At 45.4% G+C, this 57,671-nt stretch carries 56 protein-coding genes and 3 riboswitches (1 of these 59 cut by a window edge); of the genes, 17 read left to right on the top strand and 39 right to left on the bottom strand.

The annotated features are described in order from the left end of the window. Window positions 1–68 precede the first annotated feature (68 nt). Together AXG56_RS15675 and AXG56_RS15680 are read left to right on the top strand one after the other, a co-directional pair. Complete coding sequence (locus AXG56_RS15675) at window positions 69–593, top strand: ribonuclease H-like YkuK family protein (RefSeq protein WP_008636648.1); 525 nt, start codon at window positions 69–71, stop codon at window positions 591–593. Window positions 594–662: 69 nt separating this feature from the next. Beyond that, window positions 663–920 carry a hypothetical protein gene (locus AXG56_RS15680; protein ID WP_008636650.1) on the top strand — a complete coding sequence of 86 codons (258 nt, stop codon included), beginning with the start codon at window positions 663–665 and terminating at the stop codon, window positions 918–920. Window positions 921–959: 39 nt separating this feature from the next. On the opposite strand, the gene eutH is transcribed toward AXG56_RS15680, so the two are convergent. The 3 genes from eutH to AXG56_RS15695 form a co-directional block, all read right to left on the bottom strand. Further along, window positions 960–2,099, bottom strand: coding sequence for an ethanolamine utilization protein EutH (eutH, locus tag AXG56_RS15685; RefSeq protein WP_064503514.1), 1,140 nt, complete (start codon window positions 2,097–2,099; stop codon window positions 960–962). A 62-nt stretch (window positions 2,100–2,161) separates the two neighbouring features. After that, window positions 2,162–2,635 (bottom strand): peptide-methionine (S)-S-oxide reductase MsrA, encoded by a 474-nt coding sequence (gene msrA / locus AXG56_RS15690; RefSeq protein WP_008636656.1) that lies wholly within the window; start codon window positions 2,633–2,635, stop codon window positions 2,162–2,164. A gap of 117 nt (window positions 2,636–2,752) precedes the next feature. Then, window positions 2,753–2,873: riboswitch (SAM riboswitch) on the bottom strand. 135 nt (window positions 2,874–3,008) lie between these two features. Beyond that, window positions 3,009–3,704: an AIM24 family protein gene (locus AXG56_RS15695; RefSeq protein ID WP_062515393.1), complete on the bottom strand. Its 696-nt coding sequence runs from the start codon at window positions 3,702–3,704 to the stop codon at window positions 3,009–3,011. Window positions 3,705–3,868: 164 nt separating this feature from the next. Here AXG56_RS15695 and AXG56_RS15700 point away from each other — a divergent pair, with 164 nt between their 5' ends. Continuing rightward, window positions 3,869–4,357 carry a DinB family protein gene (locus AXG56_RS15700; protein WP_008636659.1) on the top strand — a complete coding sequence of 163 codons (489 nt, stop codon included), beginning with the start codon at window positions 3,869–3,871 and terminating at the stop codon, window positions 4,355–4,357. 35 nt (window positions 4,358–4,392) lie between these two features. Here the strand turns inward: AXG56_RS15700 and AXG56_RS15705 are convergent, their stop codons facing one another. Continuing rightward, entirely contained in the window at window positions 4,393–5,883 is a 1,491-nt protein-coding gene (locus AXG56_RS15705) for a Na+/H+ antiporter NhaC family protein (RefSeq protein ID WP_008636660.1), read from the bottom strand. A gap of 349 nt (window positions 5,884–6,232) precedes the next feature. Between AXG56_RS15705 and ppc the strand changes: the two genes are divergently transcribed. Beyond that, window positions 6,233–8,992: a phosphoenolpyruvate carboxylase gene (ppc, locus tag AXG56_RS15710; protein ID WP_062515395.1), complete on the top strand. Its 2,760-nt coding sequence runs from the start codon at window positions 6,233–6,235 to the stop codon at window positions 8,990–8,992. 83 nt (window positions 8,993–9,075) lie between these two features. Here ppc and AXG56_RS15715 read toward each other — a convergent pair whose 3' ends face one another. The 3 genes from AXG56_RS15715 to AXG56_RS15725 all read right to left on the bottom strand — a co-directional run bounded on the left by AXG56_RS15715 (window position 9,076) and on the right by AXG56_RS15725 (window position 12,505). After that, window positions 9,076–10,452, bottom strand: a complete 1,377-nt coding sequence (locus AXG56_RS15715) for a Glu/Leu/Phe/Val dehydrogenase (protein WP_008636677.1) — start codon at window positions 10,450–10,452, stop codon at window positions 9,076–9,078. A 152-nt stretch (window positions 10,453–10,604) separates the two neighbouring features. Beyond that, the gene (fabI, locus tag AXG56_RS15720) at window positions 10,605–11,384 is read right to left on the bottom strand and encodes an enoyl-ACP reductase FabI (protein ID WP_008636680.1); all 780 of its coding nucleotides are present in this window, start codon (window positions 11,382–11,384) and stop codon (window positions 10,605–10,607) included. Window positions 11,385–11,437: 53 nt separating this feature from the next. Continuing rightward, complete coding sequence (locus tag AXG56_RS15725) at window positions 11,438–12,505, bottom strand: C45 family peptidase (protein ID WP_062515701.1); 1,068 nt, start codon at window positions 12,503–12,505, stop codon at window positions 11,438–11,440. Window positions 12,506–12,752: 247 nt separating this feature from the next. On the opposite strand from AXG56_RS15725, the gene AXG56_RS15730 reads away from it, so the two are divergent. After that, window positions 12,753–13,808, top strand: coding sequence for an NAD(P)/FAD-dependent oxidoreductase (locus AXG56_RS15730; protein WP_026578645.1), 1,056 nt, complete (start codon window positions 12,753–12,755; stop codon window positions 13,806–13,808). A 46-nt stretch (window positions 13,809–13,854) separates the two neighbouring features. Here the strand turns inward: AXG56_RS15730 and AXG56_RS15735 are convergent, their stop codons facing one another. From AXG56_RS15735 to AXG56_RS19225, 3 genes are all read right to left on the bottom strand, one after another. Further along, window positions 13,855–14,793, bottom strand: coding sequence for a RimK family alpha-L-glutamate ligase (locus AXG56_RS15735; RefSeq protein ID WP_008636686.1), 939 nt, complete (start codon window positions 14,791–14,793; stop codon window positions 13,855–13,857). Between the two features lie 210 nt (window positions 14,794–15,003). Continuing rightward, window positions 15,004–16,449 (bottom strand): carbon starvation protein A, encoded by a 1,446-nt coding sequence (locus tag AXG56_RS15740; protein WP_008636688.1) that lies wholly within the window; start codon window positions 16,447–16,449, stop codon window positions 15,004–15,006. Window positions 16,450–16,809: 360 nt separating this feature from the next. After that, the gene (locus AXG56_RS19225; protein ID WP_008636690.1) at window positions 16,810–16,983 is read right to left on the bottom strand and encodes an aspartyl-phosphate phosphatase Spo0E family protein; all 174 of its coding nucleotides are present in this window, start codon (window positions 16,981–16,983) and stop codon (window positions 16,810–16,812) included. 190 nt (window positions 16,984–17,173) lie between these two features. On the opposite strand from AXG56_RS19225, the gene AXG56_RS15745 reads away from it, so the two are divergent. After that, window positions 17,174–17,554, top strand: coding sequence for a RidA family protein (locus tag AXG56_RS15745; protein ID WP_026578646.1), 381 nt, complete (start codon window positions 17,174–17,176; stop codon window positions 17,552–17,554). Between the two features lie 103 nt (window positions 17,555–17,657). On the opposite strand, the gene AXG56_RS15750 is transcribed toward AXG56_RS15745, so the two are convergent. Beyond that, the gene (locus tag AXG56_RS15750) at window positions 17,658–17,888 is read right to left on the bottom strand and encodes an excisionase family DNA-binding protein (RefSeq protein WP_008636692.1); all 231 of its coding nucleotides are present in this window, start codon (window positions 17,886–17,888) and stop codon (window positions 17,658–17,660) included. A gap of 127 nt (window positions 17,889–18,015) precedes the next feature. Between AXG56_RS15750 and AXG56_RS15755 the strand changes: the two genes are divergently transcribed. From AXG56_RS15755 to AXG56_RS15770, 4 genes are all read left to right on the top strand, one after another. Beyond that, window positions 18,016–18,861: a DUF1206 domain-containing protein gene (locus AXG56_RS15755; protein ID WP_008636693.1), complete on the top strand. Its 846-nt coding sequence runs from the start codon at window positions 18,016–18,018 to the stop codon at window positions 18,859–18,861. Window positions 18,862–19,073: 212 nt separating this feature from the next. Beyond that, window positions 19,074–19,529 carry a hypothetical protein gene (locus tag AXG56_RS15760; protein ID WP_008636694.1) on the top strand — a complete coding sequence of 152 codons (456 nt, stop codon included), beginning with the start codon at window positions 19,074–19,076 and terminating at the stop codon, window positions 19,527–19,529. A gap of 106 nt (window positions 19,530–19,635) precedes the next feature. Further along, window positions 19,636–20,376 carry a spore coat protein gene (locus tag AXG56_RS15765; protein ID WP_082794496.1) on the top strand — a complete coding sequence of 247 codons (741 nt, stop codon included), beginning with the start codon at window positions 19,636–19,638 and terminating at the stop codon, window positions 20,374–20,376. A gap of 109 nt (window positions 20,377–20,485) precedes the next feature. Next, complete coding sequence (locus AXG56_RS15770; RefSeq protein WP_008636700.1) at window positions 20,486–21,304, top strand: STAS domain-containing protein; 819 nt, start codon at window positions 20,486–20,488, stop codon at window positions 21,302–21,304. Window positions 21,305–21,349: 45 nt separating this feature from the next. Here AXG56_RS15770 and AXG56_RS15775 read toward each other — a convergent pair whose 3' ends face one another. The 3 genes from AXG56_RS15775 to AXG56_RS15785 form a co-directional block, all read right to left on the bottom strand. Beyond that, the gene (locus AXG56_RS15775; protein WP_235601523.1) at window positions 21,350–21,838 is read right to left on the bottom strand and encodes a GNAT family N-acetyltransferase; all 489 of its coding nucleotides are present in this window, start codon (window positions 21,836–21,838) and stop codon (window positions 21,350–21,352) included. Window positions 21,839–22,160: 322 nt separating this feature from the next. Continuing rightward, the gene (locus tag AXG56_RS15780; RefSeq protein ID WP_062515400.1) at window positions 22,161–23,549 is read right to left on the bottom strand and encodes a YjiH family protein; all 1,389 of its coding nucleotides are present in this window, start codon (window positions 23,547–23,549) and stop codon (window positions 22,161–22,163) included. A gap of 175 nt (window positions 23,550–23,724) precedes the next feature. Then, a complete protein-coding gene (locus tag AXG56_RS15785; RefSeq protein WP_026578648.1) occupies window positions 23,725–24,789 on the bottom strand; it encodes an AI-2E family transporter in 1,065 nt (354 codons plus the stop codon). 333 nt (window positions 24,790–25,122) lie between these two features. On the opposite strand from AXG56_RS15785, the gene AXG56_RS19230 reads away from it, so the two are divergent. The 3 genes from AXG56_RS19230 to AXG56_RS15795 all read left to right on the top strand — a co-directional run bounded on the left by AXG56_RS19230 (window position 25,123) and on the right by AXG56_RS15795 (window position 26,290). Then, the gene (locus tag AXG56_RS19230) at window positions 25,123–25,278 is read left to right on the top strand and encodes a Fur-regulated basic protein FbpA (RefSeq protein WP_008636704.1); all 156 of its coding nucleotides are present in this window, start codon (window positions 25,123–25,125) and stop codon (window positions 25,276–25,278) included. 28 nt (window positions 25,279–25,306) lie between these two features. Then, the gene (locus tag AXG56_RS15790; RefSeq protein ID WP_008636705.1) at window positions 25,307–25,609 is read left to right on the top strand and encodes a MerR family transcriptional regulator; all 303 of its coding nucleotides are present in this window, start codon (window positions 25,307–25,309) and stop codon (window positions 25,607–25,609) included. A gap of 150 nt (window positions 25,610–25,759) precedes the next feature. Continuing rightward, on the top strand, window positions 25,760–26,290 hold the full coding sequence (locus AXG56_RS15795; protein WP_008636706.1) for a YceI family protein: 531 nt from the start codon (window positions 25,760–25,762) through the stop codon (window positions 26,288–26,290). A gap of 22 nt (window positions 26,291–26,312) precedes the next feature. Here the strand turns inward: AXG56_RS15795 and AXG56_RS15800 are convergent, their stop codons facing one another. The 13 genes from AXG56_RS15800 to AXG56_RS15860 form a co-directional block, all read right to left on the bottom strand. Beyond that, window positions 26,313–26,636 (bottom strand): CHY zinc finger protein, encoded by a 324-nt coding sequence (locus AXG56_RS15800; RefSeq protein WP_008636710.1) that lies wholly within the window; start codon window positions 26,634–26,636, stop codon window positions 26,313–26,315. Window positions 26,637–26,667: 31 nt separating this feature from the next. Next, the gene (locus tag AXG56_RS15805) at window positions 26,668–27,873 is read right to left on the bottom strand and encodes an MFS transporter (protein WP_062515402.1); all 1,206 of its coding nucleotides are present in this window, start codon (window positions 27,871–27,873) and stop codon (window positions 26,668–26,670) included. Window positions 27,874–27,889: 16 nt separating this feature from the next. After that, window positions 27,890–29,527 (bottom strand): DASS family sodium-coupled anion symporter, encoded by a 1,638-nt coding sequence (locus AXG56_RS15810; RefSeq protein ID WP_026578650.1) that lies wholly within the window; start codon window positions 29,525–29,527, stop codon window positions 27,890–27,892. Between the two features lie 139 nt (window positions 29,528–29,666). After that, window positions 29,667–30,944: an exo-beta-N-acetylmuramidase NamZ domain-containing protein gene (locus tag AXG56_RS15815; RefSeq protein ID WP_008636715.1), complete on the bottom strand. Its 1,278-nt coding sequence runs from the start codon at window positions 30,942–30,944 to the stop codon at window positions 29,667–29,669. A 21-nt stretch (window positions 30,945–30,965) separates the two neighbouring features. After that, window positions 30,966–33,068 (bottom strand): glycoside hydrolase family 3 protein, encoded by a 2,103-nt coding sequence (locus AXG56_RS15820; RefSeq protein ID WP_008636717.1) that lies wholly within the window; start codon window positions 33,066–33,068, stop codon window positions 30,966–30,968. Between the two features lie 462 nt (window positions 33,069–33,530). Then, the gene (locus tag AXG56_RS15825) at window positions 33,531–34,850 is read right to left on the bottom strand and encodes a Na+/H+ antiporter NhaC family protein (protein WP_008639831.1); all 1,320 of its coding nucleotides are present in this window, start codon (window positions 34,848–34,850) and stop codon (window positions 33,531–33,533) included. A 117-nt stretch (window positions 34,851–34,967) separates the two neighbouring features. Continuing rightward, window positions 34,968–35,072: riboswitch (SAM riboswitch) on the bottom strand. A gap of 68 nt (window positions 35,073–35,140) precedes the next feature. Next, entirely contained in the window at window positions 35,141–36,217 is a 1,077-nt protein-coding gene (locus AXG56_RS15830; RefSeq protein WP_062515404.1) for an ABC transporter substrate-binding protein, read from the bottom strand. A gap of 17 nt (window positions 36,218–36,234) precedes the next feature. After that, on the bottom strand, window positions 36,235–37,008 hold the full coding sequence (locus AXG56_RS15835; protein WP_062515702.1) for an ABC transporter ATP-binding protein: 774 nt from the start codon (window positions 37,006–37,008) through the stop codon (window positions 36,235–36,237). 23 nt (window positions 37,009–37,031) lie between these two features. After that, window positions 37,032–37,853, bottom strand: coding sequence for an ABC transporter permease (locus AXG56_RS15840; protein ID WP_062515406.1), 822 nt, complete (start codon window positions 37,851–37,853; stop codon window positions 37,032–37,034). A gap of 185 nt (window positions 37,854–38,038) precedes the next feature. Then, window positions 38,039–38,713, bottom strand: coding sequence for a hypothetical protein (locus tag AXG56_RS15845; RefSeq protein ID WP_026578655.1), 675 nt, complete (start codon window positions 38,711–38,713; stop codon window positions 38,039–38,041). Continuing rightward, a complete protein-coding gene (locus tag AXG56_RS15850; protein WP_062515409.1) occupies window positions 38,710–39,462 on the bottom strand; it encodes a hypothetical protein in 753 nt (250 codons plus the stop codon). The genes AXG56_RS15845 and AXG56_RS15850 overlap by 4 nt, the downstream gene beginning before the upstream one ends. After that, window positions 39,434–40,351: an ATP-binding cassette domain-containing protein gene (locus AXG56_RS15855; protein WP_082794498.1), complete on the bottom strand. Its 918-nt coding sequence runs from the start codon at window positions 40,349–40,351 to the stop codon at window positions 39,434–39,436. Before AXG56_RS15855 ends, AXG56_RS15850 begins: the two co-directional genes overlap by 29 nt. Continuing rightward, a complete protein-coding gene (locus tag AXG56_RS15860; RefSeq protein WP_008639824.1) occupies window positions 40,348–40,725 on the bottom strand; it encodes a GntR family transcriptional regulator in 378 nt (125 codons plus the stop codon). The genes AXG56_RS15855 and AXG56_RS15860 overlap by 4 nt, the downstream gene beginning before the upstream one ends. 512 nt (window positions 40,726–41,237) lie before the next feature. Between AXG56_RS15860 and AXG56_RS15865 the strand changes: the two genes are divergently transcribed. From AXG56_RS15865 to AXG56_RS15875, 3 genes are all read left to right on the top strand, one after another. Next, on the top strand, window positions 41,238–42,083 hold the full coding sequence (locus AXG56_RS15865; protein ID WP_062515413.1) for a CAP domain-containing protein: 846 nt from the start codon (window positions 41,238–41,240) through the stop codon (window positions 42,081–42,083). A gap of 164 nt (window positions 42,084–42,247) precedes the next feature. Beyond that, on the top strand, window positions 42,248–42,511 hold the full coding sequence (locus tag AXG56_RS15870) for a hypothetical protein (protein ID WP_026578659.1): 264 nt from the start codon (window positions 42,248–42,250) through the stop codon (window positions 42,509–42,511). Window positions 42,512–42,626: 115 nt separating this feature from the next. After that, complete coding sequence (locus AXG56_RS15875; protein ID WP_062515415.1) at window positions 42,627–44,258, top strand: DUF2207 domain-containing protein; 1,632 nt, start codon at window positions 42,627–42,629, stop codon at window positions 44,256–44,258. Between the two features lie 50 nt (window positions 44,259–44,308). Here AXG56_RS15875 and AXG56_RS15880 read toward each other — a convergent pair whose 3' ends face one another. From AXG56_RS15880 to AXG56_RS15925, 10 genes are all read right to left on the bottom strand, one after another. Then, window positions 44,309–45,790, bottom strand: coding sequence for a methyl-accepting chemotaxis protein (locus tag AXG56_RS15880; protein WP_008638133.1), 1,482 nt, complete (start codon window positions 45,788–45,790; stop codon window positions 44,309–44,311). A 236-nt stretch (window positions 45,791–46,026) separates the two neighbouring features. Then, window positions 46,027–47,247, bottom strand: coding sequence for a hemolysin family protein (locus AXG56_RS15885; RefSeq protein WP_008638135.1), 1,221 nt, complete (start codon window positions 47,245–47,247; stop codon window positions 46,027–46,029). 102 nt (window positions 47,248–47,349) lie between these two features. Next, window positions 47,350–48,087, bottom strand: coding sequence for a DUF3784 domain-containing protein (locus tag AXG56_RS15890; protein ID WP_008638136.1), 738 nt, complete (start codon window positions 48,085–48,087; stop codon window positions 47,350–47,352). Between the two features lie 56 nt (window positions 48,088–48,143). Further along, window positions 48,144–49,355 (bottom strand): Bcr/CflA family efflux MFS transporter, encoded by a 1,212-nt coding sequence (locus tag AXG56_RS15895; RefSeq protein WP_062515417.1) that lies wholly within the window; start codon window positions 49,353–49,355, stop codon window positions 48,144–48,146. 128 nt (window positions 49,356–49,483) lie between these two features. Beyond that, entirely contained in the window at window positions 49,484–50,599 is a 1,116-nt protein-coding gene (locus tag AXG56_RS15900; RefSeq protein WP_062515419.1) for an endonuclease, read from the bottom strand. A 128-nt stretch (window positions 50,600–50,727) separates the two neighbouring features. Continuing rightward, window positions 50,728–51,042 (bottom strand): multidrug efflux SMR transporter, encoded by a 315-nt coding sequence (locus AXG56_RS15905; RefSeq protein ID WP_008638139.1) that lies wholly within the window; start codon window positions 51,040–51,042, stop codon window positions 50,728–50,730. Next, window positions 51,042–51,371: a multidrug efflux SMR transporter gene (locus AXG56_RS15910; RefSeq protein WP_008638140.1), complete on the bottom strand. Its 330-nt coding sequence runs from the start codon at window positions 51,369–51,371 to the stop codon at window positions 51,042–51,044. The genes AXG56_RS15905 and AXG56_RS15910 overlap by 1 nt, the downstream gene beginning before the upstream one ends. Before the next feature lie 64 nt (window positions 51,372–51,435). After that, a riboswitch (guanidine-I (ykkC/yxkD leader) is annotated at window positions 51,436–51,542 on the bottom strand. A 23-nt stretch (window positions 51,543–51,565) separates the two neighbouring features. Continuing rightward, window positions 51,566–52,273 (bottom strand): hypothetical protein, encoded by a 708-nt coding sequence (locus AXG56_RS15915; RefSeq protein ID WP_026578661.1) that lies wholly within the window; start codon window positions 52,271–52,273, stop codon window positions 51,566–51,568. 160 nt (window positions 52,274–52,433) lie between these two features. After that, window positions 52,434–53,315 (bottom strand): PhzF family phenazine biosynthesis protein, encoded by an 882-nt coding sequence (locus tag AXG56_RS15920; RefSeq protein WP_051348983.1) that lies wholly within the window; start codon window positions 53,313–53,315, stop codon window positions 52,434–52,436. 325 nt (window positions 53,316–53,640) lie between these two features. Continuing rightward, a complete protein-coding gene (locus AXG56_RS15925) occupies window positions 53,641–54,531 on the bottom strand; it encodes a helix-turn-helix transcriptional regulator (RefSeq protein WP_235601517.1) in 891 nt (296 codons plus the stop codon). A gap of 184 nt (window positions 54,532–54,715) precedes the next feature. Here AXG56_RS15925 and AXG56_RS15930 point away from each other — a divergent pair, with 184 nt between their 5' ends. Then, entirely contained in the window at window positions 54,716–56,425 is a 1,710-nt protein-coding gene (locus tag AXG56_RS15930; RefSeq protein WP_062515420.1) for an ABC transporter ATP-binding protein, read from the top strand. Between the two features lie 51 nt (window positions 56,426–56,476). Here the strand turns inward: AXG56_RS15930 and AXG56_RS15935 are convergent, their stop codons facing one another. Further along, window positions 56,477–57,229, bottom strand: a complete 753-nt coding sequence (locus AXG56_RS15935) for a SurA N-terminal domain-containing protein (RefSeq protein ID WP_008633817.1) — start codon at window positions 57,227–57,229, stop codon at window positions 56,477–56,479. A 233-nt stretch (window positions 57,230–57,462) separates the two neighbouring features. Beyond that, a protein-coding gene (locus tag AXG56_RS15940; protein WP_062515422.1) for a M4 family metallopeptidase crosses the window boundary here: on the bottom strand, window positions 57,463–57,671 show its final stretch. Its footprint extends 1,450 nt past the window's final position; only the last 209 of its 1,659 coding nucleotides appear in the window; the start codon falls outside the window, past its right edge — the gene reads right to left on this strand; the stop codon is at window positions 57,463–57,465.

Here is a 57,671-nt window from a genome sequence, read left to right on the forward strand (position 1 = left end):
TAAACAGTAATGAGACAAAACTATGTAGTCCGATATTTTCTTTATAGAAAACAAAGGAGCTGTTTGATATGAATCCATTCGATATGTTTCAAAACCTTACCCATAAGAAAATGAGCTTTGCCGAAGCATTCTCGCATATTAAGACGTTCATGTTGAGCGACCCCCTTGCCAATTACCGCCTGATGCTTGGTACCGATTCTCAAGTACACCCTTCCCACACGTTGTTCATTACCGGAATTGTCATTCAAAGGGTAGGCAAAGGAGCTTGGGCGTGTTTCCGCAAAGAATCTGTTCCCAGGAAAATGACCACGCTCCATGAGCGCATTTCCTATGAAACTTCCCTTACAGAACAGGTAGCATCGCTGTTCACAGAAGAACGGAAGAACGAGCTGATAGAAATCGTTCTCCCCCACATTTATAAAGGGGCCACATTTACAATGGAAGGGCATCTGGACATCGGTTCCGGCGAGCGTAACAGGACCAGGGTGTATGTGAACGAAATGGTCGCAAGGATTGAATCCCTGGGAATGGAACCGAAAATCAAACCGGACTCCATTGTGGCCAGCAGTTATGCGAACCGATATACAAAATGAATGGACTCCTCCCTCTCTTCTTTTTGTTATACTTCTATTATAGAGAAACACAGGCAGAGGATGTTGATGATGAACGAAAAAGCAATGACGTCACTCGTTTTAGGCATTTTGTCGATCTTTTTACCTTTCCTCGGACTTATTACAGGAATCATGGGGATCATTTATGCCAACACCGTACTCAGCACGGGAGAGGAAGCGGAGGGAAGGAATTTAGCCATCAGCGGTAAGGTGTGCAGTATTATTGGTTTATGTCTGCAAATCCTTGTTATCATAACCGTTATTCTTGGGTATCTATTCTTCACACGATTGATTTTTGGATACAACTAAAGAGGCGCATACATCAAATGTATGCGCCTCTTTTCAGTTTCACAAAACATGATTTTTATTAGATGAGAGATGTACTGCAGAAGGTGTCGTTTTATCTTCGACAGCATCTTTTCTGGTTATAAACAGGGCAAGCAGAACGGCCAGCATGCCGGCAGTAAGTTTGCCGATGATAACTGGCAGGATCATCTCCGGTTCAACCCCGGCAACGAAACCGAGATGGCTGCCGATGACGAAAGCCCCGCTCACCGCAAAGGCGGAATTGATCACCTTACCGCGCGGGTTCATCTCCTTCATCATTGCAAACATGGGCAGATGATGCGCTAAGGAAGCAAGCAGTCCGGTAAGCGCCGTTTCGTTCACGCCCAGTACACGGCTCCAAGCAGAGAAATACTTTCGGCAGTAGTGATTCAGAATGGTTACAAACGGATAGGCACCAGCAAGCGTAATGGTAATCTTACCTACGATAATGATCCCTTCAGAAAAAGGAGCCATACCAGGGATCAGGACAAGCCCCGTCAATGTTTCAATGGCAATCAGCAACAATCCGATCAACAGGATCGCTTCCATACCCTTGCCTAAATAAGCGAACACTCTAATCGTAAGCCTACGAAAAAGAAATAAACCTGCGCTGACAAGTACTGCTAATAAGATGGCAGGGAGTAACTGTTTGAACATCCACCCCCATTCAAATCCGGCGGACGCTCCTCCAACAAGGCAGCCGAGCGGAATGGTCGCTATACCAGCAAGGACTCCTTTGGCAAAGTAAGGACTGTCCTCCTTTTTGATGATCGTAAGCGCGACCGGAATCGTAAACACGAGTGTCGGTCCCATCATCGTTCCGAGGAGCGTCCAGGAAAACAGGGCGGCCCTGTCATCGACCGCCAGCGCCTCCGACAAAGGGTACGCCCCCATATCTATGGCAAGCACCATGGAAGCAAAGATGGACGGATCTGCTCCAAACCACTGAAATGCCGGAGAAATTACGGGCGCCAGCCATTCGGACAAAACGGGAGCAAGAGAAATGATCCCAATCATGGATAAGGCGAGCGAACCCATCATCGTAAACGCTTCATAGAAACGTGCCCCGATTTTAAGGCGGTTATTTAGAAAATAATAATCAAATGCTCCGGCAACCATAAACAGGCACAGCAGAATGAGTACGCCGTCATTGAACCACAAAACCCCATCCCTCTCTTCCCTCTAAAAAAGACTCCCGGGCCCCAGGAGTCTTGATCCATTTATTATCCGATGCTGCATGCAGCAGAACCGTTTTTCTGCAAATATTTCTGATGGTATTCTTCCGCTTCAAAGAAGGAGGTCGCTTCTTCCACTTCCGTGACGATCGCCCGCTTGAACGTCCCCTTCTCCTCCCACTCTTTAATCTTCTCTTCCGCAATATATTTCTGACTCGCGTCGGAATAGAAAATCGCTGAGCGGTACTGATGTCCTACATCAATTCCCTGCTTGTTCTTAGAAGTAGGATCATGTGCTTCAAAGAAAATGTTAATTAATTCGGAATACGTAATTCTTGTCGGATCATATTCGATTCTGACGGCTTCCGCGTGCCCCGTTTTACCTGTTTTGACTTGTTCGTAGGTTGGATTCTCCAGTTTCCCGCCGATATAGCCGACCTTTGTAGCTGTTACGCCTTCAAATTTTTCAAAAAACGCCTCTACTCCCCAAAAACATCCTGCACCGAAAATAGCTGTTGCCATTTGACATCTTTCCCTTCCCTTAACGCAACTTCTATCGAGAGCCTTTACGGTATAGTAAACAAAAAGACCCCTTTTCTTATCCAGTAAGAAAAGGGGGTCGTAAATATCCGTACGATCCTCTCATCTCTTAGAGCAATAAATACTCTACAGGAATTGGCACCGTTCTCGTCAATTATACAATTGATTCGATGGTTGCCGGGCATCAAAGGGCCAGTCCCTCCGCCTCTCTGGATAAGAAGTTTCCGTTATTATTTAATTTAAGTTAATTTACATACTACAACGTTTTTCCAACGAAGTAAAGGGGGAAGCTCATTTTTTTTTGTAAGGACTCTCCCTTCATTCTATGCAGGAACCACAACGGGAATGACGATAATCATCCTTGACTATTCGTTGTGTAAACTTCTTCAAACGGCTGAACGATAACAAATCCATCCCCTTCAAATTTCATCTGAATGGATTCCCCGCTCCCTCTGCCGATGAAAGTCTTGAAACTGACATCTGTCTTGAAAGCAGGCTCCAAATGCCCGGACCAGGCCACTGTTGCATGAGGATCGGTCAAAACAGGCTGACCGGGCTTCACTAATAAAGTCAGCGGTTCATAATGAGAAGTAATAGCTACACGACCACTCCCGGAGAGAGTAACGTTAAACAATCCGCCGGATACCATACCGGCTACTTTTTTCATCAATTTGATGTCCCAGTTTATGCTCGGTTCAAAGGCCAAAAGGTCATTGCCGTTCACCGTCAGCGTCTCATTGTCCAAGTCAAAGATTGTAATCTTCTTACCTTGATCAGCGAGGTATAATGCCCCCCTCCCTGTTGCTTTCATAAGAGAGCTTCCCTCTCCAGTCTTCGCCTTCTTGAACAGGCGGCCCACTCCATGCTCCAATATTCCTTCCCTTTCAAATTTAATATCTCCGTTATAAGAAATCATAGACCCGGCTTTCGCCCACACCTGGTCCATCAAATTAACTTCCAATATCCTCGGGGTTTCCAATTCAAAGTAATCGTTTTCCGAATCGTCCTGCTTCGTCTGCCTGATAAATTCCTGTATTGAATAATTTCCCATCCTGATTCCTCCTTCAATGATTGGCCAATGTAGAAGCTCATGATTGTCATACGTTTCCATACCCGCTAATGTTTCAACTTACTCAAGTCCTTTTCTTTACGTATCAGCACTACTGTTATGGTAGACTCGGGTTACCATGTCATTACACAAAAGGAGAGCTATATATGTATGGTTTAGATGAGAAAAGAGAGCAGCTGCTCGAATATGTGAGGGAGATTCCCGCCTCCAAACATACGGTGAAACCGGCAGAAAATCGCTGGTCTATTATGGAAGTATTGGAGCATTTGTACTTAATCGAACAGTTCGTCATCCATCAGGTGAACAGATCACTTAAGCAAGGAGATCAGCAGCAGGTGACGGAAAAACCAGTCCATAAGGTAACCAACCGCTCTTACACATTGGAAGCTCCAGAGTCTGTTCGTCCAAAGGGTATTTTTCATAACCTGAAGGAAGCGGAAGACGGACTCAAAAAATCAAGGGAAGCTACATTATTCCTCATTCATAATAAAGAAAAAGAAACGTTGCAGAACCGAGCATTTCCACATCCTGCTCTTGGTGACATGAACCTGGAACAATGGGTCGAATTTATCGGCTGGCACGAACTTCGCCACCTCGATCAGATCAAAGAAATTAACCAATCTTTAAATACATGATTAAACCCCCCGGAGCTTTACTCCGGGGGGTTGTATTATGCTTGACCTTTGTAATCTTCAGGCTTAATTTCTTCTCCGTTCTTGCCGGTATAGCGAAGACCCCAGCCTGTCCAGGCAGCAATCAGCATGACAATCAACAGTCCCCAGCCCTGGAATACGAACGGGAATACTTCTCCGGGTCCGATAACAGGAAGGAAGTCATACTGCTCAGCCGCTCCTCTTACAGTCGTCCAGGCAAGCAGGACACCGCCGCTCCAAGGGAAGATATACCCGAGTGAAGAAGTGACAGTATCAAGAAAATTGGCACGTCTGTAAGGATGAATGTTCAACTCTTTTCCTAGCTTCCTCACAAACGGTGCAGCCGCAATTTCTGCCGCTGTATTAATGGTGATGAACATATTGAGAAACGCCACAATACCAAAAATCGACAGCTCTGCTCTGCGTACCACGTTATTGATAAGTCGAAGGAAGAAATTCTTGATAACATCCATCGTTCCAGCTACTTCCAGAAGGTAGGCAGCCGCCAAAATGAACAGGATGAGGACAGCCATGTTGAAGTAGCCGCCGATTCCATCGATCAATGCTCCTTCTACCACCGCTTCTCCAGCTTCATTTTTATAAATATGAAGCACTTCTGTCAAAGAAGTCCCTGATAGAAAGATGAATACGACGGATGCTAGAATTCCCCATGATAAAGAAGTCAATAAATGCTGACCGCTCAACGCCAGGTAAAGTACGAGCGCAAAAGGAATCAGCATGACAAGACCGTTCGGCGATACTTCATTCTGAAGCTGTGAGATGATGGCTTCGCTGCCGGTCTCCCCACCGCCTCCGAATGTAACGAATAAAATAAGTGCAGGTATTGCAGCTGCTATGGAATACTTAAATCTTGACCGTACAACACCTGGGACGTCCGCTTCCTGTGTCGTAGCTGACACGATCGTCGTATCAGAAACCGGAGCCAGGTTATCTCCAAATACCGCTCCACTCAATATTGCAGCCAGAAGCAGCACAGGATCTGCTCCCAGAATGACACCAGCCGGATACATCAACACACCAAACGTTGCTACTGTACCGTAACCTGTACCTACGGCTGTAGCAAATAATCCGGCAAGCAGGAAGGTGATTCCGACGAACATGCCCCCCTCAAGGCCGGTCTGAAACCCGAACCAGATAAGGCCATCCACCAGACCACCCGCAGAAAGCATATTTGCAAACATACCCGCCCAAAACCATGCAATGATGGCAACTATACCGACAGGCTGGGCCATACCTGTAATTAATGCTTGAGCATAGTCCGCCCATTTCGATCGGCAGAAAAACAAACCAAGTGCGATCCCGATCACCATACCAAGCACTAATCCCTGCTCCGTTACTAATTCTGTAACGCTTAGTACTATTGCCCAAATGATGAAGAACACCAAAGGAATCGTCGCAGCAAAGACTCCCCCGCGGAACTCTAATCGATCTACTGATTTTTCCCCTAATGCCTCGTCAACCACTTGATCCTTTTGTCTGTCTGACATCAGATGTCCTCCTTCTATCTCTTGTTCTGTCTAGTGATGCACTACTACAGTTTACCACCAAGTGTATAGACATATAAACAGCGAATTTTTAACACTTTAAAGCGTTTGGTTATATGTGTAAACGAATCTCCTTCCAGCTTCCAACTCTGGAAATTATCCCTCTTTACGCTGGATGAACGAGAAGCTAAAATAACACAAACAAACCGGGAATTTTCCGTCTTATCCTACTGTAAATGACAACTTTCTCACGGTCCGTAACGAGCATAAGTGTTTGACTATACAAATTATTCTGATAACATTATGAAACACAGCCATTACTCCATATTATTTCCAACAGGAAGGTGAAAATGTGACTACGAAAAGAAAAAGCAACGATCATACAACCCCTCTAAGACGTGACATCAGATCCCTCGGCAAAATGCTCGGGCATGTCCTCGTCCATCATGGAGGAGAAGAATTATTGAATAAAGTGGAAACGATTCGACAATGGACGAAAGACTTGAGAAGTAACCCGGACCCTGCCACTTATCAGCAATTGAAACAGGAAATTCAAAACCTCGAACCACCGATGCGGGCCCAGGTCATCCGCGCATTCTCAATCTATTTCCACCTCGTCAACATCGCTGAACAAAATCACCGGATCCGCCGCAGACGAGAATATCAGATAAGAGAGGATCATGGTGTCCAGCCCTTCTCTCTTGAAAGCGCCGTACTTAACCTGAAGAACAATAATTTCTCCAAAGATGTCATCCAGGATGTGCTCCACCATCTCTCCTTGGAATTGATCATCACTGCCCACCCGACGGAAGCGACGAAACGAACCGTTCTTGAGATACAGAAGCGGATCGCAACAATCCTTCAGAAACTTGACCATCCACAGTTGACGCAAAGAGAACGGGAAAGCCTTCAGGAAAGTCTTCAGAATGAAGTAACTGTCCTCTGGCAGACGGACGAGCTCAGAGAAAGAAAACCAACAGTAATGGATGAAGTAAGAAACGGCCTTTATTATTTTGACGAGACGCTGTTTGATGTCCTTCCGGAAATTCATCAGGAACTGGAAGCGAGGCTCGAAGAACAGTACCCGGACGAAGAATGGTCTGTACCGAATTTTCTCCGTTTCGGATCCTGGATTGGCGGAGACCGTGACGGAAATCCGAACGTCACCCCGGACATTACTTGGGAAACATTACAGAAGCAGCGTACCCTTGTACTCAGAAAATACAGAAACGTTCTCATAGAATTGATGAAACGGTTCAGTCAGTCTTCCGCTCTGGTGAACGTTTCCAACGAGCTTAAACAGGCGATCGAAAAAGAAGAAGCACTGCTTCCATCCGGCAAAAAGTGGCGGGTAGACAAAGAGATTTATCGAAGAAAGTTCGCCATCATTTTGGAAAGGCTGGAGCAGGTGGGTCAATCTGATACCGGATATACGCATGCGGAAGAGCTGTTGGACGACCTCCACCAAATTCAGAGAAGCGCTCAGGCACACCAACCTGGAAGCATTGAATTGAAGAAGTTGAAAAAGCTTATCCGCCAAGTCGAGTTGTTCGGCTTCCACCTGGCAACTTTGGATATCCGGAATCACAGCGGTGAGCACGAATCGGCTGTCAGCGAACTGTTACGTAAAGTCGGCATCGTTGACGATTACGCTGCCCTTTCCGAGCAGGAGAAGCTGAATACATTACAGGATGTTCTGAAAGATCCGCGTCCGATATCGCTTCTGAACGAGGATTATACCGAATCGACCCAGGAAATGCTCAACGTCTTTCATATGATCAGAAAAGCACACCTTGAATTCGGAAAACGATCCATTGAAGTTTATCTAATAAGTATGAGCGAATCCGCAAGCGATCTGCTGGAGGTGCTCGTTCTGGCCAAGGAAGCGGGCATTTACCGCCTTCATGCTGATGGATCCGTCGAAAGCAACTTGAATATTGCCCCATTATTGGAGACAGTGGATGATTTGGTCGCGGGACCAGATATTCTAAAAACACTGTTTGAAATGGACCTGTACAGTAAGCATTTAAACATCCGCGGCAACAAACAGGAAATCATGCTTGGATACTCGGATGGCAGTAAGGACGGTGGGACACTGACGGCCAACTGGAAGCTATATAAAGCGCAACAGGAAATCCATGATATGGCTCATGCCTATGACGTCAGCCTTAAATTCTTCCATGGACGCGGCGGCTCCCTCGGCCGGGGCGGCGGGCCACTTAACCGAAGCCTGCTTTCCCAGCCTGTGGAAACGCTTGGAGAAAGCGTGAAGATTACCGAACAAGGAGAAGTGTTATCCTCCCGCTATCTGCTTCGTGATATTGCTTATCGAAGCTTGGAGCAGGCAGCATCTACTCTGCTCGAGGGAGCTGCGAACGTTTCAAAAGAATCAGAACAAGGCCATCACCGGGAAGAAGTCTGGGAACAGGCGCTTGATGACATCTCGGATGTATCGCTTGAGAAATACCAATCGCTTGTTTTCGGTGACTCCGACTTCTTAACCTACTTCAACGAAGCGACACCACTTCAGGAAGTAAGCCAACTGAATATCGGCTCCCGGCCAAGCAAACGGAAAGACAGCTCCAAGTTCGAAAATCTGCGGGCTATTCCATGGGTATTCGCTTGGACGCAGAACCGCCAGCTGCTTCCTGCCTGGTACGCTTCCGGTACAGGATTGGCTTCTTATGTGGAGAAAAATGAAAACAATCTCGCTACATTAAAGCAAATGTACGAAAACTGGCCGTTCTTCCATTCCACCATCAACAACTTGCAGATGGCGTTAACGAAAGCGGATATTCAGACAGCAAAAGAATATACAGCCCTCGTCAATGACCAGAAACTCGGCGAACGTATCTTCAAGAATATCGTGGAGGAATATGAGCGAACGAAGGAAGTATTACTGAAGATTTCCGGTGATCAAGAACTGCTTGATCATCAGCCGACAATCAAAGAATCCGTCCGACTAAGAAATCCTTACGTGGATCCTCTTAACTTCCTGCAGGTAGATTTGATCAAGAAGCTTCGGGATGTCGATGGGGACGATGAAGAGACTCTGACAGAAGTGCTGCTGACGATCAGTGGAATCGCAGCCGGGCTTCGAAACACGGGTTGATTTCAGCACAATTTTATACTATCTAAAAACCCGGCCGTTACGGCCGGGTTTTCTTGTTTTAAGCGGTTAAAAAAACGTGATCGTTAATATAACTTCCCTTGACGATACATAATAGTGGATAACTTCATGACAGAGTGTATATAACAATTTTGGCGGAGTGGAAACGGATCACCAAAAAATTGCGGGAGAATCGTATCCATCGTTCCTTTCATTTTCTGAAACAACCGCCGGAAAATTTCGTCCTCTTCCATAAACTGCGCTTCTTTCCCTTGTACCCATTCATAGTAAGAAACGATGACACCTCCAGCGTTTGCGAGAATGTCCGGAACAATCAGTACCCCTTTATCCGCTAAATATTTGTCTGCCTCCTCTGTTATCGGACCATTGGCACCTTCCACTATGATTCGTGCTTGGATGGAGTCTATATTGTCTTCACGAATTTGATCTTCGAGTGCAGCGAGAATCAATACATCGACATCGGCTGAAAGCAAATCGTCCCGTTCTCCAAGTTCTGCTTTAATCTCGTGAGCACGCAGTTCCTCCTCTGTTGCAGGAAGCTCCCCGTTGTTTTCTTTAGCAAAGTGTACAAGGGCCGGAACGTCCAATCCATCCTCATTGTAAAGCAGAATGTGGGCATCGCTGACTGCAACGATTTTATTCTGAAGATAATTGCACTGGTACGCTTCCAAAGCAGCAACCGACCCTAAGTTTCCAAAGCCTTGAACTGCTATCTTCAATTTCTTATCTGCATGTTCCAAAGCGGTTTTCGCAAAAATATTATCCGTATCAGACAGCCACTTCTTGTTTTCCTTCACGAAGTCATGCATCATGTAACGAAACGTGAAGTAAACGCCTTTCCCTGTCGCCTCCCGTCTTCCCAGAGAACCACCGTTGACAATGCTTTTCCCCGTAAAACTGTTCCGGTACGGCTCTCCGGGATGGGTACTCTTGAACTCGCCCATCATCCAGTCCATCTCTCTTTCTCCAGTTCCAACATCAGGAGCCGGTATATCCTTATCAGGGCCGATGATATCGTTAAAGTACTGGACGTATTTCCTACAAATGAGATTGAGTTCTTTCACAGAATAATCTTTCGGATTGATGACAACACCACCTTTGCCACCCCCGAAAGGCAGCTCATGAAGCGTGTTCTTAAGCGTCATCAGCTTGGCAAGATTGGCCACCTCTTCTTCATTCACGGACTCATGAAAACGAATCCCTCCTTTATAAGGGCCGACGGTGTCACTATGTTGTACCCGGAACGCCGGTATCCGGACGATCGTCCCGTTTTCAAGGGTAATTCGGAGAAATGATTTATGGACATGGTTCGGGGTAGACAATAGAGCAGACAAAGAGTGATAGGCCTGTTCCCTCGTCTGTGCTTTTAAATCCGGAAGAAACTCTTCATCTTCCATAATTGCTTTCAACGATTCTTCAATGATTGATTGTTGTTTATGCATGTATCAATATCCACCCTTCTATTCCTACTATTTATCCTTTAGTTCCATGTACCCCCACAATTTGCAGTGAAACGTTTTCAAGTAATTAAATGGTAAGGATTATAGCGAAGAGTATAGAAAGGCCCCCTCCGAAGATCGGAGGGGGTTAAGATTTATCCCAGGATGTTGTATCCGGAATCGACATATACAATTTCTCCCGTTACCCCACGGGAAAGGTGGCTCATCATTGCAAGAGACATATCCCCTACTTCTTCCTGAGTCACATTCTTCTTCAACGGAGACGTTTCTTCAATCTTGTGAAGGATTTCATTGAACGAAGGGACACCTTTTGCCGCCAGCGTACGGACAGCACCGGCTGAAATCGCGTTTACACGGATATTGTCACGTCCCATGTCTGCAGCCAGGTATTTAACAGTGGATTCCAGAGCGGCCTTGGCCACTCCCATTACGTTGTAGCCTTCTACTACCCGCTCTGCTCCAAGGTAACTCATAGCGATCAATGATCCACCTTCCGTCATATAAGGCTTACCCGCTTTCGCTACTGCAATCAAAGAATAGGCACTTGTGTCCTGTGCGAAAGCATAACCTTCTCTGGAAGTATCAAGGAACCCGCCTTTCAAGTCTTCTGCATGCGCGAAAGCGATGGAATGACAGATGCCGTGTATGACACCTACGCGATCGCCAATCGTTTTGAAGGCTTCCTGGATACTTTCATCGCTGTTAACATCACATTGTACAATAGCTTTCGCCTCGAAGTCGCTTTCTTTCAGAAGCTTCTCCAATTTCGCCTGGGAACGTTCTTTACGATAAGTAAAAATGACGTTCGCCCCTGCTTTATATAGGGATCTTGCTACGCCCCAAGCAAGGCTGCGATTGTTGGCAACTCCCATAACTACAATATTTTTATCTTTCATCTGTAATATATCTTCCATAGTGACCTCCAAGTACTCTACTGTTTTCTTCTATCTTATCATACAGAGCAACCCTATTTTTTTCCACTCCAATAAGCGCCGTCTTCCATATGGGCAAACGGAATATCCGTGTCGACCTCACCTTCTATCCTCTCGAATTCCAACTCGGCACCGGTCAACCATTTCCCGAAATCAATTTCTACTGGTTCTCTATCTCCACCGAGCGCCATCCACGCTTTTTGTTCCTGGGGAAGATAACCGGATGTGTGGATGGTTCCCGCCCAATTCCTATACTGTTTAGAGAAAACCCCTCGATCGGTATCATTCATTAAACGAAAGGCGTCCATGGCACTCTTTACTTCTGGCCGATTCGACTGGATGGCGTCCATCCGCTTCATCGAATCCACAAGGTGATTCCGGTTCTCTTTCGTCATGATTTCAAAGTGATTCGTGCACACATCGGACTGCCGGACCTCCACTCCCCTTGGAGAGGCTTCGACAATGTAGGTTTGATTGCTTCTATCAAAAACCGTATAACTAAACGAATGGCGATGGGGTATCTCCTTCAGCATGTCCACTGCTTCCTGTACATCAGCACAGGATTCCAAGATCATGCGTCCAATCATACAGCAGATGAAACCATCGCCCGGACGTTTGCGATGCATGAAATTATACCCCATCACCAACCCTTTTTCATTCATTCCATCCATTCTGCCGGTAATTCGCTGAGTTGGACCTATGATGGCGTACCCCTGATCGGTCGGTTGGAAAAGGCTGTACCTTCCTTCGTAAGTCTTCGGCATATAATCATAGTTGCGGATCATATAACCATCGCCTGTCATGATGGAGCACCCGGAACGTTTGTAATCGATTCTATATCCTCCAAATTCCATCAGCACCTGTTCCATGGGCCATCCCAATCCATCTCTTAAGCCGAGCAGTTCCTCCCATAAGCCTGGAGCAAATCGGACAATAGCTGCTTTCACTTCCTCTGTCTCCACGACAAATCTGGGCTTACGTACTTTCCATTGTTTCTCCCTATTCTTCACTGTCCAGCTCCCGGCGAGCTGTTGACCCTGATATAACCCGAAGTCATAATGCGAGCCCCTGAACGAAAGAATATCACTATATATCTTCTTCATCGTAAATTTTCCTTTCTCTATTACGTGCCTATCATCCAATGTATCATTTTTCCACCTCCCCGACAAAGCCTCTTTCCTCCCAGTTTCCCTCCGAAGATGCGACAATAAATGATTACTTCTTCTAGTTTTTCGACGTCATCTTTGGTAGTCTTAAAACTGGAGGAATTCAGTAAGCTTTTCCGGATATTTCTGAATGGAACGTGTCGTTTCATAAGAAATTCATACTGCAAAGGGTGGTGGAACTAAGATGAAAGAAGTCGTTATTTTGGGGGGCGGCTACGGAGGTATGCACACACTGCACGGTCTGCTGGATAACATAGGAGATGATGTGCGCATCACCGTCGTGGACAGAAACCCTTATCATTCTTTAAAAACGGAATTTTATACGATTGCCGCCGGAACCGAATCGGACCGACATGCTCGTGTGGATTTCCCGAAACATGAACAAGTTCGCTACGTGTTTGATGAAATTGAAAAGATTGATGTTACGAATGAGCAGATCTTATTAAAAGGGAGCGAAAATGTTCCCTACGATTATTTACTTATAGGGCTCGGCTGTGAAGACAATTATCACGGCATCGTAGGAGCACAGGAATTCACAGAAAGTGTCCAGACGTTCTCAAAAGCCCGAAGCGCAGGATATGCGATAAATAATTTAGATGCTTATGGCAGCGTAACCGTGGTAGGAGCAGGGTTAAGCGGGATCGAAGTCGCTTCAGAAGTTCGTGAAAGCCGCTCAGACTTAAACATCCGCCTGCTGGATCGTGGGGAAACCGTCTTAAAAGCTTTTGATTCCAAGATTCAAAACTATGTAGAGAAATGGTTTAAAGAGAACGATGTAGAAGTGATTCATAATGCCAATGTGGAATATGTAGAGAAAGACGGCGTCTGTAACAACGGCGTTTGTTATATCAATGATGTAACCGTATGGACGGCAGGCGTACGCCCGAGTTACCTTGTCAGGGAACTGCCTTTTGATAAAGACGAACAGGAGAAAGTCATCGTCAATGACTATTACCAGGTACCTTCCCGTCCCAACGTGTATGTCGTAGGAGACTGCGCATCATCGGAACATTCTCCGAGTGCCCAGTTGGCAGGACAGCAGGGGGAGCGTGTCGCAGTCGTCTTAACAGCGATTCTTCAAGGAAAAGAACCGGATAGACCTTCCATCGTCAAACTCAAAGGAGCCCTTGGTTCTCTTGGTAAAAATGATGGATTCGGAAATATGCTTCAAAAGCCTATGACGGGAGTGCTTCCGCGTCTGGCGAAATCCGGAGTGCTGTGGTTAAGCAAACGTCACTAAAATAGGAAAGATCACACCCTGAAGGATGTGATCTTTTTTTCATTATTCATCGGACGGGGACTCTGTGGAGCAGCCTGCCAAGGTATTCAGCCAGTTCGAGCATGCCATATCTTCCCGCTTTCTCTTCCGCCTCCGAATTGTAATTCGTATTCGTATTTACATCATAGGTGTACAACCATCCATGCCTGTCCTGAATTGCTTCAATACCGGCAACCTGAATGTCATTCTCCCTTAAAAATCTTTCGTAACGGTCGATGATGTCGGGTTGATAGTTCTCCAACACTTCAAACTTTGCCGCTTGTGGAGCATCCGCCGGACAATAGGCATCCTCGATCGAACATGCGTCCGCAGGACAAAGCTCGAAGCCGTCAGACGTATCCACTCTTACGCCGTACAGAAACTTGCCGCCGACGAATTCATGACGAACGATATATGGTTCAGGTGCTTCGATATATTGCTGAATTAATGTTATACCATCAACTGGTTCTTCAAAGGCCGCACTGTCGAGGTATTCCTTCAGCGCTCCCACCGAATGGAAGAGTTGAACCCCCTGCCCTTTTCCTGCACGGTTGTGCTTCGTGATGAACGATTCGGATCCGAGGCGTTCCGCTGCTTTGATAATATTATCCTTCCCCACAGCCGATATAGTGGCAGGTGCTTCGATACCAGCCTGATTCAATGCCATATACTGATTGACTTTACTGACTTCCAGACGGAGGGCCCTGCTTCCGTTCACCACCGTCCTCCCGTGACGTTCCAGCCATGCAAGTACAGCTTCTGTAAATTCCGGAGCATATCGATGATTTCTCGTATGGGAAGATGCGCTGATCCGATTATAAAAGATCCCTTCCGGCGGTTCGCTTGTCAAATCAAGCATTCCTTCGTCCAAATGCCATAGTTCATACGGTAGGTTCAACTCCTGCAGACGTTTGGTTAAATGGTCGGTCCACTCATCGTTCTCGTGAAGTACATAAATTTTGCTCATTGAACTGACTCCTCCCCAATCTTTTCTTCTATATTAACACAATAAACCGATAAATTTACTTGGTTATAGACATTTTTTGACTACTCTTTTCTTAAAAAACAAAAAGAAACCACCCTTCAAGGATGGTTTCTGCTGATTATGAAAGAAATATTTTCTCACAGGAAAGTGGGTGCTTTCCACATATCGCCGGTTAATCTCTCCTCCGATAGGTTAACTTGCCTTTGCTGGCAGTGCATTACTCTTACCTTCTGATTTATGACGGATGAGCTGCCATACGAACCACGAAGCGACAGCAACCCAGATGATTGAGCCGATGACCATGGAAGTGGAGTAGGACATGCTGAAACCTTCCGGAGCATAAAAGATATAAGAACTTACAACAGCTGTCATGAACAAAGCGGGAACGCTGCAAATCCAATGAAACTTTTGATTCTTCAGCAAGTACATAGCTGCTGTCCATAACATAACGGTAGCCACAACCTGATTGGACCATCCGACGTAACGCCACAGGAAATTATAATTCATCTGTGTCAATAAGAATGCTGGAATTGCTACAGGGATTGCAAACAAAGCTGCTGTCCATCTTCCGTCCAGTTTCTTACTGGTAACTTCCTTAACAAAGTCCATCAACATCATCCGCGAAGAGCGCAGTGCGGTATCTCCTGTTGTGATCGGGAGCAGGATGACACCAAGGACTGCCAGTATTCCTCCTAATGTACCAAGGGTTGTCGTACTGATTTCGTTTACGACGCCCGCTGGCCCTCCGGAGGCAAGTGCTGCCTGCAGGGACTCCGTACTGCCGAAGAAGGTCATACCGGCTGCCGCCCAGATCAAAGCAATGACCCCCTCAGCAATCATAGCTCCATAGAATACCTTTCTTCCTTCACTTTCTTTCTTCAATGTTCTGGCGAGTATCGGACTCTGGGTGCTGTGGAATCCTGAAATCGCTCCGCACGAAACAGTTACCATCAGCAACGGCCAGATTGGCAGTTCATCTGGATGGAGATTCTGCATCGTCAAGTTCGGCACAGAATAGTCGAAGAAAAACAAGCCGATTCCTATAGCAGCCGCCATAAAGATAAGAATAGCCCCGAACACTGGATAGATCCTGCCGATGATTTTATTGACAGGCAGGATGGTTGCTGCCAGAAAATAAGCAAATATGATAAAGATACACGTTAAGAATCCAAGAGGTGTAACCTCAGCCATCAGCTGTGCCGGACCTGCAGTAAAGGCAGCAGTAACGAGAACCATCAGAGCGATGGAAAGAACATTGATGACCGTTTTCGGGTATTTACCCAAATATTTTCCGACAAGGGCCGGGAATTGTGCTCCATTATGACGTAGGGACAGCATCCCGGAGAAATAGTCGTGAACCGCGCCTGCGAATATGGAACCGACTACGATCCACAAGAAGGCGATCGGTCCATATAACGCCCCCATGACGGCACCGAATATAGGGCCTAACCCAGCGATATTCAAAAGCTGTATGAGACTCGCTTTCCACCAACTCATCGGCATGTAATCAAAACCGTCGTTCTTTTCATAGGCCGGTGTCGCCTTTTGGTCATCAATCCCGAAAATTCGTTCTACCACCTTTGCATATATGAGATAACCTAATAATAGTAATACGATGGATGCGACAAATGTAATCATCGCTGAGCCCCCTCTCAAATGGAATGTAAGGAGTATTTTATCTGTGCAGATGTCGAAAAACAACCCATTTTCAGAATATTTATTTTTTTATCTTTTTTTTCTTATTTGGTAGCGGATACAATGGAACCAAATGAAACATTCCATAGAAAAGGCCGCCGAAAACTGGGTTTCGGCGGCCTTTTCTATTTTAAAACTAATATTATAAGACAGAGCTAATCTGTCTTTTACTTTTATAATAACCTGCCACCCAGAGAATTGGTTAAGTTCCCGCAGTCGTATCGATTGCAGGGTGGCATTGCTTTTAAATTATCACACATCCAGCTCCGTAAGCAAGCAGCACCTATGTATATTAACATGCAATTAAGTGAGTTGTTCTTTTAATTCCAGTGATTGGCCACGGAATCTATTCAAAAGATCATCCAGCTCCTGAGATACTCGAAGCAATTCTTCATCGTTGGGATTCTGATTATATATATCATACATTCGGACTCTCAATTCTTCAATTTGTCTTTCAAGTTTTTCTTTGTAATTCATATACTCAGCTCCTTCTCATGTAGATTACCCTTTTATTTCCTATCTAAACATTATTTTAAGAAAACTTTTACTATTCAATAAATTTCCGTTTATGAACAGTGTCGAGAATTGCCCGGGAAATAAAAAAACGTTCTGTTATTTCTGACTTCATGTTAGGATATATGAAAACATACATATGGAGGAATGTTTCATGTTTAAAGCAATTTCGACTGAAAACGCACCAAGTGCCATCGGGCCATACTCCCAGGCTGCCGATCTCGGAAATCTGGTTTTCATTTCTGGACAGATTCCTCTTGATCCAAAAACGATGGAGTTCGTTTCGGACGAGGTGAAAGAACAGACGGCACAAGTAATGAAAAACATCGAGGCTATATTGACAGAAGCCGGACTAAGCTTCCGCAATGTCGTGAAAATGAATATCTTCCTGGATTCCATGGATGATTTCACCACTGTAAATGAAGTATATGCCGGCTTCCTAGAAGAGCCTTATCCCGCGAGGGCAGCTGTGGAAGTCAGCAAGCTTCCAAAAGGTGCAAAAGTCGAAATCGAAGCGATAGCTGTAAAATCTTAGCATTTACTCACAATATTCGAAGTAAGAGAAGTTTTTTTGTCCCATTACATTAAAAAATAGCTTTATGTGTAATTCGAAAAGCAGAGCATATGCTCTGCTTTTTTTAATCTTCGTCTTTGATGTCAGGATCTTCAGGAATGGGTTCGTTCAAATACGCCTGGATCATATCTCTGTATTTTTCCATTTGTTCCAAGTGATTGTTGAATTGATGTTTATTAATGAGAAACTGCGTCCCGTCATGGACGGTTTTTATTTTATGGTGATGGACGAGATGCGTTATATAGTCAGCAGGCAGATCAAGGTACTCTGCCGTTTCTTCAATCGTCATATACATCATTTATTCACCTTCTTCTTATTTATAATCATACCATTGGCGGATTCTTTTATCTATGCGGTTTCCTTTATTTATCCATAGGGAAAATAACCGAAGTATACAAGTATCAAGAAAGGACCGTGATGGAATGGATACGTCATTAAAAGACAATCGCCATGTCAGAAAAACGAAGGAAGATGTAAAGCCGTGGATCCGCAGAATCGGACGAATCGGCTACATGGCAAAGGGAATTGTGTACTTCCTTGTAGGGATATTGACGTTTATGGCGGTACTCGGCATAGGGGGTAAAACGACCGGGACAAGCGGTATGTTCCAGTCTTTGGCCGGGGTGAAGTTTGGGGAATGGCTGCTTTGGATGATCGGCATCGGACTGATAGGCTACATTTGCTGGGTTTTAGTAGAAGCGTTCTTCGATCCACAGAACAACGGATTAGATCCGAAAGGACTGATTATGAGAACCGGTTATGTTGTAAGTGGTGTCGTTTATGGTTCTCTGGCTTATCAAGCAATCCAAATAGCGATGCATGCAGGTTCCGGAGGCGGTGATTCTAAAAAGACTATTTCCGCCCAAATTATGTCGCAGCCACTTGGTGAATGGATCATCGGAGCAGTTGGAGTTATCATCATCGGGTATGGATTATATGAATTCTTTGGTGGCATAACCGGTAAATTCATGAAAAAATTATGGACGAAAGATATGGAAAAGAAAGAGGTAAACACGGCAAAAACAGCAGGAAAATACGGCCTTGCCGCCAGAGGTATTGTACTCGGAATTATAGGTTTCTTCTTTATTCAAACGGCACTTACTTCGGATCCGGACGAAGCGAAAGGCTTGGATGGCGCTTTATCGGAATTATCCCAGCAGCCATATGGTAGGTGGATTCTCGGCATCATAGCGGTAGGTTTAATCCTTTATGGTGTGTACCAGATTGTGAGAGGCAGATATATGCGGATGAACTTCGGCAGAAAATAAAAAGAGCCTTCCCTAGGGGAAGGCTCTTCGACTTTTGTTGCGAATATACCGACGCCACATCGTCGTTTAGCTTCCTCGGAAGCATGTACTTCGTCTTACACAAACAGCTCATCGCTTCATTACTATAGCATTCTGCCCTCACAAATGCAATCGTTTTTGCATCAGAAGCTATGTGCTATACTGAAGACAAGTATAAACACCAGGAGGCAGCCATGCTTACATTTGAAGAGAAACTTGAAATCATTGAAGAATTTCCGGAATTGTCGAAACGGGAGATCTCACTCGGTCGAATCAATTTCCACTACGAGGAAAGCTTATACGAAAAACAAATAGTCGTTTACCGCCTTCATCCAAACGGGAACGGCTTCATCTATGCAGGAGAAATAGAAGACTATCCTGCTGATAACAAAGGGATGGTAAACATACGTGATATAAGTGCGGATGAACTCCGTTCTCTTATCCGCCGTTCCATTGACTCTCTCTCCCTCTCTCCTGCTGAGAAGAACCCGGTTATGGAGGAATGGTTGAATGACTACGACCAATCCCTTGTATTGATGCGGGAAGAAGATGGGTATCATGTGTATGCGGATGAACAGTTGGAAGGGGCTTTCAATACCTATAAAGAGGCAGCCAACTTCTTGGAACAAGAAGGATTTCACCGATTATAATGGAAACCCCGGCCAATCCGGGGTTTTTTATTTTTACATTTTTTATGATCATACCAATCAATGATTGCATATGGTATGGAAAGTGCCTTCGGAAGGTTTGATGCTCATGCACCCATACGTATATCACCGACAGAACCACTATACTTCTTCCATCTATTCTTATGCTCAAGGAGATGTTAACGGGGACTCCCTCGAAGACCAAGTTTATCTTGTCGGGCAGGAAACACCCGACAGCCCCTATATTACGAACATTACACTCGTCATTCAGGATGGCAGAAACAACAAGTTTCACTCAATCCCTTTAAAGACCAATACAGGCTATAATCCGCGCCTTTTCCTCGGAGATTTCACAGGAAGCGGTACAGATGACATCCTGGTAAGTATGGACTCTGGAGGGAGTGGAGGATTTGGGTATTTTTATATCTATTCCTTCCTAGCCAATCACCCCCGGCTTCTCTTCGATTATGAAGTGTTTGATCAAACATTTGACTACAGCGTTACCTATAAGGATAACTATTTGGTTGAAGTCATCAATAACACGCTCCACTTATCCTTTATGATCGACCTCAGCAATAGGGACAAACAATATTTAGCGGACATTTATAATGAAGACGGCGCATTGAAACAACCGCTTACAGGATCTGTTTCCGGACTTAACCAGCTCTATCCTATTGATTTCAACGGAGATGGAATTTATGAATTATATGCTCTGCAGCGAATCATCGGTCAATACAATGCAGATGGACTCGGTCTCATGCAGACACCTTTAAGTTGGAAAGACAACCACTTCTCCCCCTTCTTCGACAATCAGTATGCCGCCGTCTTAGGAACGGCAGTCAATGAATAGCTCCTGCTAAAAGCAGGGGCTTTTCGTATCTTCTATGAATATTATACAAATAAGTTATATTGGTATAAAATAGGGTACAAGAAAAAGAGGTTTTAGAAAGGAGTCTATTATGACGGCACTGAATCAGCGTTTTGCTCAATACTTAGCGGACAATCAGACCACATTAGTCAATGAACTGTTACCAAAAACACTGGACGAGCTGCAGATCAAATATACAGAATCAGAATTGAATTACCACTTCGAAATGCTCCGCCTGCTACTCGATCGCGTTGCGAAAAGTCTATTACAGCACCCAGACGAAACGAATGCTGCCGAAATCGGTTATGATATGGAGAACTATTTATATTCTCAAGGTATCCTGCTAAAACAAACCGTGGATGTGTTAAGTGTTTTCCGCTTAGCCTTGATCAGACATATGAGGAAATCAGAATTTATTTATGAAGCAAAAGTAGATGAAGGCTTTCTCGTAACAGAGGAAATCGTCGCAGCATTTGATGCAGCAATTCGTGCGACGACCGCGAATTATAATTGGACGAAAGAGAAAGAACATACGGAAATGGAAAACCATTTAAATGAAATTTCCACTCCCGTCGTTCTCATCGATGAATTTCAGGCCGTCCTTCCTCTTGTGGGCGAATTCTCTCCGGAGCGATTCGACATCGTGAAGGAACATACGTTGAACAAAGTAAAAGAGCACAGCCTCCGTCTTCTTTTCATCGATTTTTCAGGGATAGCTACGTTCGATGACGTCTTTATCAACGATTTATTTAATTTGACGAAGACGATTAAATTATTGGGAACTAGAACAGTGCTCACCGGCATTCGCACAGAAATGGCCATTGCTGCGATACAATCAGGCATGAATTTCAAAGACCTAGAAACGTTTAACGACTTAAAACAAGCGCTGGTTACCATTAATGACGCTTGAGGCAGTGTATCGAAAAGACGAGCAAGAAGCTTTCCGTCTAGGAGATTACCGGAAAGCTTCTTCTACGTTTTTCTTCAATGTTATCAATGTTCGTGGTTTCCCGCGGAACCATTCCACTACCTCCTCACCGATGAACTCAAAGCCATTTTTCTGAAAGAACCGCAGACTTTGGTCGTTATCTTCGAATACTTCTGCAAATATATTAGAAATACCATATCGGTAATGGATGATTTCAATAAATTGCTGCAAAGCTTTTGTACCTATCCCGCTCCGCTGCCGATCACCGAGGACGATACCAATATAATCGCGGTCTTTAGCGCGATACAATTCTACCTTACCGATAATTTCTCCGTCGCATTCGATGGCTTTAAGGAGTAAATCAGGCTTTTCTCCCTTAAAGTACAAATCATATGACTGCAGAAACTGCTGATAGGTTCTCGGGACATCCACCCCAGTCTTTTGCTGTAACTCCTCATCCATCTCCCACCTATGTAAAGACCTAAGATGCCTTCTCTCCACTTCTACAATTTTCACTTCCAATGATCTTTCACCTCATTAATTATGATGCATCCTTTCGCTAGCTCGAACTCTCCTTTATATACTTCTCGATAAGCTCATCATTTACTACCTATATACTCTCCTTCTGAACTTGGTAAACATAGATAAGTAATAAAATGGAAATGTAACAAAAGAAAAGTTCCCTTTCCTGCAAAACAGGCACGGATATAAAACTACCAATTACCCCCTAAAGATATAGGTGAAAATCGAAAGCTATGGATGTAATGACCTCCCCTATATATAAATAAATAAGAAAAGCGCAGCTGAGCACAGCTGCGCTTTTCTGTATTTTGTTAGCTTAAAAGAATAAGATGTGCGCCAACAAAGCTGCTATCGGAAGTGTAATGATCGTACGCTGTAAAAATATCACAAACAGCTCAAAGAAATGTATAGGAATTTTGGATTTAATCAACAGAATACCTATCTCCGACATATAGATCAACTGCGTCAGACTCATAACACCAATGACGAATCGAGTCAGTTCTGATTCGATTCCACTCCCAATGACAGATGGAAGGAACATGTCCGCAAAACCGACAATCATGGCTGGAGCTGCTGCGGAGGCTTCTGGAATCTGCAGCCAGTTAAGAATTGGTACGAATGGATAAGAAAGAATAGTAAAGACCGGTGTAAACTCAGCCACCACTAACGCAACGGTTCCAAGCGCCATAACAAGGGGGATTAATCCAAACCAAATATCGACAACGTTATAGACACCCTTTTTCACGACTTGACCAGCGCTCTTCACTTCATCCGCCTTCTCTACCGCTTTCTCCAGTCCCCATCGGAACGACGAAACACCTTCTGGAACATCTTCACTGATCTGTTTACCAGCAGGCTCATAATACGTGTCTTTCTTTTTAGACAGTGGAGGAATTCTTGGGCAGATGACAGCCGCTACCAAACCACAGACGACGACTGTAAAATAGAAAGGTACGAACATATGGTCAATGGAAAGGAACTTTGCGATGACAAGGCTGAAAGCAATGGAGGCAATCGAGAAATTAGTCGCGACTACACTAGCTTCGCGCTTTGTATAATACCCTTTCTCATATTGCTGGGTCGTCAATAACACCCCGACCGGCGCACTACCCATCCAGGAGGCAATGGCATCCACAGATGAACGTCCCGGAAGCTTAAATAAGCCGTACATCGCTTTCCGGACAACTGTACCGATCAAATCCATTAAACCGAATTCCAACAGCAGGGGCATAAACAGACTGGCAAAAAGAAACCAGACCATCAACACCGGTACAAGGTCGAAAAGCACGACCCCTCCGGTAAGTTCCGAAGAAATAATAGATGGTCCTGCACTTGTCAACGTCAAGACTGCGAATACCGCTCCAAGAACCCGCATAGACGCCCAGAAAGGACCGACATCAAATAAATGGGCAACGACATTTCCAGAACGAATCCCCTCTTCAGGAAGCAGTTTCACCAGAATGCTGCCTGCAGCAGATAGACAGATAATGACTGTCATAAACAAAGGAATTTGTTCGGAAAAGGCTCCCTGTAGAGCATCCGCCATGATCCCGAGACCAATGGTTACTTTTCCACCAATAGAAATAGGTACCATGAACAAAAGAACACCTATAAAAGAAGGAATGAGGAACTTTAACCATTGTTTAGTCGTGTAAGAATTAGTCTGTTGCAGGGTTTCTGTAGATTTTGTATTTTCAATAGCCATACTGTTCCTCCTCTATGTTCAATCACATATATATAGTATCAATATTAAATAACTATACATTCCATTGCATAAAGATTCAACAGTAGATTAGAAGATTCTTCTTTTTTCTTCTTATTTTACGAAAAGACAAAAAAACCGAGTACTCCTTCATAAGGAATACTCGGTTTCTATTGAACTAGGAAGGATGATACATCTTATAAAAACTATATCCGTGCTTTATTAACACTTTAATTACAGAGTAGGTGGGCACGGCGATAATCATACCGACAATTCCATACAAAGGAGCTGCCACGACAAGAAGAAGGATGACGGTCAACGGATGAATGTTCAACCGTTCCCCAAAAACATAAGGTGCCACAAGATTACTCTCTAACTGCTGGACAACAACGATGGTCACTATAACATAGATGGCAAGCTGGGGTTCCTGCATTAATGCGACCACGACTGCAGGAATGGAACCGATGACAGGCCCTACAAACGGGATGACACAAGTGAATGCCAGAAAAACACCCAGAACGAGCGCATAATCGAGGCCGATCAGCAGATACCCAATATACGTCAACACCCCGTCTACCGCGGCTATAGTCACCTGCCCGAGTATATAAGATGATATCGTGTAATCCAAATCTTTCAACAGCTTTTCTCCTCGCGGCTTATGCTCCGGACGGAAGGCCCGAGACAAAAACGGCACCAGCCTCTCCCCGTCTTTCAATAGGAAAAAAAGCACGAAAGGAACGATGATCATGACGGTGGCAGCCCCCGCAATAGTGGAGAACACGGTAGTGAGATGCTCGCCGATCTGCTCGGTCATTCCACCGAAATAATTCGTCACCTTCTGGGTGATAGAATTCATGGATACCATACCCATATCATTCTCCTCTATCTTCCTGCCGGCATGTTCGGCCGTATCCTTCACTTTAGACGGAAGGCTGGAAAGGTCGGTTACCTGTTGTTTAATCGTCTCTGCCAGGAATTTAAAACCGGTGTAGACTATTCCTCCTATGCAGGCAAAAAGCAGAAGGATAGCAGCGGGACGCGGAAGGAAGGGCACCCGTTCCAAAAGGTCAACAGCCGGCCTCAGCACATAAAACAAAAACCCCGCGATCAACATGGGATAGAATAGCGTTTGAAAAATAGTTTTAAATGGTTCTAATAATTGCAGCTTCTCAAGAAAGAAATAAAAAATGAGCAGCAGGATCCCTGCCGTTATGTATTTGTAATAAGGCTGCTTCCACCACATAAAAAACATCTCCTCTCTATCCCATTCATTCACTAATTCAGATAAGAATAAACCGCCAAAAATACACCTGAAAAGATGTGCGCTTATTCCCCCTTTCTTCATTAATATATCCCCACTCCTCCAGAATAGAAATTAGGGAGGCCCCAGCCGCACGAGTAAGAAATTCTAACATGGCATAAATTTTATGTTAGATTTTCTAACATAACAGGTGACAGAAAATTAAAAATGATTTATTCTGTTAACAACAACCAGAACAGGAAATGAATGATTAGTGCCGTCCTGTAGGTAGATCCCCCATTTTCACGAAAATCAAAGGATCGGGAGTGAACCTTCATGAAGAATCATTTAAGGACAGCTGTTGAAACTATGCGGGAACATTATATCCAAAAGCTGATCGAAGCCGGACAGTTCCATGCTTCGGACGAGGTTCTCCATTCACTTACACTGACAGAACTGGAAACCCTCGCAGCCAGAATCCACCGTCCATAGCTTCGCCAATCACCAAGGAGGAGAAGGGATGTCGTCCTACAAGCATAAAAAGGTCATATCAATCGGAACCGTTAATGAACTGACAGGATTATCGCTTCGACAAATACGGTACTATGAGGAGCGAGGATTAATATATCCGGAACGGACTAAGAGAGGAACAAGAAAATATTCCTTTGCGGACGTGGAAATGCTGCTCCAGATAGCAGACAAACGAGAAGAAGGGGTGCAAACCTATGAAATAAAACAGGATTTGCTGGAATCAAGCAAGGAAAAAGTAATGGAACGAATGCTGCGTGGTCAATTAAACGCACATTTCAAGCTTAACAAATAGGTTCAGGCAACCCACAGACACCCCTAGGTCTGTGGGCTTTTTTTACCTTTCTTAACAGTAACCGTGTAAATCAAAATATCTTGACTTCGAAATAAATAGAGAATAAGATAATAGTTAGAATTCAAAATATTCTTTAAGGAGAGTGTTTCCATGACTAAATTAGTATTAGATCCTGTGCACAGCAGTTTGAATTTCCAAATTAAACATATGATGGTATCCAAGGCTAAAGGAGAATTCGAGGAATTTAATGTTCAATTTTCCGGAGACCTGAATGATCTCTCATCTGCCAGCATCGCCGTAACAATTCCCGTTAAATCCATTAACACGAAGAACGAGCAAAGAGATGGACACCTCCGGTCCGGAGACTTCTTCGAGGCAGATCAATATCCGGAAATGACATTCAAGAGTACTTCCATCAAAGAAGTCTCGGAAGGAGAATTCGAAGTAACCGGAGACTTCACGATTAAAGAGACAACTAATAAAGAGACATTCACAGTCGAATACAACGGCACATCGAAGAGTCCTATGGACGGGAGCACGATCGCAGGCTTTGATGTCACCGGAAAAGTGAACCGAGAAAGCTACGGCTTGACTTACAATGCCGCAATAGAAACCGGCGGAATGCTGCTTGGCAGAGATGTGAAATTCGAAGGGAACTTTGAATTCGTCGTAGAACAATAAAAAAACCAAGACTGAGCAGCGCTCAGTCTTGATTCATTTCAAAATAATACGGATAATGCAGCCGGCAGCCGGCATTAAAAGCATGCTTACAGTTCGGACAAACAGAAGCCTTCATATAATTCTGTATGGACAGCTCGCTCTCACAGTTTCCACAGAGGACAGCAGCCTCATCCCAGCGATTCCTCGGCCAGCGTGACTTCCCATGATCCTCTAATTCATCATGACAGAAGATACATGCATAGTACGTTTGGCAGCAGTGCATTTTAATCGCAATAATATCAGTCTCACTATGATAGTGTACGCACCTTGTATTCGTATCGACAAGCTTCCCTTTCACTTCCTCCATGACTGATCCCCACTTTCTCATCGCTATTGTATCACGTGCTGAGACCACGGCGGCGAAAGAGCCACATACAGAAGAACAGTACCAGAAAACTTATGCCTATACTTAATATTCCGAGCCATCCACTACCTTCCCACAAAACCCCGGCAGCCGTGCTCCCCACAGCGACCCCGGCGTAGTAGCTGATCAAATAGAATCCGGATGCTCCACTTCGATGATGCGTGGCAGATTTACTTACAAGCGCCGAAGCCATTGCATGGGCGACAAAGAACCCCATACAGAGCAGACAGAGACCAAATACAATCATGGAACCGGACGGTACAGCGGTCACCCCTGCTCCTGCCAGCATTACAAGGACAGCTAAATACATCACCCGCTTCATCCCTAAGGAGAGAGACATTCTCCCTGCCAGCGGCGGTGCGATAATCCCGAATAAATAAGCAAAATAGGTAAATGAAATGACCTCCAGCGTCCATCGAAAAGGCTCTCCTTGCAAGTAAAAGGGAAGGTATGTCCACACTGCCGTGAAAACGGCCTGCAGCAGGAAGCCCATTAAGAATAGAAAAAGCATGTTTCCGCTTCGCAAATGGACAAACAACCCTTGAAGATCCTTGACTATCGACTGATCCGTTTTTTCAAAGAAACGCTCGTTCGGTATGAGTACAAGGAACAGAAAAGCAGCAAGGACTCCGAAGAATGCAAACACCCAAATCGTCAACCGTAAATCAAAAACCCCTGCAAGATATCCCGCTCCCACTCTTCCGCCCATTCCTCCGAGTGCGTTACTCGAAATATACAGCGTCATAGCAAGACCTATATGTTTTGGTGATGTTTCTTCCCCTAAATACCCCATCGCCGCAGCAGGAATCCCTGCAAGGAAAAATCCCTGGATAACACGGAGAGCTACAATCCATTCGAAACTATCCACAAGAGGAATCAAACTCAACGTAATCACGGTAACGAACAGGGAAAGCTTCATAACTGCCACCCTGCCATAGCGATCAGAAAGAAAGCCTAAAACGAACAATCCGACAACCATAGCGAGCACACAGGAGGACATGACGAAGCTTGATACTGTAGCAGAACGATCATAACTATCCGAAAGCAACGGGAGCAGTGGCTGAAAGACATACAATGTAGAAAAGGTCGATAAAGATGCAATCATTAATGCGGCTGTAATCCGCCAAAATCCAGACTCACGCGGTGTATAGGGGTGAGTCGGTTCTATCGCCACTCCCATTTCAAATCACTCTTTTCTAGGATTGGAATTGACTTGGAAATTCGTTCAAATCGATCCCCCAGACGAACGGAAGATAGAAATAGATGGCAAGAGTAACCAGGATGACTGCAAGGATATTCAACCACAACCCCGCTTTCGCCATATCCGGGATACGCAAATAACCAGACCCGAAAACGACGGCGTTCGGCGGAGTCGCAACCGGGAGCATGAACGCACAACTTGCAGCAATCCCTGCAGCGATCATCAAACTGTAAGGGTGTACAGAAAGAGCACTCGCAAGGGAGGCCATAATCGGAAACATCATAGTTGCCGTGGCTGTATTGGATGTTATTTCTGTAAGGAATATAACCATCCCCGTTACGATAACGATAATCAAGAGCAGATGCACCCCTTGGAGTACAGTTAATTGATTACCTATCCATTCTGCCAGTCCGGTTTCCTGAAATCCTGAAGCAATGGCCAGCCCGGCACCGAATAACAGCAAGATCCCCCATGGCAGTCCTTTTGCTGTATCCCAATCCAGTAGATGTTCTCCTTTACGTTTTTTAGAGGGAAGGATGAACAGGATGACTGCAGCAATCATAGCGATCATCGTATCATTGATATTTTCATTAATCCGTACCAGAAGAAAGGAGCGGGATATCCAGGCTGCAGCTGTCACGGTAAAAACCAACAGCACCGTTTTTTCTTCAAAAGACATAACACCAAGCGACCTGCGTTCTTCTCTGATCACCTTCCTCCCTCCAGGCAGCTCCTTCATTTTCATGGGATAAGCGACCTTGACTAAATACACCCACGCAATCGCTAACAACAGCAAAGATAATGGTACCCCGAACGTCATCCAACCTGCGAAAGATATCTCGATGGCATAGGTCTGTTCTACAACCGCCTTGAAGATCGTATTCGGCGGTGTACCGATTAGTGTCGCAAGTCCTCCGATCGACGCACTATACGCAATTCCGAGCATCACTGCCTTACCGAAAGGGAAAGAATCGTGATCGACCGTTTCTCCCTTCTTCTTCAACTGCTCCGCTGCTTGGTATATAACGGCCATACCAATCGGCACCATCATCATTGCCGTCGCTGTGTTGGAAATCCACATGGACAGCACACCGGTAGCAACCATAAACCCGAGTACAATTTGTTCGGTGCTCGTGCCGACGGAAGCTATGATAAACAGGGCCATCCGTTTATGTAAGTTCCATTTCTGCATAGTAAGGGCAATTAAAAAGCCCCCCATAAACAGAAAGATGGTGTCATCTCCGTAAGAAGATGCGGTCATTCCACTTTCCAACCCGCCGGTAACAGGAAACAATACGAGAGGAAGCAACGAGGTGGCTGGAATGGGAATTGCTTCTGTAATCCACCATGTAGCAATCCATAGTGTACTCGCAAGAATCGCTACAGCCTCTCTTGACAAACCTTCCGCATCCACAAACAGCAAGGCAAGAAGAAAAAGCATGGGTCCAAGAATCAAGCCGATCTTTTGTCTCGGCTGCATGGAAGGCCCTGTTTTCCCTTCTTGTTCTCCATTTTCCTTGGTGTAAGCTGAAGTATGATTCCCGGACACCATAAACTGCATCAGTGCCTTCGCTTCCTCATGCATCACCCAAAGCTTTTGCCAACTATTTTTGATAGCAACGGTCGCTCTCATACAATCAATCCTTCCCCATGTGGTAAGTGTAAGAATATTTACAAATTTTATCATAAAATCCATAAAATTGTCATAAAATCACTCTATAACCCTTCCTTAAAATAAATCCACATTCCTTCGGGAGGAATGTGGATTACTCTTACTTATACAGAAGAAAATGTTTTCTCGTCTTATTAAACTTTTTGAGGTCATCCTTCCAACGTTTCTCCATCTGTTCTACGGAATGCCCCTCATTAATTGATTCCCTTACCCATCCGTTCCCTATTAGTAGATCAAAGAACGAGATACCATTTGCATCTTCGGCACGAAATTCGAAATCATCAGGGTACATATCATGGATAGTTTTCACTAAGTGCAGACCTGTGTTAACAGGCTGGAACTCATCACGGTCCAGTATGTGAAGTTGGACGCCGTGGGATAATTTCCCGGCATGCTTAGAAAAAGACGGGGTAAATGAAGCCGCCCGGAACCTGACACCAGGAAGGTTCTTCTCGTTCATTGCTTCCGCCAATTGTTCGCTGTCTATGAAGGGGGCTCCGATCAACTCGAACGGCTTCGTAGTTCCTCTTCCTTCCGATACATTTGTCCCTTCAATCAATGCAGCCCCAGGATATACGTAAGCCGTATCTACCGTCGGCATGTTCGGCGAAGGCGCAACGAATGGCATGTCTGTATCATCATAATCCATTCCCCGCTTCCACCCTTCCATTTTCACGACGGTCAAATCTGCACCGATATCGAATTCTTTGTTAAACAGCTTCGCCAATTCTCCTGCCGTCATGCCATGCCTCAGTGGGATTGGATAATTTCCTACGAAAGACTGGTAGTCTGTATCAAGGACCGGACCCTCCACCTGGTCTCCACCGATCGGGTTCGGCCGGTCCAGGACGAAGAATGGAATGTCGTTTTCTTGTGCTGCTTCCATCGCATAAGCCATCGTGTAGATGTACGTATAGAAACGCGTTCCTACGTCCTGGATGTCGAATACGAGGACATCAATATTTTCAAGCATATCCGGAGTCGGTTTTTTCGTTTTACCGTATAAGCTGTACACAGGCAGACCAGTCTTCTCATCTTCGTAAAATTCCACATACTCGCCTGCCTGAGCGCTTCCCCGCACTCCATGTTCGGGACCATAAAGAGCCGTCAACTCTAAGTCTTCATCTTCGTAGAAAAGATCGACGACACTGTTCAAATCCTGATCTACTCCTGTCGGATTCGTGATTAACCCAATGCGCTTTCCTTCCAAAAGTTCTTTCTTATCATCGAGCAGCACTTCTACACCAAGTTTGAATTCCTCCTGCTTCTTATGATGTCCCTTGTGTTTACCACGGTTTCCTTGATGATCAGCGAAAACGACTGAAAAGGTGGACCAGGTTGTTAGCAGAACGACCACTAGTATAAACCACTTCCGCATAGCTATCCTCTCCCTTTCCTCTTAATAAGTGAGCCCCGTTCCATATTCGTACATCACCGATCCATCTTCATCAGGTATCGTGACAGGAAGCTTTCCTTGCGGTGAATTTTCACCAAATATGGTGGCAGCGGACGCCTTGAAGCTGGCTGCTTTAAAGCCATATTGGGCGAGGTAAGCATCGACACCTGCATAACTCATGATGTCGTATGGATTCCGAATTCCAATACTGATGACAGGCGCTTCGCTCGCATCCATCACCTCATGGATCAATTTCATTTGTGGGTGATCGGCAGACCGTGTGGCGACATTATACGTGTAAGTACCAAAGATGATATAGTCCGCCTTTTTCACCATTTCCAACTGTCCTTCTGTCAATTCCGCGCTTGACGTTGATAAAACAGTAGTGGCACCGTGGCGTTCTCTGACGGCATCACCAAGCAAATCGATGAATGTATTTCCAATGACAAGTACCTCTTCCTCCTCTTCTGGTGTCACAGGTAAAACCCCATCATTTTTGACCATGGTGATCGACTTCTCAGCAGCTTCTTTTTCCACCTGTTTATGCGCTTCGGAACCTACGATTTCTTCCGCGTATTGAACCTTCTCTTCCACCGACTTCGGATTTTCGGAAGGAATGATTCCCCGCTTCACTTTCAACGTCAAGATACGTTGGGCAGAGTCCTCAATGGTTTCTTCCTTGATTTCCCCCGTTTCCACAGCTTCGTAAATACCTCCCGCTACTTCTTCAAGTCCTACAGGCATCAATACGATATCTGTTCCGGCGTTGATCGCCCGAATCACGGAATCTACCGGTCCGAAGTGGTCACTGATTGCTTTCATGTTGAGCGCATCGGTCACGACAATCCCTTCATAGCCCATCTCTTCACGAATTAAGCCGGTCAACACCTTCTCTGATAAGGTGGCAGGAAGAGCAATTGGCGTCCCATCCTTCTGAGAAATCACTTCGGTATCATCAATTTTCGGGAAAGTGACGTGTGCCGTCATGATTGCGTCAATACCTGCATCCATTGCTTGTTGGAAGGGATAGAGTTCCACTTCCTTGAGTCGATCTAAATCGTGAGGCACTTCAGGAAGACCTAGATGAGAATCGACAGCGGTATCTCCATGGCCAGGGAAGTGCTTGGCCGTAGCAGCGACACCAGCTTGTTGTAATCCCCGCATATAAGCGGTTCCCATCGTTCCAACCAATCTTGGATCTCCACCGAAGGAACGGACGCCGATAACCGGATTATCTGGATTATTGTTTACATCCATCACAGGAGCGAAATTCACATTGAATCCAAGTGCCGCAAGTTCTTCTCCAATGGCATTTCCAACATTCTGAGCTAGCTCTTCCGAACGTGCTGCCCCAAGTGCCATATTTCCAGGCATATCTGTCCCGGATTGCAGCCTTGTGACGATTCCACCTTCCTGATCAATGGTCATAAGCAGTCCAAATTTCTCACTCGCACTCTGGTAATCGTCGACAAGCGTTGTCGTTTGCTCTGTGGTTACGACATTTTCACGGAAAAGAATGACTCCCCCCAAATGATATTTTTTTACCATCTGCTCTATTTCAGCATTCATTTCCGTGACATTTTTCCCCTTCCAAGTACGGAAGTCAGGCATCAGCATCTGTCCTACTTTCTCCTCCATTGTCATTTTATCGATGGCATTCCTTACGATGTCATACTTCTTTCCTTTCTGCTTCATCAGTACAGGAGTAACCTCGGACTGCCCTTTATGCTTCTTTCGTTTGAAATGGACGGCGATCCGGTCCTGATCCTTCCCGCTGCGGACGGTAATCCACGCTCGCCCGGGTTTTCCGTGCCATGTTACTTTTCCATGTTCATCCACTTCCGCCACCCGTTTATTGTTGGACGACCACTTCAGATTCTCCTCGACCTTCTTGAAGTGACCATCTTTGTAAACACGCAGCACCTCCATCTGAACCGTATCCCCTTTAATTGTCCTGTCCGCTTCCGGTACGTTCTGCAAAAGGATTAACTCTGTTCCCTTGTTCGACTTTTTCCCGTCAGCCGATACCGGTCCGGTCATCGTTCCCGGAATCAACAGACAGAATGTAAGCAGCACAACAAACCAACCTCTTCTCCTGCCTTTCACTCTACATTCCTCCTTGCCTTTATTTATTTGTAAAAGTAAGACCGCTATCCCGCATGACGATCGAACTTTCCCAACAATGGCGGATCATGATGAGAGTCTTTATTATGGAAGCGTTTACAATATGTAGTAAAAGCGTACCGAATATAATTATAGTCGTCTATACCACATAAGACCCCTCTCTCTCTTTTTCGACTGTTTTTTCCATTCTATAGCCCCATTACAATAGATTCATTTTAAAATATAATATCAAATTTATGAACTATTTAAAGAATTAATATTTCATTCGAATTTGAAAAAATCTATTAAGTGACCAACTACCTCCGCCTTCCTTTATGGCCGCTCACCGGGCGCCCAGTGGAAAGGTCCCTTCTCCCGGAGCCCGATCTCTCCCCCAGCCATACCACCTTTTCCAAACGAAAAAGAAGCTCCCTATTTCAGGGAGCCTCTTCCAGTCAGAGAATATCAGGATCCTTTTTGAGCGGAAGGATCTGCTTTCTGAACCGTAAACTTAGGAAACTTGAAGACAATAGCAAGAATTCCGGACACGGCTGTTAAGATCGGATAAATACAAAACGGTACGATTGCAATAGGTGAAATCGATGCCACACCGGCTACAGCAAGGAGTTGGGCTCCGTAAGGAATGATTCCTTGAACAGAGCTTGCGAAGATGTCCAACAGGCTGGCGGATCTTCTCGGTTCAATGCCGTAATCATCAGAGATCTGTTTGGCTAATGGACCGGCCGTGATAATCGAAATCGTGTTGTTTGCAGTGGACAAATTGATCGCGGTTACGATACCGGCGATACCGAACTCTCCACCACGATTAGACCGGACACGTTTATTCACCGCTTCCAGTAGATACTCAATACCGCCGTTATAACGGATCAGCTCTACAAGTCCTCCGAGCAGGATAGCTATCATAGACAACTCCTGCATGTTTGCGAAGCCGTCTCCGATCAGGTTAATCAGTTCCATCCCCGAGAATTTACCGAGAATCAAACCGACAATTCCGGCTGCTACCGTTCCGCCGATCAGAACGAATATGACGTTTACCCCAAGGATGGCGAACAGGAGCACTCCGAGATATGGAATGACTTCAAGGAAATTATACGAGTATGTTTCCCCAAGATCTGCACTCGCACTGGCTGTCCATACTGCAAAAATAACCGCTGTTACTATGGCAGCCGGAAGAACGATAAAGAAGTTCGCCTTGAACTTTTCTTTCATTTCCGTGCCTTGTGTTCGAACAGCTGCAATGGTTGTATCAGAAATGATGGAGAGGTTGTCCCCGAACATAGCCCCACTTACAATGGCTCCCATAATCAGCGCCACACCAATATCTGTTTGTTCTGCGACACCAAGTCCGATCGGGGCTAAAGCTACAACTGTCCCTGTGGAAGTACCCATGGAAATGGATATGAAACACCCAATGACGAACAGGCCGACGACCATCCATCCACCAGGCAGGTAGCTCAGGCCAAGGTTGACGGTGGAATCTACAGCCCCCATTCCCTGTGCGACGGAAGCAAATGCTCCCGCGAGCAGGAAGATCACAACCATCAAGATGATATTCGGGTGTCCTCCCCCTTTGGAGAGTGTCATGATTTTCGTTTCAAAATCTGTTTTTCGATCCATAAGCAGCGCTACCAGTATAGCTGCAAACAGAGCGACGAGTACAGGCATTTTGTAGAAGTCACCTGTCACGATCCCTGAACCAATGAACAATACAATAAATACTACAAATGGAATAAGTGCAAAAATATTTGCTTTCGGTTTTGTCATCTTTTCTGCCTCCTTCTTGGTGAACTCATGAATGTTTCTGTGATACAGACAAGACCAGGCCAAACAAATAAAAAAGAAGCCCTCTTTAGGATAAGAAGGCTTCTTTGTTTCCGTCCCCTCTTATCTGTCAGGTCTAAAACCTGCTGGATTTAGCACCGGCCAACTGTGTTGGTGGTTGCTGAAGCTTCTTAGGACCAGTTCCTCCACTTCTCTTGATAAGAACTATTCAATTGAGTCTCTCGTTACTTTACATCATTTTTTTCTCTCTGACAAGAGAAAAACTTGGAATGTTACTTTTTATCATACTCTCCGATAATGTCCACGGCTTTGGCTGCCAGAGAAGGGTCTACAGCCTCATCGAAATCTACATCGCCGATGATGGCACCATTGGAGTTGTAAAAGTCGAACTGATCTTTAATATCCTCCACGAACATACTGCCGTCCGGATCCAGTCCTGTCACGCCGACTTTCTTCCATATTTCAGGATCCTTCAAAGCGGTGTGTTTTGTCATGATATCAATGACTTCATCAAGCCCCTCGCCGTGAAGAAATGCATCGTTGTAATCGCGTACCCCCTTCAAATAAGCAGCCATGAAGCGGAGCGATACGTCTGTTTCTTCTTCAACAAATTCCGGTGAGCCTAGAACCATCGCGATTTGTGCTTCTGGAGCATAATCCGTAGCATCACCGAACCGCACATGTAACCCCTGCGATTCTCCCTGTGTTATCAAAGGCTCTATCTGCAGGGCAGCATCTATGGATTTATTCCCCATCGCGGCCAACATATTACCGAAATCAGACATTAAGACGACCTCTACGTCCTTCTCAGTCAAGCCGGCATGCTTCAGCATTTCATGGAAGATGTAATCATCCACGGCATTCTTTGAAGATACAGCAATCCGTTTTCCTTTAAAATCGGCATACTCCTTGATTTCATCCTGAAGGTCTTCTCTAATAACAAAACTGAAGTAGGAATTGCCATCGAAATAGTGCCCTTTATCAGCGATGATCTTCACATCGATTCCCTGAGCGATCGCATTGAAGAACGAAGCGGTGGAGACTCCGCCGGCGATGTCCACTTCACCGGAAGCAAGCGCCGGCAGCATATCATCACTGTTGGCGAATGTCGTAAATTCAATGTCTATGTTATAGTCATCGAAATATCCTTTCTCTTTCGCGATGTAAAACCCTGCACCGGACGCCGCACCGTCCTCTGCAATAACTACCTTCTGACGCTTCTCAAGCGGAGCCAGATCGCCGGATACGGTTTCTTTCTGCTTTCCTTGTTCAGACTCCTTATCACTGCAGCCTGCTGCTATACCCAAAAGTAAAAAAAGAGAGATAAAGATCCATAATGATTTACGCACGGGATGTTTCCCCTTTCTTAAATCCTTGATCGTTGCACTTCTTCCTGAAGATGATTCCAGACCTCCACGAATTGTTCCGCCATGACAGGGTCAGCCCTGACCTGCTCCATATTTCTTGGTCTGGGGAGCTCGATTCGTTTTTCCTTTACAATCCTCCCCGGCTGGGCACTCATCAAGAGAATCCGGTCGCTGAGCAGGAGTGCTTCATCGATACTATGTGTAATGAAGAGGACCGTTTTTTTCGTTTCGGCCCAGATGTTGAGTAATTCTTCCTGCAGGATGAATTTATTCTGTTCATCCAATGCTGCGAACGGTTCATCCATCAACAATATTTCCGGGTCATTTGCGAATGCTCTGGCAATGCTCACCCGTTGTTTCATTCCTCCGGAAAGCTCTCTAGGGTAAAGCTTGGCGAAACGCTCCAGCCCTACTTTTTCTAAATAATACGCGGTCCGTTCCTTGATGACCGCCGCTGGTACACGACGCATTTTCAAACCAAAACTGACGTTACCCTCCACGGTCAGCCACGGAATCACCCCCCGTTCCTGGAAGACCATCGACTGAAGTGGCCGGTCTTCCTTTGCTCTTGCGATGGTGAATGACCCGGAACTCGGTGTTTCCAAATCGGCTAGAATTCTGAGCAGTGTCGTTTTTCCGCACCCGCTCGGTCCGACTAAACAGGCGAACTCTCCATCGGCAATATCCAGATTGATTCCTTCCAATGCTGTGACTCTGCTTTCCTTTTTATAAAATACTTTCGTCAAATCCCTGATGGAAATTTTCGCATCCATTCCACCTTCCCCTTTCTCCTTCATCAACGCCAAGGGAGTAATTTACTTTGCAGTCCTCTCAAGATTAATGAGAATAAATAGCCGAAGAACGAGATGAGCACGAGCCCTACAAACATTTCTTTCAACATGAATGCCTTATAGGAGGTCCAGATTAAGTAGCCGATACCGGAATTCGCTCCCATCATTTCCGCTGCCACTATCGTAAGTAAGGCGATCGCCTGCCCCATTTGAATCCCTTCAAGCATGACCGGTAAGGAACCCGGGAGAGCGATTTTGAAGAAAAACTGTTTCGAATCTGCTCCGTAATTCTTTGCTACGTCCAAATATATTCTGTCGATGTTGATGACACCGGCAACTGTATTGATGACTACCGGAAAGAAGACACTTCCTGCGATCGTCACCACCTTGGAAACTTCCCCTACTCCGAACAGAATGATGATGATCGGCAGGAGAGCAAGTGTTGGAATCGGCATGAGAGCCATGATCAAAGGCGACAGGAAATGCCGGATTGGACCATACAAACCCATCAGCAGTCCGATTGCAATAGCAGGGATCACTCCGAGAAGGAATCCTGCAAAAATACGATATAATGAGATTCCAACATGGCTGAACAGTTCTCCGCTCCCTGCCATCGACCAAAAGGTTCCCACGATTTGCGTAGGAGGCGGGAAAAAACGGGCATCCATCAAGCCTGTACGGGACAAGATTTCCCAAAGCAACAGAATAAACACCGGGGAAGCTATGGTAAGTGTTTGTTTGAACCGTTGACGTATACGCCTTTTTCTCCATTCTTGCTGTTCATTGAGCAAAGGATCCTGTGCAGCAATCCTTTCCGATTCTTTCATATGCCACCACCTCTTGTGCTAAGTTATGAACTTCTGCCCATATGTGTGAAAAAAGTAAAAAGAATCAAAAAAGCGCGGGCAGATACCCGCGCTTTTTTGATTCTTCGTCTGTAGGAATTGCTAGTTTTATTAGATGATACCTGAGCCTGTACTCATCTGTTCTCCGTTAAGTAAAATTCACCGATTCAAGATTCCACTTCTGTAACATACACTTCGTCATCCGCTTCCACCGTCATGTTCTCAGGAATTTGTAAATACAGGACCGACATGCCGGAGGACATACTGCTGCCGCCTGTGTTCTTTCCTTCAGAGAATTGTCGGAAAGGAAAAGAAGGATCGAACTGATAGAAAGTCTTCGTTACTTGTTCGCCGGAGGTTACGACCAGCCCCTGGTTCTCAAAGGTTACCACAGGCTCCTCTTTGACAGGGATCTGCCAGCCATTTACGACCATAGGTGAGCGATACTGATAGAGGTGTATGTTCTTTTTCGACTCTACTTTTTCTACGATAACGGACGTACCAGGACCGCCGGGAGGGCTCACTTTCACGTTCAGCGTTTTTCCTCCAAAGGAGAAGGTACGCTCATCTAAAAGGTATGCCTCGTCTATCTGATCAAGGTTTCCCTCTAACAAATGGCTGTACATAGCATCGTCGATATCCGACGAACTCGCCGCTTGCCCTGGCAGGGGATCAGGCAGGAAGAAGGTGAAAATTGTCGAGATTACTAACACGCACCCAAATACGAGGAAGATCAAATGGCCGGTCTTAGCCATCTTGACACTTGCACCCTTATACTTCCCGTTAAATACAGCTGCCAAAGTGACAAGCAGGAAAAGAAAGACTGCTAACACGATGATCATGACCGCTTCACCTCCAAACGGCCAGCAATCCAGAAGCTTCCAACGAAACAAGTAATGGAAACGAGCAGTGCTTTCACAGCGAATAAAACAATATTTGCTTCATCAAACAGAACCTCAAAGAGGTAATTAGCCAAACCGTCTTCGCCACTTCGCTGCATCAAATACGAAATGCCGAACATCAAAACCGGAATGATAAGAAGAAACAGTCTGTTCCACTGCAGGAATACACCAAACAAATAACCGGCACCGGCGGCAAGGAAAACCATAAGGATGACGGCAGCCATCCCAGCACCGAATAAAGAAGCTTCCATTTCGTGAGCCGGCAACAGTTGACCGTCCTGCACTACAAATGTGTATACCGCTGCCCGCAGTACATTTTCTGAAAGGACAGCTGTAAGCCCGGCTATCCCGCAAACCACGAGAAGAAAGCCGACGGTAGACAGATGACTCGTAAGGCGGGTCGATACAAAGGGAAAATCATCTTCACGGTAAGCACGCGTCGTAAGGAGCAGTGCCGTCAAAAATCCCCAAAAAATCGTAAAGGAAATAATTAAATCCCCGGAAAAGATCTGCGATCGGACTTCAAAGAACTCTCCTCCCATGAATTGTGCCCCCGTTCCCATTAAAGAAAACAAGATGCCCATCACCTGTATCGTTACAAGAGACGTAAACACTCCCGGATGGGACCGCCACTTGAACGCGAACTGCTTTTTAATAACATCACCTGTTTTCACTTCGATCAAAGACATCGTCAATTCCTCCTCTGCCAACCTTATCTTCCGTCATATATACGCAAACATCACTGGCAGAGACAGGAGCGATACGAATGCCTTCCTTCCTCATCTCCGTCTGTTCCGTTTCCGTCCAGTCATTTCTTACGATGACACAACTGTTTCTTTCCTCAGGAAGCTGTTCATAAAGAATTTCTCTGTTCCGGGTCCATGGCCTCAGTATCTCCAGGGGTGCAGTGAGGCGGACGGCATACTCCTTCAGTTCATCCATGCTGGTCTGGAGAAGCAGCTTCCCCTTGTGGAGAAGAAGCACTTCCTCCAGTATGTCTTCCATTTCCTCCAAATGATGCGTCGATAAAACAATGGTGCGCGGAGAGGACAAATAGTCTTTCAACAAGGCACGATAGAAATCTTTTCGAACGGCTGCATCCATCCCTGTTGTGGGCTCGTCGAAGATTGTCAAGGAACATCGTGTGGCAAGACCGAAGATCATGTGAAAAATACTTTCTCTTCCTTTTGAGAGCGTATGATGGCGTTCCCCGCGCTCAAAACCGAAATAATCGAATAAACGTAAAGCAAGATCATGATCCCAATACTGGTAAAACCTTTTCCCTTCCATAAGGATTTCTTCCAAAGTCAAGGTTGCAGGGAAAGACATCCGGTCATCGATATAAACAGAATTAGCCGATATCCTCAAATTATTGAACGGATGTTCTCCAAATACTTCCACACTTCCTTTCGATTCTTTCACCATTCCGGCAACAACCTTCATCCATGTCGTTTTACCGGCACCGTTACGTCCGACTAAACCAACGATTTTACCCGCTTCAATGGAGACGTTCAAACGGTCCAGGGCTTTCTTCTTTTTATATGTTTTGGTTACGTTCTCACATTTGATCGCCTTCACTCTTTCGCTCCTCCCCATGTTTCTTTAATGAGCGTGATTACTTCCTCTTCAGTCATTTCCAACTTCCCTGCTTCCTTCACAAGATCGTCAACCAAACGCTTCATTGTCTTGTTCCTCCGCTTTTCCTTTATAATCGCATTCGCTTCCTCCGCCACGAATTTCCCGAGTCCCCGCCTGTCATAAAGAACACCCTCTTCCGCTAATTTCGTCAGCCCTTTGGCCGCAGTCGCCGGATTGATATTATACATATCCGCCAGCTTATACTGAGAATGCACCTTTCCATCTACTTGAAAGTGTCCTTGAAGAATCTCATCCTCCATCCATTCGGCGATCTGGATGTAAATCGGCTTTGCACTCCCTGCGTCAAAATTCAACTTGTCACCTTCCTCCAACATAGTGCATTAGTGTTGTAATGTAGTATATTTCATCAAGATCAGAAAAACAACAAAAAAAGGAAAAATTAAATAAGTTTCCCTTAAATAACGACATTTTTCCATCCAGGAATATTTATAGTAGAAGATTTGCTTTATATAGGAAAATACTAGAAAAAAAACATGCAAACTATCGAAATATTTGTAACGCTGATGTTACATTCGTAAAAAAACACTTCGCATAAAAAGTCTGTCAACCCTGTCATTCTAGTAATTTGTATCTTGTTTTCATACTTTAACCACTCCAGCAGCCGCTTACCTTTAAAGGATGATTATAACAACCCCAGAGCTGACAAGGACTGATGCCGCCTTTTTGCTTCCCTCTCCTATTTACGATGTCAGCAGAACGTCCTTTCTACCTATCTCCCAATAACATCCTCCTTTATTACAAGAGATCGATGGTACGATAAAGTCGATCGAAAAACAAACCAACTTTTCAAGGAGGAGTTATCAGCATGAAGAAATCATTAGTCGTATCAGGAGCTCTTGCACTATCTCTTCTAGCAGCACCCGCAACATCTTTTGCATCTACAGGTGAGGTGCACCATTCGCAAATAAAAACACAAAACATTCAAATAGATTCTGATAAATTGATGGAGTGGATCAGTCAGAACGAAGCTGCTTTGAAGGGAAATAACCTGCAGCAGATCGATATTCAATCTCTATTGAATCAAATTGACTGGAAGCAGGGAGAAAAACCTGTCCAAGCAGAAGCTAAGCCGGAAGCTCCAAAACAAGAGCAGAAGCAAGAAGAAGTAGAAGCTCCAAAACAAGTAGAACAGCCGAAGCAGGAAAAAGTAGAAGCTCCGAAGCAGGAAGCTCAGCCTCAGGAACAACCTAAGCAGGAAGCTGCTCCACAACAACAGTCAGAGCAGCAAGCTCAACCAAAAGCAGAACAGCAAAACGAGCAAGCATCTTCTGAAGTCTCCGCTTTCGAAAAACAAGTAGTAGAATTGACAAACCAGGAACGTGAGAAACAAGGACTGGCACCACTTGAGCTTGATACAGAGCTTAGTGCCGTAGCTAAGGACAAATCTTTGGATATGCAGAAAAATAACTACTTCTCTCATAACAGCCCAACGTACGGCTCTCCATTTGACATGATGAAGACGTATGGCATTGACTATCAAACAGCAGGGGAGAACATTGCCATGGGACAAACAAGCCCTGAGCAGGTTGTCCAAGGTTGGATGAACAGTGAAGGTCACCGTAAAAACATCATGAACCCTAACTTCACACACATTGGAGTAGGTCATGCAGAAGACGGAAACTACTGGACACAAATGTTCATTGGAAAATAAAAGATTTCGAGCCGCCGGATCTTCCGGCGGCTTTTTTTGTAGGCTTTTTGAGGAATTCTACTTTTTTTCTTTTTTATATGTCTGAAAACACTTGCAATTAGTCTGAATATTCCATAAAATCAATCATAATTTATCAATACCAATAAAAGAAAGAAGGGTTCTTTTTGAATACAAAAACGGTGAGTCATCTTTATAATGTCTGCCCACTCTGTCACGGTACCGGTGCCTATAAGGAATATGATGACAGCAAAGCCAACATGATCATGGACCACTATCAACGTGTCAATCACGCCAAGGAGGATGCCGCCTGGAGACTCGCAGTCGAAGAAACGAGCTATGAGAAGGAATGTGCCAGGTGTAAAGGGAGCGGCAATGTACTGAATGATGAAGGTCAGGAGATGTTCCAAGCCCTTCAACGCTTTGCCTGAACCTAAATAGTAATGGAAGAAGAGCTTCTATCCGGGAGCTCTTTTTTCTATGACTTACCAATGAAACCTATTTCCACTTCTATACGTAGTTATGAATAGAAAGCGGGTGGAATCTATGAAAAAGTGGGTCACTGGATCGATTATTCTCCTCATCCTTCTCCTTCCCCTCCCTGTTTATGCCGCGGATTATTCGATTGAAGAAACGAATATCACGGCATCTTTGCAGGCGGATGGTGAAGTAATGGTGGAAGAATCACACACGTACGCGTTTGATGGAGAATTCAATGGTATAACAAGAACACTTATTCCGAAACAACAGGGCTCGGAAATTACCGATGTCCGTGCCGAAGAGAACGGAAAAGCTTTGGAGGTGGAAAGAGAAGGGGATCTGTATAAAGTCTATCGCGGCGGTTCAGACGAAACCATAACGGTCGACCTTTTTTACACGATTGAGAACGGCATGGAGCATTATGCTGATGTGTCCCAGTTTTATTGGCCTTTCTTTGATGATAGAAACGAGTCTACCTATGAGGACTTGACGATCACTGTCGTCCCTCCAGCGCAGACGGAAGCGAAAGTGGCTTTCGGATACGATGCTGCCTATGAAACAGAACAATTGTTGGACGATGGATCCGTCCGATACGAAATGGGAGAAGTACCGGCTAACGAGAAAGGGGACATCCGCGTCGCCTATGATGCTTCCCTCTTCTATGCAGCCGGCAACACGAAAGAAATGCTCGGAACCATCCTTGCGGAGAAGAAGTCCCTGGACGACGAGGCAGCGGAGAAAAAGCAGAGAGAAGAACAGTGGGGGAAAATCGGCGCAATTCTCACGGTTTCAGCAACTGCCTTGGCGGTCCTCCTGTATGGTTACGGCCTAAGAAGAAGGAAAATGACAGGTTGGGAAGCCGAACGTATTAAGGGGGGCTCCTTATTTCCAGATCACTCCATGAGTATACCGGGAATGGTCAGCTTTATGAAGGGCGGCTATATGAATCACAAAGCACTGACCGCTGCGATGCTTGATCTTGTCCGTAAAGGACTGATTGAAGAACAGTCCAAGAAGGTGTATAAACGCCTTGACCGTCATCCGGACCACGAGCACGAGCAGCAATTGATCGAATGGTTATATGATGATATAGCCCAAAGCGATACCCTATATATTGACGATATAGAAAGGTACGCAAAGAACAAAGAAAATAGTGAAACCTATCGTAAACGACATCATTCCTGGCAGAAGCTTGTCAGAAAGGAAGTGAAGGAGCAGAGCTTATACGCTTCATCCGCTGTTCCACGATGGACAGCAGGATTAACAGCACTCGGCCTTTTTCCTTTCACCATTCTTCTTCCTTTGAACGGTACATTCCTTTGGATGATTTTCGTCATCCTGCTGCTCATCTACTTCCTGCTGTTCAGCATTGCATACAAGCCGTTGAATGTGGAAGGACGTAGTCTCTACGACCAGCTCCAGCCGTTGAAAAAAGATGACGATTGGGAAACATGGGAAGAAGAAGACCGCTTAAAAGCACTTTTGTTCCAAATCGGAGCAGGTAAACGTGATCCCCTTTCCCAACCGTTCCCCTCTTCCACCCAGTCCAGCGAAATTGCAACGTATGTGGTGATTGGTTCTTACTTTGAAACGAACTTTTCGGACGCACAGCGTCATACCACGGTTTCCGCTTCATCTGGAAGCTCAAGCAGCGGTGGTGGGACCGGTGGCGGGGGCGGCGGTTCCGGAGCCTTTTAATTACACTTAAAAAACCTCCCGATACGGATATATCGGGAGGTTTCCTTTTTTTACTTATGTTGATCCACGGCCAATAATTGATCGGCTTTTTCAGTTGTATGGTTCATAATAGCAGCTATGTTTTCGCTGTCAGAAGTGAGCGCTTCCACCGTGGCACTCATTTCCTGCATACCTGCACTCGATTCCTCAATGATTGCAGCTAATTCCCCACTCCACTGTTCCACTTGAAGATTGTCCGTAATTACTCTCATCATGACATCATCCGTCTCTTTGAAAATATCAACAATATGGACGAGTACTTCCTTCAAGTCTGTGAAATAGGTATGGATCTCACCGAAAGAATCTTGAATGGAGGTGATCTTCGCAGAACTTCCATCCATCTTCTCCAATGTGGATTCATTATTCCGGAGAGCTTCCATCAAATTGGTCGTTATTTTCTCTGCCGTATCATTTGTCATCTCTGAAAGCTTTCTAATCTCATCAGCTACAACAGAAAATCCTTTTCCTGCTTCGCCCGCACGAGCAGCTTCAATAGATGCATTCAAGGCGAGCAGATTCGTCTGCTCCGATATCTTCTTGATATCATCAGAGAACGTGCCTGTTTCTTTTACTTTATTGCTTAAATGGTGGAACGTTTCATTTAAATCGCTCATGAATGCTTTGATTTGCTGAATTTCCATCGTAAAGGTCTCCACCTTGACCTCGCTGCTCTCCGTCATTCTGTTCGCTTCATTCGTTTCTTCACGGAGTGCCTCCATCCGCTTCCCTAACTCCATCATTTCCTGCTGTGATCTTGTCGTACGTTCCGCAATGTCAGAAATTTGGCCTGCCTGCTGCTGACTGCCGGACGCTACTTCCTGGATAGCTGTCTGCATCTCTTCCTGGGCCTGTAAGTTCCCCTGTACGCGCCCGTTCATGCTGGTAATATCATCTTTGATCACGGTAGCATGATCCAGGATTTGCACTTTCAGGTTCTTCTGTTCATCTGTCCGATAATCAGCCTCCATGACGAGGCTCTCGATTGCCCGCTCCTGGCCTTTACTCAAATGGATAAGTACAATGAAAAGGACACCGATCAGCAAATAAGCGAGGTAGATAGTCGCTGCATTTTCCTGAAGGGAAACCTGATCCACCGTGCTGTAAAGCTGGTTGAGGATAAGGGAGAGCCCACCCATAAAGTAACCAATGGCAAATACCGTTCGTTTAAAGTGGACGACTGCAAATACGGAAAGGAAGTACGTGATAAGTACGGCTGTCCATCCGCCACCGACGTAGAAAACACCAGAGACTGTAAAGGTATTGACCAGGACGACACTTACATAAGGGAACAGTTCCGGCTTCCTCCCCCAAATCGTTCCGAAGAAGGAAATAGTAAATAGAGCGATTTCAATTCCGAACAGAATGAATGCTTCCTGTTCCCCTTCCATCAGTGATTTCATGAATGCTGCTGCTAAGGACAACGTGAAAGCAGTAAAAAGAAGCAGGTTTTTCTTTTTCAACGTCTCCTGTTTCATCTGATCGATTGCGCTCATCTCCCTTCTTCCCCCTTCCTGCCGATTTCCACTGCTTTTTCCCGTCCGATTCCCAAGGATCCACCTTTAATGACTGTTTTATTTGCCAGCATCATAACCCCATCACCTTCCGATATATGTATAGCGTACCACCTCTTATATCGGCCATGATATGGAAAATTAAAGGGTCTATAGTCCTCTGACCCTTTTAATATTCCCATACAAAAAACCCGGCGCAAAGGCCGGGTTATTCTTATCTATTTTATAATTTGGATCCTTCTGAGCATTCTTCCTTCAATCTCAAGCACTTTAAACGTCAGGTTATTCCTTTCCAACACATCCCCTTCTTGCGGGAAGTCATTGAACTCCTTCAGAAGATAGCCTGCAAGGACGTCTTCTTCTTCCGGAACTTCTGTATCGAAAATTGAGTTCAAGCGCCGGAGAGTAATCTTTCCGTCACAGATCAGTTCGGTCTCTGATATCTTCTCAATGATGGAGTCACTTTCTACGTCCATTTCATCCTCAATTTCAAGACCGATCATTGCTTCAATGACATCCTCATGTGTAAGAACCCCTTCGGTTCCTCCATACTCATCCAGAACAATCGCCATATGCTTCTTCTCTTTTGTCATCTTCCGGAAAACCCATTCTATACTATGGAATTCATAAACGACAAGAGGATCCTTATACGTGAAATCCTTGAGCGGGCGTTCGGGTTCCATTGCCCAGGAAATCAAATACTTTGAATGAAGAACAGCAACAATGTCATCTATGTCTTCCCGATAAACCGGGTACCTTGTAAACGGGTGTTGAGTAACCATATCCCGAACTTCCTCAAACATTGCCTCTTCCGAAATGGCAATCATATCCACCCGGGGTGTTTTCAGGACATCCTTTACATTCAGATTATAGAAATCAAGCACACCTTTGATCCGGTGGGATTCCGCTTCGTTGAAGGTCCCTTCCGAATCTGCAATGTCAACCATCGTCCGAAGCTCCTCTTTTGAAACGGAGACATCGTTCGTTTCTCCTTTGGACAAAGCCTTCGTAATGGATCCTGTCAACCAGTTCAACACCACAGTCACTGGTTTAAAAAGGATAACGAAAAACCGGATGACCGGAGAAACCAACATGGATATTCGATCCGGGAAGGCAGCGGCAATCGATTTCGGAATGACTTCTGAGAAGACGATGATGGTGACAGTCAAAATGGCGGAAGCCACTCCTACACTGAATCCATACTCAATAGCTAGTGCCGTAACCAATGTTGGAAGCAGAATGTTAGCTATATTATTACCAATCAAGATTGTCGTAATGAATTCACTTGGACGGGAAACAAGATTCAACAACTTTTCCGCTTTTTTATCATTTTTATTCACTCGAGCCTGCAGCTTCATTTTGTTTGCAGCAGTCAATGCTGTTTCGCTTCCCGAGAAAAATAAAGAAACGAACAGTAGAACAATGATCGCGATGATCACAAGAAAACTCCTCCTTGAAATTGTACATGCCGGTTTATTATAACACGTTCCGTAGTCAGGATAACAACCGTACGTATTCGCGATGCACATGCATCGTCGTCATCAACGAACCGACTCTTTCAGCGTTTCATACAAGCGTCTGGTTTCTTCCTCATCTTCTTTATTAATGAACAAATCGTCCTCTTTCGTCTTTATGTACACGGAGGGCTTCATATCCGCTTGAATGAATAGCAGTGCTCCTTCATATGGGTCCTCGAGACGGAAGCGCCCTTTCAAATGACCTCCCGATGCGAAACCATTGGACTTCACAATCACATCCGGCACGTCATCCAAGATCTCCACCTTCTCTATGTCAGCAAGTGACCATTCACCGCCATACATTCCCGAAATCTTCACCTTTGAATCTTCAACCGTTACGGTATTGTCGATCAATCCAGTAATGGTCAGTGCAACTACTCCCCCGAAGATGGCGACGGAAAAGATACTTGTCATCCATACATTCCGCTTCCTTTTACGAGGAACCTCGTATCGCTGTATCCAAACAATACCGGTCAATAAAACGATGAAAAACAAACCAAGCCCGACCTCAAATGCCAGATCAACCGGAAGCAGGCCGGCAAGAAAAGTGAGCAGAAGCATTGAGAACGTCCATTTCAGCAGACGGCCTGTTGCGTCTACATAGCCGTTCTCCAACAGATACTGCTGCTCCTCTTCCGACCGGTTTCCGAACCCGGAAATTAATCCGTACTCTCTCTTTTTAACCACCAGATACGTTAATCCGCCGTAAATAACCAATACCCATACCATGATGATGCTATAGACGATAAAACCAGTATTCATCCTGCACCTCCTGTTTTATCATTATAATACACAGCAGGAAATGTTATCCGGATTTATTAAGCTGTTTCCGGCTGCCCGTCCTTCTTCGTCAATGTAAAGAATAGGACAGCACCTATAGAAGATGTCGTAAATAGAATCGTCCCCATCGGCACGGCCGTTGTTTCATTCAATCCGACGAGGGGGGATACAATGGCTCCGAACAATAGAGGAAGCATCCCCAATACGGCACTGGCACTACCGGCCCGGTGTCCCTGATGTTCCATCGCCAAAGTGAACGTACTTGTCAGCACCATTCCCATTGCAGTCATATAAATGAAGATAGGAATTACGATGGAATAGAGCGGGCCTTCCATTACAGTCATCAACAGAAGAAACGCGGTCGCGGTGACGGCAATGATCACTGCCGTACGAAGCAGACTTCTTTCATGTATAATGCCTCCAAGGCGGCCGATCAGAAAACTTCCCGTTATGATGGCAAGGCCGTTAATACCGAAAAGAACGCTGAAAACCTGTGGGGATACGCCGTAAATTCCCTGATATACAAAAGGGGTTCCCGAAACATAGGCGAAACTCCCCCCATGGACGAATCCGATAGTCAAGGCGTAACCGATGAAGGAACGATCTTTCAACAGTCGTCCGATTGTCAGAATGGATTCCTTTAAAGAGCTCGGAATTCTTCTTTCTTCGGGAAGTGTTTCCGGGAGCTTCTTCGTTACCGTCAAAACGATTAAAACACCGACAAAGCTGAGGAAAAAGAAAATGGTTTCCCATGTTGCAAAAGGGAGTAAAAGAATCGCTCCGCCCGTCATCGGGGCAATCATAGGAGCGGTTGCATTGATGACCATCAATAAAGCGAAGAACTTCGTTAACTGCCGTCCGGTAAAGACGTCACGAACTACGGCACGGGATAGAACAACCCCCGCAGAGGCGGTGAAACCCTGGAGAAAGCGTGCCGCTACAAGAACAGTTATGTTAGGCGCAAGTGCACAAAGCAGAGAAGCTAAAGCAAATAACGAAAGAAAAATGATCAGTGGTTTTTTTCTTCCTTGAGAGTCACTGATCGGTCCTACTACTATTTGTCCTACCGCAAGTCCTATTAAACAAGCCGTTAAACTGAGTTGCACAAGAGACGCACTCGTGTCTAAATCAGAGGCGATTCCCGGGAAACTCGGCAGGTACATATCTATATTTAATGGACCAAGCACACCGAGCATTCCAAGTAGAAACGCAAGACCAATACGTTCTTTTCCTGTTGGATTATGAAGCATATCAAACACCTTCCTCTTCTGTCTGCACTTGAAGTTTTTTCAAGCCGTTAATCTATGATTCTATCTTTAAATAAGCAGGAAGTCTATCCCTCTGCATAACAAAACCTCTGCAGAGCAGAGGTTTTGTTTCACCATATTTCTTCTACATATTCCGGATGGTCGATGAAAGGATTACGGTTATGCTGATAGTCTTCATAAATGACTTCATTCCTGTTCCGTTCGAAGTCATCGACCGGATCGCTCTCATGCCACTCCTTCAGTGTGGAAAGCTTTCCGAGATAAGGGCCGCTCGTACCCGTGAAATCAGCGACTTCTAAATCCAGCTCCCCCTGATCTCCTTCATAACGGACGGCCATATAGAAAATCATTCTTGCTACATCTCCTTTTACTTCGTCACGAGGCTCCCATGAGTCCCCGTCATAATAAGTGTCCGGAGCGTCAGAATAAGGAGATCCGCCATTATCAAAGTCTAAATTACTACGGCTGGAGTTGACAGAGACATCCGTTGGCCGAAGGTGATGCAGGTCCGTCCCCGCTCCCATGGCTGTACCGAATCCACCGTGGGATTTAGCCCAGACATGCTCCCTGTTCCAATCATCCACCCCGCCGCCATTTCGATTCTTGGAAATAGAGTCTCCTGTATAGAGAAGCAGAACGTTTGCAGGGTTCTCCGGGTCCTCGTCGGTATTTCTCAGCGCATCCCAGACTTGGGAATAGGATATTTCTGTATGGTCGTCAATAATATCATGGAGTTCCGCTTTCAACGCATCTCCAGTCAATGAATCCGCACGATCATAATAGGACCCAGGCTGCGAATCCTGTTCTCCTGTTTCCCCATCTCCTTCTTCACCGGCAAGCGCAATGGACGAGACGGACTTGACCCCGGGATGAGCAAAGTAATCATCTCTGCTCCCCTCAACAATGACCTTCTCCCCCATTAAATCCGGATTGTTCTCTAAACCGTAGCTGCCCCGATATTCCGAATCGAGCTTCACAAACAGCATACGTTCTGTCGCATTCTCCTCTTTTTCATCCGCTAAGGCCAAAGCGTAGTTACTGGTGAAGCTGTTCTGCTCTACCTTATCCACCCCAACCGGTACGCCAACAATATAGCCTTCCACCTTCACATCCGATCCGGCCGTCATTTCCATTCCTTCGCTTATAGTAAGAGAGGTCGCTGCAAAAGCAGGCGGACTGACGATCAAGAAGAGAAAGCTGACAATCAACCATATTTGTTTCTTCATTCCATGACACACTCCTTGAAGTGAGATACGTTCTCTAGACCTTTTCCACTTCGGAGTGTGAAATCCTTCCACTTATAAGGAAATTAGTACAATCCTAACATGGTATTAATATTAACTAGTTCTTCTGTTTAAGACACCAGCTTCAGCCCGATGGCGGAAGCAAGGATCATAGTAATGAACACGACCCTCCGCCAATCCTTGGACTCCCCATAAAGAAGCATGCCGAGCACCGCTCCTCCGGCCGCACCGATCCCGGTCCAGACGGCATAAGCGGTTCCCATCGGCAGACTTTCCATTGCCAGGGAAAGAAAGAAGAAGCTCCCGCCAAAGCCCAATAAAAGGAATAGGATGGATTGCCAATTACGGTCTTTATGCAGTTTATTAATCATCCAGACCCCGGTCATTTCAAACAAACCTGCCGCCAGCAAAAAGATCCATGCCATCAGGCTTCCTCCTCCTCTGGTGTCACTGCTTTCAAGCCGACCACCCCAACCAATAAGATAAGAATCAGAATAAGCTTGGCAGCATCGAAACTCTCACCGAAAAAGATGACTCCTGTTGCGACGGTACCAACTGTTCCTAAACCGACGAACACTGCATATACGGTGCCGACGGGGAGCTTGCTTCCGGCAGATATCATTAAATAAAAACTGATTACGATGGCGGCAATCGTACCACTCCATTCCCATAACCCTTCTGCGTGTTTGAGCCCTGCCACCCACAGCACCTCAAACACGGCACCAATAATCACTTGAATCCAATACTTATTCATTGTTCCAAAAACCTCCAATTAATCATTCAAACTATAAAAGCCCGGGAGACACTGCACAGCAGTCATCTCCCAGGCTTTTATCCTTCCGTGGCACAGCTTCTTTGAAAGCTGTGAGCTTTCTCTCGGACCAGTCTAACAGAATACTGTTACGGAACCCTAGAAAGCCTATTTGCTATTCCGTCCACAGTTTATCATCATTTACGGAATAAAGACAACAATTTACCAAGCGTCCCCTGCGGCTTGCCGACGGATACTTCCAATCTTCGGTTGAAGTCATTTTGAGACTGCCATTCCCGTTTTTGTTCCGTCCGCATCTCGCGCAGCTCCCGTTGTAAATGTTCACTCTTTTCCTTTTCCTGTTCCAATAATGTTTCATATTGGCGTTTTTGTTCATTCGTCAACTTCTCTAACTTGGCATGGGTTTTCTGCGAGAAATTCCCAACACCGGAGCTGATGACATGATGATCCTGCTGAAGACGGGAGACCGTTGTTTTCAACTGTTCCATATCTTCCTTCAACTGCATATTCACTTCACGGGTCGCAGCAAGCTCTTTCGCCACAAGCGTCAGCAGTTCTTTCAACTGGGCAGGATCCTGCAGGGAACGGCTGTCCGTATCCGCCACTGCAATTTGTGTTTCATCATAACCGGACAGGCGTTCCTCCAGCTTTTTGACAAGCTCTTTCGCTTTCTCATCCTTCGGCAGATCCGTATCACGGATGTCCATGAGTGCCTCAATATCAGACCGTACGAAAATTCGTCTGTCTCCATCTTTGAAAAACTCATATCCATTCCGTTCCAATATTTGTCCGTATTTCCGTACAGTCGTCGTCGCGATTCCGACTTCTTCTGCCACTTCTTTCGTGGAGTAAGCTCGTTCGTTCGGCTTTATGTCATGTCGCATTTCGGGCCCCCTTCGTCCTTGTACAAATGGTCAGGATGGCCATATCGGCAAGCGCTATGCTCTCCCTGACCACTCTAGTTACACTTTCTATTATTATATCACGTGTATCGCTTAGCGCTATAAGCGATACGATATTGGACGAAGGTATCATTCCCGTTCTTCACAATGCCTTCCATTCCGTCTCCAGCTTCGCCTTACCACGGACAAAAGTCCGCAGAACTCCTTTACTGGATCGGTAGACTTCCGCCTGCATGACACTCGGCCTTCCCATCTCTCTCCCTTGATGGATAAGACAGGTTTTCCATTCAGGGGCTTCCGTATCTCTTCCATCCTGCATAGATAAATACGCTCCCAGGGCGCAGGCAGCGACACCGGTTGCAGGGTCTTCCAAATACCCGGCTCTGTTTGGGAACTGTCTGGCCTGGACTTCCCCGTCCGCCCTGAAGGTGAACGGATAGAATCCAGACGTTTGATAACGGTCGCACAGCTCCCACATGTATTTGAAATCCGGCTGGAGACTTTCTAATATACCTTCTCTCTTCAAGGGAACTAAGAGTTTCTGCCTGGATGTAGACACCGATTGCAAAGGGAGATCAGCTGCCAGATCACTCTTGTTGATTTGCAGCGCCCTACACACTTCTTCATAGGAGGGATTCGTATCAGCAATTACCGGCTTGTACTGCTCCACTCGCACCGTATAGCCGTCTTCCTTTTTCGTCCAATCCACATCAACGACCCCGACCCCCGTCTCAATCTTCACGGATGGAGCAACCGTATCCTCACGATTCAAAAGGACCGTCAAGGCACCGATCGTTCCATGGATACACATCCCAACTTCCTTAGAGGGCATGAAAAACCGGAACCGCCAATCATGGTCTCCATGCTCAGCAGGAAGGACAAATGCTGTCTCCTGACCGAAGTGAGCGGAAAAATCCATCATCTCCTCCTCTGTTAGATGATGGGCATCCAAAACCACCGGGCAAGGGTTCCCTCCCCGTTCGCCGTCATGAAATACTGTCGTATGTATAACTTCCGCCGTCATTCTATCACCTCACCTTTTTCTCCAGTTTACTATGACAGGCCAATGGAAGGAACGCATATGCTTCCGATCGATATAAAAACAGTCTGTTTTCAAAGTCGCAGGAAGAAGACCGTTGAAAACTTATACGCTTAAATAAAGGGAAATAAAAGCACTCCATATATGAAAAAGAAAAGAACGAGAAAATCATTTCTTTGAGGAGCAAGATCGATCTTTCTTTACGTATTCTAATGGGAAATGAGACGCTTCCCCGGTGCCCGTCTCCCCGCTTACCTATCCCTTCTTCAACTAGTAAAAAACCCCGTCTTTTTTCAAAGACGGGATTCGATCACTCGTCAAAGGAAAGATTCATCGGCTCTTCCCGCACCTCTATGTGTAAGTTCATATTCGTCGTCGGGACATGCTCGTCCACGATATCGAATTGAAAGGCATCCATCCATACCTTGCCAACACCAGAGAGGATGGTTCCTATAGATATGACGGAAGCGGTGTCGGGGACATCGAGAACGATTGAATAATGGTTCCAGTTCTGCGTTCCAGTAATTTTGCGGTCGGACATGTTATCGAACTGCAGCACTTCCCCTTGAGCATTGTCCACCCTCATCCACATTCCAGCGTAAGATTCAACATGCTCCGTTTTTATAAAACCACTTAGTCGAACACGTTTATCTAAGTAGTTTACTGCCTTGAACTGCTGCATTAATGTAGCGAAATCCCCCTCCGATGGATAAGAGGTTCCGGAAATAGATGTAAGATAGGCCGAACGATTACCTTCATGGATCTCTTTGTCGTCCCGCCCTACTTCATAATTAGCAGGTTGACCCCCACTTAAAAACCAACCATTAATCGGCGAAATCATTTCCACTGCATCTTCTCCTTTTTGTTCGAAATATGTGGCGAATAATTTACGAAAGCGTCCGGGAGGCAATCCATAAAGCTGCTTAAACGCTCTGGTGAATGCTTCCTGACTCTCGAAATGACAGGAAAAAGCGATATCGATAATCGGAGCATTCGTATGAAGCAGACAGCGCGAGGCCTCAGTAAGTCTTCGTTTCCTCATATACTCGGATATACTGACACCCACCTCTTTTAGGAACTTTCTGTGAAAGTGATAAGGTGAATATCCCGCATACGCAGCTACCTCTTCCATGGATACACCTTCTTTCAGCCTTTCTTCCATAAAGGCGATACTCTTCTGAATGATTGACGGCTCCGGCACTGCTCCTCCCCCTTTCTACTTCTATTTTATCGCTTAAAAAACTGTTTTTTTTGACATTTCCTGCTGTCTTTTGAGAGACGCAGCTGCTTGTTTTGTTGGGTAACAGCAAAAGTTCCATTGATTAGCATACGACTGTTGGATATAATTGATAATAAATCTCAATTACAACAGAGGAGTTTTTGCTGTGCTTTCACGATTTTTTTCCTACTATAAGCCATATAAATGGCTGTTCATCCTCGACTTCAGCTGTGCTGTTCTTGTCGGTATTCTCGAACTTGCTTTTCCGCTGGCTGTTAATCAGGTCATCGACCGTCTCCTTCCTCAGGAGAACTGGACGATCATCCTTTTAGCCTGTCTTGGATTATTACTGATTTATTTGATTAATACCGGCCTTCATTATATTGTCACGTACTGGGGACATAAGCTTGGCATAAATATTGAAACAGATATGCGTCAGAAATTGTTTTCCCATATGCAGAAATTATCCTTCGGCTATTACGATAACAACAAGACGGGACACAGCATTTCCCGGCTGACGAAGGATCTCGAGGAAATAGGAGAAGTTGCCCACCATGGTCCTGAGGATATCTTCGTCGCCTTCATGACCCTGCTCGGTTCCTTCATTCTCATGCTTACGATTAATTGGAAATTGGCCATTCTGTCATTCATTGTCATCCCGCTGTTGATCATCCTTGCCATCTATTTTAATAAAAAAATGACGGTTACCTTCCGGCGTATGTTCCATAACGTGGCGGAAATCAATTCTCGTGTCGAAGACAGCATCGGGGGCATCAGAGTCGTCCAGGCCTTTGCTAATGAAAGTCACGAGCAGAGCAAATTCAAACAGAACAACGAGCAGTATCGGACGACGAAACTGCAGTCTTACAAGATTATGGCGCAAAACATTACCGCCAACTATGTCTTGATGCGCCTTGTCACCTTGTTCACTTTATTATTCGGGACATACTTCGTCATATCCGGAGAGTTGACGTATGGTGAATTTGTAGCCTTCATCCTCTTGGCGAACATTTTGATCGGTCCGATTCAAAAAATCAATGCCGTTATCGAAAGCTATCCAAAGGGAATTGCCGGATTTAAGCGGTACACAGAAGTGATCGACACCGCACCGGATATCGCAGACCGTCCGGGCGCATCCGCTAAAGATCTAAAAGGGACCATACGATATGAAGATGTCACCTTCGGTTATGAGGGGTTGGACCCGGTATTAAACGGAATCAACTTAACGATTGATTCCGGAGAAACTGTCGCTTTTGTCGGGCCGTCCGGTGCCGGTAAGACGACGTTATGCAGCCTGCTTCCGAGGTTTTACGAAATTTCGGATGGAGGGATCACCGTAGACGGAACCGACATCCGTGACATTCAGCTGACATCACTACGCAGTCAAATTGGAATCGTGCAGCAGGATGTTTTCCTGTTCTCCGGGACGATCCGCGAAAACATCGCCTACGGAAATCTGGATGCAACGGATGAAGAGATTATGGAAGCATCCCTACGAGCAAGGCTGGACGACTTCATTCAACAGCAGCCTCATGGACTCGATACTGTGATCGGTGAACGAGGCGTTAAGCTTTCCGGCGGCCAAAAACAGCGTCTCGCCATCGCCAGGATGTTCTTGAAAAACCCACCGATCCTTATTCTCGATGAAGCCACATCAGCGTTGGATACGGAAACGGAAGTAGCCATCCAAAAGTCATTGGATGAATTGACGGAAGGCAGAACGACACTCGTCATCGCCCACAGGTTGGCGACTATTAAGAATGCCGACCGTATCATGGTCGTAACGAAAGATGGTATTGCAGAGCAAGGAAGCCACAAAGAGCTGCTTGCAACAGAAGGTATATACAGCCGTCTTCATGAAGCACAGTTCGGCTGAAGGCTTTAGATGCACAAAAAATGCCGGACCAACAGGGTCCGGCATTTTTTATTAGATATTCACTTTGACTTCTGCTTTTTCACGAAGATCGTCTACAATTTTCTGAGTCGCTTCGCTTTCTTTCTGCTGTTTGAGAGACTGCTGAATTTGAGGTTTCACGTCTTCATAAGCAGGAACTTCCTGCTTGGTTTCTGCGTCCTCTTGACTTTTCTTCATGTCGTCGTAAGCTTTCTTCACTTCTTCTTCCGAAGGCTCTGTATCTCCAGCTTCTTCTGCAATCAGCTTATCGACTTTCACCTGAGTTTCCAATTGGGACATGACTTCTTTTTCATCCATGCCGCCGTTGTCTTTCAGCTGCTTCATGAAGTCTTCTTTATCTTTCACTTGAGGCTGCTGTTCGACGATTTCATCAATTCTCTTGTTAATCTCTTCTTCGGACGCTGTCAGTTCACGATTATCCGCTTCTTGAATCAGCAGTTCCTGACCAACCATGCTTTCTGCAAGACTCTTTTTCAGTTGGTCCTGATCCAGCTCCTGTCCTGACATTTGTGCCTGCATGGCTGCCATTTGGAACTGACTCTTATACGTGTTTTCAAATTCTTTCTTCTCGATCTTCTCACCGTTCACTTCTGCCACAACGTCAGGGATATTCTTCAAATCCGGCTCCGGTGCTTCCGCTTGTTCCGAAGATTGTTTCTCTTTATCTTTATCATCAGATGATTCACTATTGTCGCCACATGCCGCGAGCAATCCGACGAATGCAGCAAGTACTAATGCCAATAACCATTTCTTATTCAATGTCATGTCTCCTTTGCATCATTCTGCTAGTCATTGTAACATGTCCCGTTCCATTGTAAACATATTCGAACCGCTCCTGCTCCAGCGTGACATTTTTGTAACTATCACGAACCTTGTCATACCGGGTTTCAAAGCAGGATGATTACGCATATTGTTGTAAATATGTAAAAAATGTGGGACGCGCCTTTTCCTATTATATACCAAAAGGAGCCTTTCCATTTGGAAAAGCTCCTTTCTTTTTATTGGATGCCGACTGCGTCGTACGCCTGGTTAACGGACTTGACCTCCTGGGAGCCCTCTCCGTAAAGATCGATCGCCGATTGAATGGCTGCTTGTCTCATCATGCTGAAATCGGAAGTCGCTGTTAAATATTTCGTTAAGGCACGGTAGTAGATCTGCTCCGTGGCGTCGCGCCCTACTCCTTCAACCTCGATATCATAGTGCGTAC

Source organism: Halobacillus sp. KGW1, assembly GCF_001592845.1.
GTDB lineage: Bacteria > Bacillota > Bacilli > Bacillales > Halobacillaceae > Halobacillus.

What these genes read in the sequence shown, in the direction of transcription:
- AXG56_RS15810 (WP_026578650.1), bottom strand. Translation starts at nt 29,527, where the DNA reads ATGAGAGCGACCGTTGCTATCAAAAATAGTTGGCAAAAGCTTTGGGTG.
- AXG56_RS15750 (WP_008636692.1), bottom strand. Translation starts at nt 17,888, where the DNA reads ATGTATATGACGATTGAAGAAACGGCAGAGTACCTTGATCTGCCTGCT.
- AXG56_RS15795 (WP_008636706.1), top strand. Translation starts at nt 25,760, where the DNA reads ATGACTAAATTAGTATTAGATCCTGTGCACAGCAGTTTGAATTTCCAA.
- AXG56_RS15835 (WP_062515702.1), bottom strand. Translation starts at nt 37,008, where the DNA reads ATGGATGCGAAAATTTCCATCAGGGATTTGACGAAAGTATTTTATAAA.
- fabI (WP_008636680.1), bottom strand. Translation starts at nt 11,384, where the DNA reads ATGGAAGATATATTACAGATGAAAGATAAAAATATTGTAGTTATGGGA.
- AXG56_RS15850 (WP_062515409.1), bottom strand. Translation starts at nt 39,462, where the DNA reads ATGTCTTTGATCGAAGTGAAAACAGGTGATGTTATTAAAAAGCAGTTC.
- AXG56_RS15845 (WP_026578655.1), bottom strand. Translation starts at nt 38,713, where the DNA reads ATGATCATCGTGTTAGCAGTCTTTCTTTTCCTGCTTGTCACTTTGGCA.
- AXG56_RS15935 (WP_008633817.1), bottom strand. Translation starts at nt 57,229, where the DNA reads ATGACATTGAATAAGAAATGGTTATTGGCATTAGTACTTGCTGCATTC.
- AXG56_RS15800 (WP_008636710.1), bottom strand. Translation starts at nt 26,636, where the DNA reads ATGGAGGAAGTGAAAGGGAAGCTTGTCGATACGAATACAAGGTGCGTA.
- AXG56_RS15695 (WP_062515393.1), bottom strand. Translation starts at nt 3,704, where the DNA reads ATGGGAAATTATTCAATACAGGAATTTATCAGGCAGACGAAGCAGGAC.
- AXG56_RS15890 (WP_008638136.1), bottom strand. Translation starts at nt 48,087, where the DNA reads ATGAATACTGGTTTTATCGTCTATAGCATCATCATGGTATGGGTATTG.
- AXG56_RS15675 (WP_008636648.1), top strand. Translation starts at nt 69, where the DNA reads ATGAATCCATTCGATATGTTTCAAAACCTTACCCATAAGAAAATGAGC.
- AXG56_RS15745 (WP_026578646.1), top strand. Translation starts at nt 17,174, where the DNA reads ATGTTTAAAGCAATTTCGACTGAAAACGCACCAAGTGCCATCGGGCCA.
- AXG56_RS15765 (WP_082794496.1), top strand. Translation starts at nt 19,636, where the DNA reads ATGCACCCATACGTATATCACCGACAGAACCACTATACTTCTTCCATC.
- AXG56_RS15805 (WP_062515402.1), bottom strand. Translation starts at nt 27,873, where the DNA reads ATGGGAGTGGCGATAGAACCGACTCACCCCTATACACCGCGTGAGTCT.
- AXG56_RS15725 (WP_062515701.1), bottom strand. Translation starts at nt 12,505, where the DNA reads ATGAAGAAGATATATAGTGATATTCTTTCGTTCAGGGGCTCGCATTAT.
- AXG56_RS19230 (WP_008636704.1), top strand. Translation starts at nt 25,123, where the DNA reads ATGAAGAATCATTTAAGGACAGCTGTTGAAACTATGCGGGAACATTAT.
- AXG56_RS15705 (WP_008636660.1), bottom strand. Translation starts at nt 5,883, where the DNA reads ATGTCAGACAGACAAAAGGATCAAGTGGTTGACGAGGCATTAGGGGAA.
- AXG56_RS15920 (WP_051348983.1), bottom strand. Translation starts at nt 53,315, where the DNA reads ATGACGGCGGAAGTTATACATACGACAGTATTTCATGACGGCGAACGG.
- AXG56_RS15815 (WP_008636715.1), bottom strand. Translation starts at nt 30,944, where the DNA reads ATGCGGAAGTGGTTTATACTAGTGGTCGTTCTGCTAACAACCTGGTCC.
- AXG56_RS15730 (WP_026578645.1), top strand. Translation starts at nt 12,753, where the DNA reads ATGAAAGAAGTCGTTATTTTGGGGGGCGGCTACGGAGGTATGCACACA.
- AXG56_RS15735 (WP_008636686.1), bottom strand. Translation starts at nt 14,793, where the DNA reads ATGAGCAAAATTTATGTACTTCACGAGAACGATGAGTGGACCGACCAT.
- AXG56_RS15780 (WP_062515400.1), bottom strand. Translation starts at nt 23,549, where the DNA reads ATGGCTATTGAAAATACAAAATCTACAGAAACCCTGCAACAGACTAAT.
- AXG56_RS15900 (WP_062515419.1), bottom strand. Translation starts at nt 50,599, where the DNA reads ATGAAGAAACAAATATGGTTGATTGTCAGCTTTCTCTTCTTGATCGTC.
- AXG56_RS15910 (WP_008638140.1), bottom strand. Translation starts at nt 51,371, where the DNA reads ATGAATAAGTATTGGATTCAAGTGATTATTGGTGCCGTGTTTGAGGTG.
- AXG56_RS15875 (WP_062515415.1), top strand. Translation starts at nt 42,627, where the DNA reads ATGAAAAAGTGGGTCACTGGATCGATTATTCTCCTCATCCTTCTCCTT.
- AXG56_RS15715 (WP_008636677.1), bottom strand. Translation starts at nt 10,452, where the DNA reads ATGCATAAACAACAATCAATCATTGAAGAATCGTTGAAAGCAATTATG.
- AXG56_RS15740 (WP_008636688.1), bottom strand. Translation starts at nt 16,449, where the DNA reads ATGATTACATTTGTCGCATCCATCGTATTACTATTATTAGGTTATCTC.
- AXG56_RS15770 (WP_008636700.1), top strand. Translation starts at nt 20,486, where the DNA reads ATGACGGCACTGAATCAGCGTTTTGCTCAATACTTAGCGGACAATCAG.
- AXG56_RS15895 (WP_062515417.1), bottom strand. Translation starts at nt 49,355, where the DNA reads ATGCTTCATAATCCAACAGGAAAAGAACGTATTGGTCTTGCGTTTCTA.
- AXG56_RS15700 (WP_008636659.1), top strand. Translation starts at nt 3,869, where the DNA reads ATGTATGGTTTAGATGAGAAAAGAGAGCAGCTGCTCGAATATGTGAGG.
- AXG56_RS15880 (WP_008638133.1), bottom strand. Translation starts at nt 45,790, where the DNA reads ATGAGCGCAATCGATCAGATGAAACAGGAGACGTTGAAAAAGAAAAAC.
- AXG56_RS15785 (WP_026578648.1), bottom strand. Translation starts at nt 24,789, where the DNA reads ATGTGGTGGAAGCAGCCTTATTACAAATACATAACGGCAGGGATCCTG.
- AXG56_RS19225 (WP_008636690.1), bottom strand. Translation starts at nt 16,983, where the DNA reads ATGAATTACAAAGAAAAACTTGAAAGACAAATTGAAGAATTGAGAGTC.
- AXG56_RS15840 (WP_062515406.1), bottom strand. Translation starts at nt 37,853, where the DNA reads ATGAAAGAATCGGAAAGGATTGCTGCACAGGATCCTTTGCTCAATGAA.
- AXG56_RS15790 (WP_008636705.1), top strand. Translation starts at nt 25,307, where the DNA reads ATGTCGTCCTACAAGCATAAAAAGGTCATATCAATCGGAACCGTTAAT.
- AXG56_RS15825 (WP_008639831.1), bottom strand. Translation starts at nt 34,850, where the DNA reads ATGACAAAACCGAAAGCAAATATTTTTGCACTTATTCCATTTGTAGTA.
- AXG56_RS15680 (WP_008636650.1), top strand. Translation starts at nt 663, where the DNA reads ATGAACGAAAAAGCAATGACGTCACTCGTTTTAGGCATTTTGTCGATC.
- AXG56_RS15865 (WP_062515413.1), top strand. Translation starts at nt 41,238, where the DNA reads ATGAAGAAATCATTAGTCGTATCAGGAGCTCTTGCACTATCTCTTCTA.
- AXG56_RS15755 (WP_008636693.1), top strand. Translation starts at nt 18,016, where the DNA reads ATGGATACGTCATTAAAAGACAATCGCCATGTCAGAAAAACGAAGGAA.
- AXG56_RS15760 (WP_008636694.1), top strand. Translation starts at nt 19,074, where the DNA reads ATGCTTACATTTGAAGAGAAACTTGAAATCATTGAAGAATTTCCGGAA.
- msrA (WP_008636656.1), bottom strand. Translation starts at nt 2,635, where the DNA reads ATGGCAACAGCTATTTTCGGTGCAGGATGTTTTTGGGGAGTAGAGGCG.
- AXG56_RS15915 (WP_026578661.1), bottom strand. Translation starts at nt 52,273, where the DNA reads ATGCGACATGACATAAAGCCGAACGAACGAGCTTACTCCACGAAAGAA.
- AXG56_RS15905 (WP_008638139.1), bottom strand. Translation starts at nt 51,042, where the DNA reads ATGGCATGGATCTTTTTGCTGGCGGCAGGTTTGTTTGAAATGACCGGG.